The following is a 56,391-nucleotide window of genomic DNA, read 5'->3' as shown; positions in this document are numbered from 1 at the left end:
CACCAGCGCCGCCACGCACGCCAGCGCGAGTCCCATGGCGACCGTGACGTTGTAGTGCGGCACGAACGGCGCGTCCTCACCTCCCTGCACGCTGCGAAGACTGAACAGCGTGAACGCGAACGTCGCGATGAACGTGCCCAGCACCGCCTGGTTCCCGCGGTCGCGTGTGAAGTTGTCCAGCAGCCGGGGGCCCATACTGCCCGCCGCGTACGACAGGGCCGCGATGGTGATGGAGAAGACCGTTCCGGCCACGCCGATGGCGCTGCTTGCCACGGCGGACAGCAGGCTGCGCGCCCCGCTCTCCCCGCCCGAGTACACCCAGGTCAGCCCGTCGGGAATGCCGTACCGTTCCTCCAGTTCGATTCCCGCCCAGGCGAGCAGCAGCGCCAGGGCGGTCATCACGGCCGGCAGGAACCAGAACTGCCCGGTCCATTCCCGCAGGCGTAACCAGGTGCCCTTCATGGCGTCTCCGGGTGCCGGGTCAGTGCGGCGCGTGGCCTGGGATTGTCGGCCCGGGCGGGCCAGCCTTCCCGCTGCCGGGTCCGGTCGCCGTCGGTCTCCTCCGTCTGGTCGTGGAACAGGACCTGCTGCGTCGGCAGCGGCAGATCGATCCCGGCGGTGATCAGGGCGGGTTTCAGCGCCTCGAGCACGCGGTCCTGTGATTCCACCACTTCACGCCGGATGGGCGGGTCGATCCAGTAGCGCACTTCCAGGTTCACGCTGAAGTCGGCGAGTTCCCGTACGAGCACGGTGGGCGCCGGGTCGCGGCGGATCTCCTCGACCCCGGCGAGGGTGTCCAGAATGACCCGTTTGGCCTGCGCGATGTCGTCTCCGTAGCCGATACCGACCGTGACTGCGAGGCGCCGCCGGTCGTAGGCGGTGTTCACGATCACCCGGTTCGTGTACAGCTCACTGTTCGGGATGACCACCTGGCGGTTGTCGTATGTGCGCAGCAACGTCGCGCGCACCTGGATGTCCTCCACGGTGCCCTCGTGCTCACCGCTGACGATCTGATCCCCGATCCGGAAGGGCCGCGTGATCAGGATCAGCAGTCCCGCCAGGAGGTTCTGGAAGATGTCCTTGAACGCGAATCCGATCGCGACCCCGCTCACGCCCAGCGCGCCGAACAGCGACGCGGCCGTCAGGGTCGGGAAGATCACTGTCAGCGCCACCAGGACGCCCAGCGTCAGCAGCGCCCAGGAGACGAGTCTCCCGAACACCAGGCCGATTCCTGCGGGCTGCCCGGCGCGCTGCGCGAGGGTCTGCACGGACCGGCGCGCTACGCCCGACGCGAGCCAGAACGCGAGGAACAGCGTTAGTGCCAGCGCGACGTTCGGCAGGCTGGCCAGCAGGCTCTGCACAAGTGTCTGAAAACGAGTCAGAATCGGTTCAAGTTGCCACTCCATCGGGCGCACAGTACGGTGCCTGCCGGTCCGGGGCGTGTGACGGCGCTGATGGATTCGTCCATGGTTGTGTCGGGAGAGCCGCGGACCTCGCCGGGCGTGGTGATATCCGGCGGGCGCGCTGCCTGGGCGGACGCGGCGCAAGTCCGCCCTGTGAGGTTCAGGGTGCGGCGAGGGCCGCCTGGAGGGTGTTGCCCACGGCGCGGCGCAGGCCCTGAATGTCGAAGGGCGTGTGCCGGGTCGGGTGGACGCGGTTGGTGAGCAGCACCCAGGCGAGGCCGTGGCCGGGGTCCACCCACAGGCCGGTGCCGGTGAAGCCGGTGTGCCCGGCCGCCTGCGGGCTGCACAGACTGCCGCCGCTCCAGCCGGGGCAGACGTGCACGAACGCCAGGGTGCGTTCCGGGGCGTGCGGGCGCAGCGCCAGCGCCTGCGCGGCCGCCGGGAGCCACCCGCCGCGCAGCAGCCGCTCGGCCTGATCCAGCACGCCGTCCAGCGTGCCGAACAGCCCGGCGTGCCCGGCGCTCCCGCCGAGCGCGGCGGCGTTCTCGTCGTGCGTCTCGCCGGTCAGGAGCCGGCCGCGCCACGCGCAGACCTCGGTCGAGACGGTGCGGGCCGGGTCGGGCGTGAAGGTCAGGCCCGCGTCGAGCGGGAAGTCGCTCAGGCGCTGGTCACGCACGCGTTCCAGCACGCGGCCCAGCAGCACGTACCCCAGGTCCGAGTAGCGGACCGGGCCGGCCTCCGTGACCTCCCAGGGTTCCTGCAGGAACCGGGCGCGGATGGTTTCGGGGTCGCCCCAGGTGTACAGGGGCGTCCAGGCGCCCAGTCCGGCCGTGTGCGTCAGGAGCTGGCGGGGCGTGCGCGTGTGCAGCGGCGTGTCCTGCATCCACGCGAGGTCCGGCAGCAGCCGGGACAGCGGGTCGTCGAGGTCCAGCAGGCCGTCCCCGGCGGCGCGCAGGGTTTCGCGGGCGGTCAGCAGCGGCTTGGTGAGGCTGGCGAGGTCCCACCAGTGGTCGCCGCTCAGCGTGGCGGCGTCGGGCGCGTGGCGGGGGCGGCCCAGGTGCAGCGTGACGCGTTCCCCGGCGGCGTTCACCACGCCGAGCGCGGCGGCGGACGGACCCTGCGGGGCGTGCACGGCCGCGTCCAGCAGCGCGCGGGTGCGGGGCGGGACGATCACGTCAGGCCTCGCCCAGCGCGGCGCGGGCGTGACCGTGCGCGGCGTCCAGCCGGCGGGTCGCTTCGGCGGCGCTGACACCCAGGCGCAGGGCGACGACCGCGACTTTGACCTGGCCGCTGGCGCCCAGCAGGGCGGCGCGGGCGTCGGCTTCGCCGGCGCCCGTGGCGTGCATGACCAGCCGCAGCGCGCGGCCCTCGAGTTTCTCGTTGCTGGCGCGCAGGTCCACCATCAGGTTCCCGTACACCTTGCCGAGTTGCACCATCAGGGCGCTCGAGAAGCTATTCAGCGCGATCTTCTGCGCGGTGCCGGCTTTCAGGCGGGTGCTGCCGCTGATGATTTCCGGGCCGGTGTCGAGCAGCACGCCGCACTCGGCTTCCCGCAGCAGTGGCGTGTCCGGGTTGTTCGACAGGCCGACCGTGAGCGCCCCGGCCTGCCGCGCGGCGCGCAGCGCGCCCAGCACGTACGGCGTGGTGCCGCTGGCGGCCACGCCGATCAGCACGTCGTCCGGGCCGATGCGGGTGGTTTGCACGTCGCGTTCGCCGGCGGCGCGGTCGTCCTCGGCGCCTTCGACGGCGCTGCGGATGGCGCGCTCCCCCCCGGCGATCAGCGGCACGGCCCGTTCGGGCGGCCATGAGAAGGTGGGCGTGAGTTCCGTGGCGTCGAGTACGCACAGGCGGCCGCTGGTGCCGGCGCCGACGTACAGCAGCCGTCCGCCGCGTTGCAGGCGGGGCAGGGCGGCGGCGGCGGCGCGGGCCAGGGCGGGCGCGGCGGCCTGCGCGGCCTGCACGGCGCCCAGCTGATCCCCGGTCAGGACGTCCAGCAGTTCGCCGAGTGGCAGCCGGTCGAGGTCCGCATGGTCCGGGTGGACGCCCTCGGTGCGGCGCGGGTCGGCCGCGGCGGGCCTGCCTGGGTGGGCGCTCGGGTCGGTGGAGGAAGCGTCAGCGTGCGTCATGGGCGGTCTCCTGCGGGGGCGTGAGGGGGGCGGGCGTCCACTTGCCGCACAGGGCGGCGTGGCGGGCGCCGGTGGTGTGCGGCAGGGTGTTCGGCCAGCCCTGCGCGTGGGCGTAGCCCAGGAACGCGAAGGCGGCGGCCTCGCGGGTGGCGTCGGTGAAGCCGCGTTCCTCCCAGCCCACGTCCCGGAAGGTCCGCACGGGAACGGGGAGCGCTCCGCGCAGGGCGCGCATCAGCGCCGGGTTGCGGGCGCCGCCGCCTGCCACGACGACCTCCTCGGGCGCGCGGTTCAGGAAGCGCAGCGCCCCGGCGACCGACCGGGCGCTGAGGGCGGTGGCGGTCGCGGCGAGGTCCGGGAGGCTCAGGGGCGGCGCGTCCAGGCGGTCGAGGGTCCAGACTTCGCGGCCCGTGGCTTTGGGGGGCCGCTGCGCGAGTTCCGGGTGCGCCAGCCAGCGCTCCAGGGTGGCTTCGTGGACCTGCCCGGCGGTGGCCAGCGCGCCTCCCTCGTCGTGGGTGTGGCCGGCGCGGGCGGCGATCTCGTCGAGCAGGCAGTTGGCGGGGCCGGTGTCGAAGGCCTGCACGGCCAGCGGGTCCAGGCCCGCGAGCAGCGTGACGTTGGCGATGCCGCCCAGGTTCAGCACGGCGCGGGTCACGCCGGTCTGCGCCAGCAGCGCCCAGTCCGCGAACGGCACGAGCGGCGCGCCCACGCCCCCGGCCGCCAGATCGGCAGGCCGGAAGTCCGAGACGACCGGACGGCCGCTGCGCGCGGCGATGACGGCGGCCTCGCCGAGTTGCAGCGTGGCGGGCCGCGCCCAGCCGCGCGCCGGGTCGGGCAGGGGATGGTGCTGCACGGTCTGGCCGTGACTGGCGATCAGGTCGGCCTGCGCGGCGTGCGGCGCCGCCGCCGCGGCCAGGGCCTCGCCCAGCTGCCAGTGCAGCTGGGTCAGGTCGGCGGTGGTCGCCTCGCCGCGCATGGCGGCCAGCACGGCGGCGCGCAGCCCGGGCGGGTACGGCGTGAAGGTGTGGGCGACCACCCGGCCGCGCGGGCCGTTCCCCAGCGGGGCCAGGGGCGGCAGGGAGGACCGGCCGGCGCCGCCCACCGCAGGGCCGGCCAGGGCGGGCCAGCCGGGCAGTTCGAGCAGCGCGGCGTCGATGCCGTCGGCGCTGGTGCCGCTCATCAGGCCCAGCACGCGCGGCGGGCGGGTGTTCACCGGGCGTCCCCGCGCAGTTCCATCACGAAGTCGTAGCGGTCGCCGCGGTAGTGGGCGCGGGCGTACTCGATGGGCCGGCCGCCCTCGAGCCAGGAGACGCGGTCGGTGGCGAGGAGCGCGGCGCCCACGCTGACGCCGAGCAGCGGCGCGAGGTGCATGTCGGCGTTCACGGCGCGCAGGTGGCGGATGGCGCGGACGGGGCTGAGGTCCCGCGCTTGCAGCAGGGCGTACAGGCTGGCGTCCTGCACGGCGCGCTGGTCGAGTTCCCCGACGAGTGAGGCGGGCAGGGTGGAGTCCTCGATGGCCAGCGGTTCGCCGTCGGCGGTGCGCAGGCGGCGCAGGCGGTAGACGGTCTCGTTGGGGGACAGGGCGAGACTCATGGTTTCGTGGGCGGTGGGGCGGGCGCGTTCGAAGCTCAGGACCTGCGCGCCGGGCGTCTGTCCGCGGGAGCGGACGTCCTCGGAGAACGAGGCGAGCAGCGACAGCGGGCGGCTGGGCAGGTCGCCGGGCTGGGCGGGCGGCGTGACGAAGGTGCCGCTGCCGTGCCGGCGGGCCAGCAGGCCCTGCTGGGAGAGCAGCGCGAGCGCCTGGCGGACCGTGACGCGCGAGACGCCCAGGGTGGCGGCGAGGTCGCGCTCGGCGGGCAGGGCGCTGCCGCGCCGCAGCTGGCCGCTCTCGATCCGGTGGGCGAGGCCCTGGGCGACCTGGACGTAGACGGGTGTGGCGCTCCCGGTGTCCAGCGGGATGGCCCAGGTGGAGATGGGTTCTGGCATCCCCACGAACATACCACCTTCATACCAATGTGCAACAGGCTTGCAAGTGGACAGCAAGTGGTATTAGGCTAACAGGGTAAGAAACAACCCACTTCCGCGTCCCGCTTCATACTCCCCTGACACGGCCCCACCCAGGCGGCCGGCCGAACGTCACGCCCCGGAGGATTCCATGACCCGATCCCGTCCTGCCCGCACCGCCGCCCTGTCCCTCGTCACCCTGGCCCTGCTCGGCGGCGCCCTCGCCGCGCCCAAGAAGGTCAGCGGCTACGGCAGCCTCGGCGTTACCGACGGCAAACCCGGCGGCACGTACACCCTGCCGCTCGGCGACAGCCCCCAGAGCCTGTTCTACTACGGCGTCATCGACAACAACCTCGGCCTGATCTCGCAGCAGCTGTTCGACGGCCTGCTCGAATTCAACTACGCCACCTACAAACTCGAACCCGCCCTCGCCGAAAGCTACGTCGTCAGCGACGGCGGCCGCACCTACACCTTCAAGCTGCGCCAGGGCGTCAAGTGGAGCGACGGTCAGACCTTCGACGCCGACGACGTCGTGTTCACCTTCAAGAACATGATCATGAACCCCGAGGCCCGCGCCGGGGACGCCGCCAGCTTCAAACTCGACGGCAAACCCGTCGAGATCAGCCGCGTCAACCAGTACACCGTCAAGTTCGAACTGCCGCGCCCCAGCCCCGCGTTCCTGCTGCAGATGCGCTCGTTCATCATGCCCAAGCACAAACTGCTGAAATTCTCCGTCGAGGGCGGCGCCAAACCCAGCGACATCAACGGCGCGTGGCCCACCAACGTCGCCGAGAGCGAGGTCGTCGGCACCGGCCCGTTCAAGCTCGCCACGTACACCGCCGGGCAGAAGGTCACCCTGACCCGCAACCCCAACTACTGGAAGGTGGACGGCAAGGGCACGAAACTCCCGTACCTCGACCGGCTGGAATTCCTGGTGATCCGCGACCCGCAGGCGCAGGTGGCGCAGTTCCTGGCCGGCAACCTCGACCAGCTGAACATCAGCGGCGCGCAGTTCCCGGACCTGAAACAGAAGGAAGTGGCCGGCGCGCCCTTCCGCGTCACGCGCTCCACCGCCCTGTTCGGCAGCCCGCCCTTCGTGGCGTACAACTTCGACGCCAAGGACCCCGCCCTGGCGAAACTGTTCAGCGACGTGCGCTTCCGCCGCGCCATGCAGGGCGCCCTGAACCGCGACCGCATCATCGACACGGTCTACAACGGGCTGGCCAGCCTGCCGGGCCACGGCGTCGCCCCCGTCAACAAGGACTGGTACGCGAACACCAGACCGCAGCTCGGGAGCTTCAACGTCGCCGCCGCCGGGCAGGCCCTCGACGCCCTGGGCCTGAAAAACAGGAACAGCGCCGGCATCCGCCTGCTCCCGAACGGCCGGCCCCTGGAATTTGACCTGACCTACGGCACCGACTCCAGCACGTACCCCGCCATGGCCACCATCATCCAGAGCGACTTCGCCAAGGTCGGCGTGAAAGTCAACCTGCGCGGTATCCTGAGCAGCAAACTGCTCTCCACCGGCCAGAGCGGCGACTGGGAGATGATCCTGCATGCCTTCGGGGACCAGCCGGACCCGGAACTGCGTAAACCCATCTGGCAGCCCGGCGGCGCGCTGTACTACTGGCACCGCAGCCTCCAGCCCGCCCGTGACGGCGACAAACCCAACGTCGCGAAGATGGCCGCCTGGGAAAAGGACATCTACGCCATCTTCGACAAGGCCGCCACGACCACCAACGTCGGGGAACGCAAGGCGCTGTACACCCGCTGGCAGCTGCTGTTCGCGCAGAACCTCCCGGTCACGCCCATCGCCAAACCCGAGAACATCGGCGCGGTCAGCAACCGGTACGGCAACTACATCTACAACCTCGGCGTGATCCCCGGCTACAACCCCGTTCCGCTGATCTACCAGAAATAACCTGGCTGCCGCTCCCGCTCCTCTCCCCGACCGGTCCACAGCCCGGGTCGTGGGGCGGGGCTGGCGCGGCCCGGTCCTCCCCCCGGCTTTCGCCCACGCCTTCATTCCACCACCGGGAGTTCCACCCTTGATTCACCCTGTCCCCATCCGCTCCGCCCCTGTCCACCCGGCCCCCCCGCCACGGCCGCCCGCGCGCCGCGCCCGATCATGCTGACGTACACCCTGCGCCGCATCCTGGGCATGATTCCCACCCTGCTGCTGATCAGCGTCGTGTGCTTCACGGTCATCCAGCTGCAACCGGGATCGTTTCTCGACCAGTACCTCGAGGATCCGCGCGTCACGAAAGAGACCGTGGCGAGCATCACCCGCCAGCTGGGCCTGGACCAGCCGCTGTGGGTGCAGTACCTCACCTGGATCAAGGGCATCGTCACGCAGGGCGACTTCGGGTACTCCTTCGTGAACGGCCGCCCCGTCTCCAGCCTGATCTGGGAGCGGCTCGGCTGGACGGTGTTCCTGGCCGTGCTGACTCTGATCGTCTCCTGGGTGATCGCCGTGCCGCTGGGCATCTACACCGCCCTGAACCGCTACAGCAAACGCTCGGTCGCCCTGAACTTCTTCGGGTACGTCAGCCTCGCCACGCCGGATTTCCTGGTGGCGCTGCTGCTGATCGCGCTCGTCCTGAACCTGGGCGGCACGAACGTCGGCGGCCTGTTCAGCCCGCAGTTCATCGACGCGCCCTGGAGCGGCGCGAAGGTCATGGACCTGCTCGGCCACCTGTGGATTCCCATGATCGCCATCGGCCTCGAAGGCGTGGCCGGCCTGATGCGCCAGATGCGGGCCTCCATGCTCGACGTGATCGGCCAGGACTACGTCCGCACCGCCCGCGCCAAGGGCCTGGCCGGGCGGCGCGTGCTGTGGAAACACGCGGTCCGCAACGCCGTCAACCCGCTGATCAGCCTCGCGGGCCTGAGCCTGCCCAGCCTGATCTCCGGCACGATCATCGCCAGCATCGTCCTGAACCTCCCCACCATCGGCCCGTTCCTGTACGACAGCCTGCTGAACAAGGACCAGTACGTCGCCATGACCCTGCTGCTGTTCAGCGCGCTGCTGCTGCTGATCGGGAACCTGCTCTCGGACCTGGCGCTCGCCTGGGCCGACCCGCGCGTGAGGTTCGAATGACCGCCGCGACCCGCGCGCAGCCGGTTCGGCAGACGCCGCTCGGCATGGCCCTGCGCCGCTTCCGCCGCAACCGCCTGGGCCTCCTGAGCGCCTGGGTGCTGGCCGCCCTGTACGCGGTGGCGCTGCTGGCCGGGTTCCTCGCGCCGTACTCCATCACCGCGCAGCACGAGGACTACTCCTACCAGCGCCCGCAACCCGTTCACATCGTCCACGAGGGCAGACTCATGCGTCCGTTCGTGTACGGCTTCACGAAGCAGCGCGATCCCGTCACGTTCCTGAGTACCTTCAGCGAGGACCGCAGCCGCCCGCTGCCGATCCTGCTGTTCGTGCGCGGCGACGACCCGGCCGAATCCGCGTACAACTTCCTGGGCGTGTTCCGCAGCCAGTGGCACCTGTTCGGCGTCAAGGACGGTTACTACTTCCCGCTCGGCACCGACCGGTTCGGCCGGGACCTGCTGTCCCGCACCCTGGTCGGCTCGCAGGTCAGCCTGACGGTCGGCGTGATCGGCATCCTGATCTCGTTCTCCATCGGGATCGTGCTGGGCGGCGTCAGTGGGTACTTCGGCGGCTGGGTGGACAACCTGATCCAGCGGCTGGTCGAGGTGCTGCTGTCCTTTCCGCGCCTGCCGATCCTGCTGGCGCTGTCCACCATCATTCCCGCCCGCTGGCCCAGCACCTGGGTGTACCTGGGCATCGTGGCGGTCCTCGCGCTGATCGGCTGGGCCGGACTGGCCCGCGTGGTGCGCGGACAGGTCATGAGTGCCCGCACCGTCGACTACGTGCAGGCCGCCCGCGCGCTCGGCAGCAGCGACCTGCGCGTGATCCTGCGGCACATCATGCCGAACCTCAGCTCCTTCCTGATCGTGACCGCCACGCTGGCCCTGCCCGGCTACATCCTGGGCGAGAGTGCCCTGAGCTTCCTGGGCCTGGGCATCAAGGAACCCATGACCAGCTGGGGCCTGCTGCTGAAAGACGCGCAGAACTTCGAGACCCTCAACCTGTACCCCTGGCTGCTGCTGCCCGGCGTGCTGATCGTGATCTCCGTGCTGGCCTTCAACTTCCTGGGCGACGCCCTGCGCGACGCCGCCGACACCCAGAGCCGCTGACCGGCGCCCGCCGGGCGCCCCCGGCACGACGTCCCTCCTCCCGACTTCTCCCGTCTTCCCCTCTCCGTCCCTTTCCGTTCCCTGGAGGTTCAGATCATGCCCACCCGCTCCCTGCCCGCCCACCTGAGCGCCCTCACGGCGCTGCTCGCCCTGGCCGCCGTGCCCACTGCCGCCGCGCAGGGCAAGGCCAACGTGCCCGCCTCGCTGTTCCAGACGAACGGCAAACGCGGCGGCACGCTGACCCTGCCGCTCGTCAGCAGCCCCCAGAGCTTCAACTACTTCGCGGTGCTCGACAACAACTCCTACACGGTCATGAACAACGTCCTGGACCGCCTGATCACCCTCGACCCCCAGACGAACAAGCTGTACCCCGCCCTGGCTGAATCGTGGACTTTCGCGCCGGACGGCCGCAGCGCCACCCTGAAACTCCGGCGCGGCGTGAAATGGAGCGACGGCCAGGACTTCAACGCCGACGACGTGCTGTTCACCCTGAACGACGTCGCCGCGAACACCGGCCTGAAAGCCAACCAGTCCGCCGTGTTCCGCGTCGGCAAGGACCCGCTGACCTTCGCGAAGGTGGACGCCTACACCGTGAAGGTCAGCGCGCCCCGCCCGTACGGCGCGATGCTGCAGGCCCTGACTTTCGTGCCGATCCTCCCGCAGCACAAACTCGCGCGCTTCAACCCGCAGCGCGACCCGGACGGCTTCATGAAAGCCTGGGCGACGAACACGCCCCTGAAAGACATCGTGGGTACCGGGCCGTTCATGCTCAGCAGCTACACCGTCGACCAGAAGGTCACCCTGACCCGCAACCCGCACTCGTGGCGGCGCGACCCGGCCGGCACGCAACTGCCGTACATGGACCGCCTGGAGTACCTGATCATCAAGAGCCCGGACGCGCAGATCGCGTCGTTCCGGGCCGGGCAGCTGGACTCCGCGCCCATCACCGGCGCGCAGTTCCCGGACCTGAAACGCCAGGAGGTGGCCGGCGCGAACTTCCGCGTGGTGCGCGGCGTCGGCCTGAACAACCCCCCGGTCCACTGGGCGCTGAACCAGGACAGCCGCGACCCCTGGCTGAAAAAGGCCTTCAGCGACCTGCGCTTCCGCGAGGCCATGCAGTTCGCCGTGAACCGCGAACGGATCATCGACACGGTCTTCAACGGACTGGCCAGCCTGCCAGGTCACGGCGTCGCCCCCATCAGCGAGTGGTACACGAACACCAGAGGCTACCTGGGCGGCTACAACCTCCAGAAGGCCGCCGTGCGCCTCGACAGCCTCGGGTACCGCGACACCAACCGCGACGGTATCCGCAACTTCCCCGGCGGCGGCCCGAACCTGGAATTCAACATCCTGCACGCCGCCGACAGCGCCACCATGCCCGGCATCGGCACGATCCTCCAGAGCGACCTCGCGCGGATCGGCGTGAAGGTCAACCTGCAGGGCGTCACGGGCAGCACCGTTCTGTCCACCGCCCTGAGCGGCAACTTCGAATCGGTGCTGTCTACCTTCGGGGACCAGCCGGACCCGCAGCTGCGCAAGGACATCTGGCAGCCCGGCGGCGCGCTGCACTACTGGCGCCGCAGCCTGCAACCCGCCCAGGAGGGCGGCGTGCCCGACCTCGCCGCCATGACCGCCAGCGAGCGGCGCACCTACGACCTCTTCGCGCAGGCCGAGGCGCTCGGGAACCAGGCGCAGCGCCGCAAGCTCTACAACGAATGGCAACTGCTGTTCGCGAAGAACCTGCCGGTCATCCTGATCGCCAAACCCGACTCGGTCGCGGCGTTCCACGCCCGCATCGGGAACTACTACGTCAGGGGCGGCGCGGTCATCAGCAGCAACTACTCCGTCTTCGAACGGTGAGCGCCGCACACACGACCCGCCCTGCGGACGGCCCGCGCGTCGGGCTGGAGCACCTGCTCGCCCGGCCCGGGCAGGCCGCCGGGTGGGGCCGCACCGGACTGCTCACCAACCCCAGCGGCGTCACCGGTGACCTCACGCCGGCCGCCGTGGCCCTCGCCCGCGCCGGACTGACCCCGGAACGCCTGTTCGGACCCGAACACGGCGTGGACGGCAGCGGCGCTCCCGGCGAGGCCCCGGAACTCGAACGGGACGCCGCGAGCGGCCTGCCCACCACCGTCCTGTACCACCTGAGCGCCGAGGAGACCGCCCGCCGCCTCGCGGGCCTCGACACCCTGATCGTGGACCTGCAGGACGTCGGCGTGCGCTTCTACACCTACGTCAGCACCGTCCGTGACGTCCTGCGCGCCGCGCGCCTGCACCCGCTGCGGATCGTGATTCTCGACCGGCCCAACCCGCTGGGCTTCACGGTCGAGGGGCCGCTCCTCGACCCGGCCTTCGAATCGTACGTGGGCATCAGCGCGCAGCTGCCGCTGCGCCACGGCCTGACCATCGGCGAGGTCACCCGCGTCCTCGCCGCCGCCGAGGGCGTCCCCGTGCACGTCATCCCCACCGACGCGCCAGCCGGATGGCACCCGCACCGGCCCTGGGTGCCGCCCAGCCCGAACCTGCCGGACCTCGACGCGACCGCCCTGTACCCCGCCGGGGCGCTCGTGGAAGCCCTCGACGCCAGCGAGGGACGCGGCACCGCCCTCCCGTTCCGGCTGTTCGGCGCGCCCGGCCTGAACGCCCAGGCGCTCGCCGCGCGCCTGAACGCCCTGCCGCTGGGCGTCACCGCCCGCCCCGCCCACTTCACGCCCACCACCAGTAAACACGCCGGGCAGCGCTGCGCCGGCGTGCACCTGCACCGCACCGGACCCCCGACCGACCTGCTGCCCCTGGGACTGGCCCTGCTGACCGCCCTGGAAGAACAGGGCGCCGCCCGCAACGCCGACTGGCTGCAGAAACTCCTGGGCGTTCCGTCCGGCGACCTGCCCGCCACACCCGAAGCCGCCCTGCACGCCGCCGCCGCCTGGCAGGACGCTGCCCGCGCGCACGCCCGCACCCTGCACGCCCACCGCCTCTACGACCGGAATTGACGGCACAGCCGCGCCTGACCAGCGCGGCTGTGCCCCGTGCATGAGAGAGACCATGGAAGAAACTTCACCTGCCCTTCCATCAGACTTGTGGAACGAGAACGTGCCTCTCACCGCCACCTAGTATCACTCTCATGACATTGAACGCAGATCGTCTGTCCCACCGCCTCTCCTGGAGAGGCGTCTTCGCCGGCATGGTCATGGGCCTCGTCACGACCTTCACCATCATCGCGCTGGGCACCGTCATCACCGCCCTGACCGGCCTCACCCTCTCCGGAGTGGGTATCGCCGCCGCCATCTGGTCCGGCATCGCTGCCCTGATCGGCGCTTACGTCGCTGGCCTGACCGCCGTGCGCGCCGCCGCGCCCGCCACCCGCAACGACGACGGCATCGCCGCCATGACGCACGACGACGCCACCCTGACCGGTCTGGTCACGGCCGGCATGATCATCCTGCTCAGCACCCTCTTCGCCTTCAACAGCGCCAGCCGCCTGCTCGGCACGGCCACCACCGCCGCCGGGAACGTCCTCGGTGCCGGCACGGCCGCCACGGCCGCCGCCGGAACGGCCACCGCCCAGAACGGTGGTGTGCAGGACTTCGTCAGTGGCATCAACGAGGACGACATCGTCGACCTGATCGCCGGAAACAGCGAGGAGCTGAACGAGCAGCAGGTGCAGGCGACGAGCAACGTCGTGACCGGCATCTTCCGCCGCGCGCAGTACGACCTGGGCCAGCAGGACCTGAGCAGCGTCACCGACTTCGCCGGGGCGCGCGTCACGGCCATCCGCAACGCGCTGACCGGTGAGCAGTTCGTGACCCGCCTGGAACGTCAGGGCCTGAGCACCGCGCAGGCCGAGGAAGTCCGCACGGTCGTGACGACCGAAGTGGACCGCCTGGAGAAGCAGGCGCAGCAGGTGGCTGAAGCGACCGAACGCACCGCCCGCACCGCTGCCAGCACGACCGGCTGGGCCTGGCTGCTCGCCGCCGGCCTGACCATAGCCGCCAGCGTGTTCGGTGCCCGCAGCGCCGCCACCACCCGCACCGTGACGACCGCCGCGCGCCGCTGATTCCAAACCCGACTCCGGTGCAATGGTGCGTAAGCGCCATTGCACCGGAGTCAACACATTCCACGCCGCCTCGCAGAAAAGGTGAATCCGGCAGCCATTCCCGGACACAACAGCTGGAAAGCGGATCACGGGAACCCCCGTCCATTCCACTGCCGACCCCGACCATCGCCAGCCCCACGCCTGAAGAGGCCTTTCACTCCCACTCCGCGGAACAGCGCCCTACGCCGCTTCGCCTGGACCCAGCCCATTCAACCGCAGTCCGTAACACGCTCACGTCGGCACGCAGCAGAACCGCCGGAACGCCCCGCTCACTGAGCGGGGCGTTCCCACAGCATTAAATTCCTGCGCTTCTCCCCGCTACTTCGCCAGTTCGATCCTCAGGTCCAGGCCCTCACCTTCACCTTGCACGGACGCCGGGTGTCCATCGACCTCCAGCGTCGTCCGACCGCCATGCGTTTTCACCAGCAGCCGCACGGTCTGTCCTACCTGAAAGCGCCCGTCCTGGCTGGCCATCACCTGCGCGGTGGACGCGTCCCCCGCTTCTCGCCGAAGTTGTACGGTCATCGACTCTCCTCCTGCGCAGAAGTATCCACGCTGGAAGCTGACCAGACATCCAGGTTCCTTGAATAATTCCTGATGGACGCGACCGACCCTGCCCAGGCTTCCAGCGGGGAGTGCGGCACTGCGGTCCCCGCTCCGGGTGAAGCGAGAAACCGACCGAAGTCCGCTCAGCGTGGCGTCCATCCGGACGCACTTCACGGTGCCAGCCGCGCCTGATTACGCCCCCCAGCCTTCGCCTGGTACAGCGCCGCGTCCGCCTGGCGCAGTAATGCCAGCAGGCTGGACGCTGGATCATCCATCGGTTGGCGGGTCACGGCGATACCGGCACTGACAGTCACGCCCAGGGCCTCTGCCCGCTGAGCGAACGACACTCGCAACGCATCGACCCGTGCCAGCAGCGCTTCCTCATCACTGACGGCCGTCACCCACACGAACTCCTCCCCGCCGTGCCGGGTCAGCAGGTCCTGGGGCGCCGCGTGCTCCCGCATGACATCCGCCAGTACCCGGATGACGCGGTCCCCCTCAGCGTGACCATACCGGTCATTCACGCCCTTGAAGTGGTCGATGTCCAGCATGACCAGTCCGGTCCGCCCTGATGGACTGAACGGACTGGTCCCGAAGCTCTCGAACAGTGCGCGGCGGTTGCCCAGCCCGGTGAGTGGATCGGTCCGCACAGCCGCTTCCAGTGCCAGCGCTTCCCGCTCGGCTTCTCCCCGGAAGTACGCCACCGCCACTCCGGTCAGCACGACGGGCAGCGCTGTGACCAGTGCGTCCACCACCCACAGTCGCGGGGGCGTCGCGCCGTACTGGGCCCGCATCCAGACCATCAGCGTGATACTGATCAGCCCCAGTCCCTGTTGCGCCCAGACCAGCCGGCGGGGCAGGAATCCGGCTGCGAAGACTGTCACCCACAGCTGGGTCATGAAGGAGTACTGAGTGCCGAACAGGAACGTTTCTCCCAGCACGCCGCCCAGGGTGGCGGTCTGCGCGAGCAGCAGCAGCGGCAGGTCGAAGCGGTTCAGCGGCTTCTGGCGTCGCGCCCGGATCAGCAGCGCCAGTGCGCTCAGACTGCACAGCCCGTTGCCGACCATCAGCGCTTTGCCGAGTGCTGGCGCGGCTCCCGGTCCGCCAGGCAGCAGCAGTGCCAGGACTGCCAGACCCAGCCCAGCACCGAAGAACATGACCAGCACCCGGACCTTCACCAGGTGCCGGTCCATGCCGGACGGCGAGGGGGAACGCGGCGCCATACCTCTAGCAGACACAACCGACTCTCACAACCGCCTGACGGAGCCGGTCACCTGCATGCGCCAACAGAGTCGAACTACAGCCAACGACTCGGCACTCTCCCTAAGGGCAGGGGCTTTCCCGGAGCTTTCGTGGTGATGGCGCAGCGCTGGAGTGGCGGGTGCTGCTCACTTCGCGGCGAGCGCTTTGTTCACGGAGATGATGCTGACGCTGCCGGCCGGGTCGGTGCTGTAGTCGGCGCTGGGTTCGCCTTCGTTGGCGACCACGACGAACTGCCCGTCGGGTGTGAAGGTCAGCATGTCCGGGAGCGCTCCGACGGTCACGGGCGGGGCGCGCAGGGTGCCGTCGGCGTTCAGGAATACGACCCGGCCGGGGTCGGTTTTGACGGTCGCTTCGACGGCCACGGCGATCACGCCGCCGCGCGCGGTGACGGAGTTTGCGGCGCGTCCGTACGCGCTCAGGTCCACGCGGCCGCTCAGGGTGGGCTGGGTGGGCTGGGAGAGGTCGAGGATGTCGAGGCCGCCGGTCTGGCCGTTCACGACGAACAGGCGCCGGCTGGCGGGGTCGTAGGCGCTGATCTCGGCGACGCCCTTGTCGTACGCGAAGGGGGTCGCCTGGTAGCGGCCGGTGAGGGTGAGGCGGCCGCTGTCCTCGGCGGCGTACAGGGTGACGCTGCCGCTGACCTCGTGGCTGACGACGACGAGGGGTTTGCCGGCGGGGCTGTCGGCGGCGGGGATGAACAGCACGCCTTCGGGGGCGAGGTCGCCGGCGTTGCCACTGTCGGGACGGGCGGCGGGCGTGTTCAGGTGGGCGTAGTCGACGAAGGTGGGGGTTGCTGGTGTGGTCACGTCGAGGACCATGACGCCGCCCATGCGTTCGAGGCCGACGAAAGCGAGGGTGCGGCCGGCGACGACGCCGGTGGTGACGCCCTCGGGTTCCGGGCCTTTGTTGTCGCTGCGGGTGTCGAAGGTGCTGGTGGTGCCCTCGCTGTTGAAGGTGGTGGGGCGCAGGGTGGCCATCTGGCGTTCGATGAGGTCGCCGGTGTCGGCGACGAGGTTCAGGTCGGCGTCCCAGATGCTGACGCTGCGCGCGCCGAACGCGACGAGCCGGTCGGTGTCCCCGTCTCCGTCGGTGTCGGCGTCGGCGGTGCTGACGGTCAGGCGGCCGAGGGCGCTGTCCGCCTGGAGGGCGGCGGCGTCCGGGAAGGCGGTGGGGTCGAGTTTGAGGGCTTTCACGCGCGCCTCGTCCTGGTAGGCGGCGCCGTAGTCGCGGCTGTCACCCTCGTTGGCGGTGATGAGGTACGTGCGGCCCTGCGCGGTGAAGGTGGCGGCGGCGTCGGGCATGAACGCCCCGAGGACCGGCCAGGACTGCAGGTTGATGCGGCCGTCGCGGTCGCTGGCGTCCAGGGTGTTTCCGGCGGCGCGGTGGTCTTTCAGGCCGAGGCTGCGGACGGCAGTGACGGTGGCGGTGCTCAGGTCGATGGTGGCGACGGCGTTGCTTTCCTGCAGGGTGACGTACGCGCGGCGGCTGTCGGCGCTGACGGCGACGTATTCGGGTTCGGCGTCCAGGGACAGGACGCCGCTGCGGCCGGGCCGGAGTTTGAGGGTGCCCTGCTGCGCGTCGAAGGCCTTGAAGTCGAGGGTGGTGACGAGCGGCAGGTTCGCGCCGGGTGGCGTGGCTTGCGGGCAGGCGGTCAGGAGGGCGCTGAGGATCAGGGCGGCCGGCAGGAGGGGGCGCATGCGTGGCAGTGTGCGGGCGGTTGTTCAGGTGTGCGTCACGTGAGGGGAGCTGGGTGTGGGGGCCGGGTGGGGGTCCATCAGGATCCGGTTCTTGCCGGCGGCCTTGGCGGCGTACAGGGCGCGGTCGGCGCGGGCGAGGGCGTCCTGCCAGGGCTGTCCGGGGGTAACGTGGACGGCGCCGACGCTGAGGGTGACGGGTCGGGTGAGGGCCGGGTGTCCGTGGGTGTGGAGGCGGTCGTGGGTGTGGCGGATCAGGTCGCGCAGTTCGGTCTCGGCGGGCGGGCCGGTCTGTTCGGTGATGATCAGGAATTCTTCGCCGCCCCAGCGGACGGCGGTGTCGGCCCGCTGGAGGCCGCCGGCGAGGAGGCGCAGCACCTGGTCGCCGGCGGCGTGTCCGTGCCCGTCGTTCAGGCGTTTGAAGTCGTCCACGTCGGCGACGGCCAGCAGGTAGGGGCGCTGTTCGGCGGTCAGGGCGTTCAGGGCGCGTTCGCCGCCGCGGCGGTTGAGCAGTCCGGTCAGTGGGTCGGTGACGGCGAGGGTGTGCAGGGCGTCGCGGTCCTGGCTGGCCTGCATGTACCCGAGGCGGAAGTGGAACAGCGCGGCGAGCAGGGTCAGCAGGGTGCCGAGCGCGAGTTGTGTGCCGAGGGCGCTCAGCCAGGGGCCGCCGCTGCGCAGTTCGTGCTGGATGATCAGGGTGGCGTGCAGGGCGTACAGGACGGCGACGAAGGTGGTGGCGCTGCGCAGCCCGAGGGTCAGGAAGCCCAGCACGGCGGACATCAGCAGGCCGATGATCATCTGCGCTTCCGCGCCGGGGGCTGGCTGTCCGAGGAGGATCAGGTCGAAGGGCAGGCGGCTGGTGGTGGCGAAGGTGACGACGAGCAGGGCGAGCCGTTCGAGCCGGATGACGTGCCCGGCGTTGCGCAGGACCGCCAGCAGGGACCAGGCGCAGAACAGCGCGATGAGGGGCTGGGTGATCAGGAAGTACAGGTGTTCCGGGTCGCGGCTGGTGGCGGCCTGCAGGGTCAGCGCGGCGGTGGTGAGCAGGCCGGCGGCGCAGGCCCACAGGTAGTAGATGCGCCGGGTGTCGTCTGCCGTTCCCTCCATGGGGTTCATGATGCCGCCTGCGGCCATACACGGCTGTCACGGTCTGTTCGGGTGCCGGGGAGCCTGCGGGCGGGCCGTGGTGGGGGCCTCGTGGGTGGGTGGTGGGTGGGGGAGAGGTGGCCGGGGGCGCGTGATGGCCGCGTGTGGGTGGGCCCTGCTGGTGGCGGTCGGTGTGGGGAGGGCACCGAATCGGTCTTCATATTACGCTATTTACATAGCGTGACGTTTCGGTTAGGCTGAAACGTGAACAGCGCCCCATTCCACCCCCGAGGTTCCCCATGATCGTCGAAACGAAACTGATCGGCCGCCGCACTCCCTTCGAACGCCGCCCCATCGACCTCCCCGACGGGCCGCACACCCTGCGCGGCCTGCTCACCCACCTCGTCGCGCACGAGGTCACCGCGTACCGGGAACGCCAGGACCGCGTCGGCGTGCTGCGGGTCCTCACCGAACGCGAGTTGCAGGACGCCGCCCAGACCGGCCGTGTCAGCGTCGCCCCGCAGGAACGCGGCGGGGACGTGGACCTGCACGCGGCCACCCGCACCGCCCTGACCGCCTTCGGGGACGGCCTGTACTACGTGTTCCTCGACGAGCGGCAGGTCACGGACCTCGACGCGCCCGTTCCCGTCCGCCCCGACAGCACCCTGCTGATCGTGCGCCTGACCGCGCTGGCGGGCGGATGAGCGGGGCCGTGCAGGACCTGCTGCGCGCCGCTCAGCAGCCCTGGAAGGTGGCGTTCGAGGCGCGGCTGGCCTCGCTGCCCACCCACCTGGCCGGGCCGCTCGGCGCCCTCCACCGGGGCAGCAGCGACCCGCAGGCCCGCGAGCGACACGAACAGGCCGTCACGGACCTGCTGCACACCAGCACGCCAGAGGTCCGGCAGCTCATCGCGGCCACGTTCTTCCCGCAGTTCCCGGACGTGGCGGCCCGCACGCTGGACGCCCTGCTCACCCGCCACCCGTACCCGCAGGGGTACGCCCGGCGCGCCTTCCGCGCTCCCGGTCACCGGCTGGCCGCCGCGCACGCGCGGGCGTGGCTGTGGCAGACGTGGCACACCACCCGCGAGTACCCGCAGTCCACCGAATGGTTCGCGGTCCACGCGGGCCTGCTGAACTCCTGGGAGTCGCGCGGCCTGGGCCTGCTGCTCGGACAGGCGATCAGCGACGGGAACGAGGAGGTCTACCAGATCCTGCGCGACACGGCCGGCACGCAGCACCCGGTGGCCCGCATGGGCCGCCACGTGCCCGGCGCGCTGCTGAGCAGCACCAGAGGGGACGCCTGGACGCTCGCCGAGGGCCTGCTGCTCGCCGCGCAACGCCAGGAGGGCCTGCGTCAGGTCATCCTCGAGACGGTGGACGAGGCCAGCCCGGACGCCTTCACCCGCCTGCTGCGCCTGATCCTGAAAGAGGACCTGCTGCGCTTCGCCGCGACCCTGCGCGCCGCGTGCGTGTGGTTCGGCCTGAACTACGACGTGACCGACCTCAGGGCGGTGCGCGCCCACCTCACGCAGGCGCTCGCCTATCTGGACGACCCGGCCGCCGCCCGCGCCGCCGTGACGACCGGCGCGGGCGTGGACGTCTATCTGGCGCTGTTCACGCTCGCCATGCGCGACGCCGTCCCCGCCGCCGACCTCGCCCGCCCGCTGCTGACGGACGCCGACCCCGCCCGGCGCATGGCCGCCGCGCAGTTCCTGCTGGCCGCCGACCTCCTGACCGACGACGACCGCCGGACCCTGCTGCGCGACCCGGACCTGCGCCTCGCCGCGCTGGCAGGCAGCGCCGTGACCCGCTGGGCGGGCGACGACCTCTTCACCTTCGAGGAGTTCGAGACCTACGCTCTGCGCCTGCCGGAAGCGGCGCGGCACGACCCGGTCCTGTTCCCCTGGCTGGGTCACGTCCCGCCGCGCGAGACTGCCCTGGACATCCTGCCCGCCCTGCGCGGCGACCGGCCCTTCACGGTCCTCGCCGCGCACCTGGGCGGCATGAGCGTGTACGGCAAGGCGGCCGTGCTGCGCGCCCTGGCCGAGCACGCGAAGGTCGCGCCGCTGGACGCCCCCACCCGCGCCCTGCTGCTCACGCTGCTCCAGGACCGCCACAGCAGCGTCTCGCAGGAGGCCGTGACCGTCATGGCGCACTTCACGCCCGACGCGGCCGAGATCGGCGCCATTCACGCCCTGCTCAGACGCAGGAGTGCCGACCTGAGGCGCGGCCTGATCCGCCTGCTCGCCCGCGACCCCGCCCAGGCGCAGGCCAGCGCCGCCGCCCTGCTGCGCGGCACGGCCGACCAGCGGCAGGCGGGCCTGCAACTCCTGATCGAGACGGACGGCACCCTCCCGGCCGACTTCCGCCCGAAGACCGTCACCGAGCAGACCCTGCTCGCCCGCCTGACCGACCCCGGCTCGCAGCTGAGCCTGCGCGACGGGCTGGGCCTGTTCGACCCGTCCCGCCTGACCCGCCCCGCCCCCCTGCACGCCCGCCCGCGGGACTACCCGGCGGACCTGCAACGCGGCGCGGCCCTGCTGCGCAGCCTGGACGCCCTGATCACCGGGCACCGCGACACGCCCCTGACCGGCGTCGGCTGGGACGGCCGCGAGACCGTGCTGCTCGGCAACGTCCGCCCCTGGCAACTGCGGCCCGGCCGGGACGGTCAGCCCATGCCGCTGCGTGACCTGTGGCAGGCGTGGTGGCACGCCCGCCCGGACGCGCAGGACGGCGACCTGACCCGCCTGCGCTGGACGCTGACGCACTTCGTCGCCCGCACCGACACCACCGACAGCGAACTGCAGACCGAACTGGACGGCGCGGACGCTGCCAGCTCCGGAACCAGCCCGATCGAAATCAGCCCGGTCGAAACCAGCGGGGCGGCCGGACTGGAGGGCGAGGTGCTGGACCTGCTGGGCCTCGACCTGGAAGGCCTTCAGGACCTGCTGGAGGACGCCGGCGAGCACGAACTGGCCGGGCCGGCCGTGAGTGCCGCCGGAGTCCGTCAGGAGCTGCGCCGCCGCACCCTGCACCGCACGCTCGGGCCGCTGGTCGCCCTGCGGCTGGAGCACCCGGACCTCGCGCGGGTGATTGTGGACGCCCTGCACGACGAGCACGCCACGCCCACCGACACGGAGATGGCGCTGGACGCCTGGGAGACGGCGCTGTCGTACCTGCCGGCGGACGTGGAGGTGCAGGTGGACCCGCAGTACACCTGGCGGCGCGAGGATCCCCGCGACCTGCTGCAACCCCTGGCGCCGCGCGGCGACTGGGCGACCTGGACGGACGGGCACGTGCGGCGCCTGTGGAACGTCACCCTGCACCTGGGGCAGGCGTTCCCGAAGCTCCCGCGCCGCCGGCCGGACACGGCGCTGCTGCTGCGGGCGTACGCGTGCGGCTGGGCGAACCGGGACGACCTGCTCGACCAGCTGATCGGGGAACGCCCGCAAGCGGGGGGCTACTCCTCCGGCGGCAACTTCCGTGACCTGGGCGCCTCCACGCGCCGGACCGTCCGCCCTGACCTGCCGACCCACCCGGACTGGCTGGCAGCCGTGAACGACGTGCGGGAGCGGGTACTGGAGGTGGAAGGCGCGCGCGGCGATCTGGAGACGCCCGCCACGCGGGCCGCGCTCGCGCTTCAGGGCGTGCACGGCGCGGCGGTGCCGCTGCGCCTGCTGGCCGCGCTGGGGAAGAATCCCCTGAAACGCGGTTACCAGGGCCGCAACGAGAGCCGGGACGTGACGTTCAGTCACCTGATCCGGGTGTCGTTCCCGCTGCCGGGCGACACGCCCGCCGGGTTCCGCGCGCAGGCGCGGGCGCTGAACCTGCCGGACGCGCGCCTGCTGGACCTCGCGATGTTCGCGCCGCAGTGGGCGCCGCTGGTGTCCGGCGCGCTCGGCTGGCGGGGCCTGCAGGACGGCGTGTACTGGCTGCACGCGCACACTCGCGACAGCAACTGGAGTGTCCCGCAGGACGTCCGTGACGCCTGGGAGGCCGAGATCACCGAACGCACGCCCCTGAGCCCGGCCGACCTGACCGAGGGCGCCGTGGACGTCGCGTGGTTCCGCCGGACCTACGGGACGCTGGGCGCGCAGCGGTTCGCGGCGCTGCTGGACGCCGCGAAGTACGCCAGCAGCAGCGGCGGCCACAAACGCGCCGAGACGTTCGCCCGCGCGGTCCTCGGGGAGATCGACGCGGCGGACCTCCTCGCGCGCATTCAGGACAGGCGCGCGCAGGACGCCGTGCGCGCCCTGGGTCTGCTGCCTTTGCCGCGCGCGAAGGGGGCGGCGGCGCGGACCCTGACGGACCGTTACCGCGTGATCAGCGACTTCCGGCGCGGCGCCCGGCAGTTCGGCGCGCAGCGGCAGGCCAGCGAACGCCGCGCGGCCGACATCGGCCTGCACAACCTCGCCCGGACCGCCGGGTACGCCGACCCGCAGCGGCTGGTGTGGGCGATGGAGGCCCGCAGCGCCCCCGACTGGACGCGGACCGTCACCGCGGAGGGCGTGACGCTCGGCATCGCCCTCACCGACGCCGGGGAGGCCAGCCTGACCGTCCGGCGCGGCGAGAAGGTCCTGAAGACCCTGCCGCCCGCCCTGAGGAAGGTGCCGGACGTGATCGCCCTGCGTGAGAGCGTGACGGAACTGAACGCCACGCGCCTGCGGATGCGGGCCGCGCTCGAGGACGCCATGGTTCGCGGCGATCACCTGCGCCCGCAGGAACTCACGGAGCTGGCCGCGCATCCGGTGATCGCGCCCATGCTGCGCAGCCTCGTGTGGATCCTGAACGAGGACCGCGCCGGGTGGTGGCAGGGCGACACGCTGGACACGCCCGGCGGCGCCCAGCAGATCGGGGAGCGCGCCCTGCGGCTCGCGCATCCGCACGACCTGTTCACGCTCGGGCAGTGGCCGGCGTTCCAGGCGCAGGTCATGGACCGCCGGATCACGCAGCCGTTCCGGCAGGTGTTCCGCGAGTACTACCCGCCCACCCCGGCCGAGGCGGACGCGCGGCGCAGCACCCGCTTCGACGGGCATCACGTGCAGCCCGGCAAGGCCGCCGCGCTCCTCAAGGCCCGCGGCTGGGTGCCGGTACCCGAGGAGGGCGTGCGCCGCACCTGGCACGCCGAGAACCTGAACGTCTGGGTGGACACCAGCCTCGGGTACGGCACGCCGAACGAGGTGGAGGGTACGCCCCTGAACGCCGCGATCTTCCTGCCGCACGGCGCGGCCGAACCCCTCACGCTCTCGCAGGTGCCGCCGCGCGTGTTCAGCGAGACGATGCGGGACCTCGATCTGGTCGTGTCGGTCGCGCATGTGGGCGGCGTGGACCCCGAGGCGACGCAGAGCACCACCGCCATGCGCTCGGCGCTGCTGCGCGAGACGCTGCGCCTCCTGAACCTCGGCAACGTCCGACTGGAGAACGATCACGCCCTGATCGACGGTCACCACGCGCGCTACACCGTCCACCTGGGCAGCGGCGCCGTGCACCGCCAGCCCGGCGGGTTCCTGTGCATCGTGCCGGTCCACAACGCGCACCAGGGCCGGGTGTTCCTGCCGTTCGCGGACCCCGACCCGCGCACCGCCGAGGTCGTCAGCAAGGTGCTGCTGCTCGCCGAGGACCGCAGGATCCAGGACCCCACCATCCTCGAACAGCTGCGCTGACGGCAGCCGGGCCAGGTGGCGGCGTAGACTGGCCCGCGTATGGCCATCACCCTGACCCAGCTGCGCCAGGCCCTCACGGGCCTGAGCGAGTCTGAACTGCACGACCTCGTGGAGGAACTGTACGGCCTGAACGCCGACAACCGACGGTACCTGACCGCCCGGCTGCACGGGGATACGGGGGCGCTGCTCGAAGCCTACAGCCGTTCGCTTCAGCAGGCGTTCAATCCGAAGAAACGGACCTTCCGGGTGGGGGAGGTGAGCAAGGCGCTGCGCGAATACCTGCGGTTCGCGTCGCCGCTCGAAGCGCTCGACGCCCGCATGCAGTTCGTTCAGGCCTCCCTGGAGTACTGGAAGGTGCTGCCCGACTGGCCGGAAGAGCAGTACGGGTACCTGGAGGACATGTTCCGGGAGGTGACGGTCGCCGCGCTGGCCTTCCCGGACCGACCGGACCTGCTGGCCAGGGTCGAGGCGCTCGGTGAGGAGTTCGTGCGGCAGGAGGAACAGTTCGGGTACTTCGACGGTCACGTGCGGGTGTTCAGCGAGTTCCGGCGCCAGTCGAACCGCTGAGCAGCTCAGCGCAGGCGGTCGAGGATCAGGCTGGTGAGTTTGTTGCTGTGGTACACGCTCATCAGCGGGCCGGTGTAGGGGTTGAAGTCGTCCGGGACGTACAGCACCGACTGGTCTTTCAGGCGCTGCCCGACCGCGGTTTTCAGGAAGGCGTCCGCGCCGTTGTAGCGGCCGCCGGGCGGGAACAGGATGACCAGGGTGTCCTTGCCCAGCCCGAGCAGCGCCTCGTCGCTGATGGCGGTGCCCACGCCGGCGGTCTTGGGAACGCTCAGGCCGTTCTTGAACCCCAGCGCCTGCACTTCCGGGACGAGGCGCACGTCGGTGTACAGCCAGTTGCTGCCGCCGGTGAACGGCGCGAGCACGATGGCTTTCGGGTAGCGTTTCAGGATGCCGGCGGCGTTCAGTTTCTGCGCGTTGTTGCGGCCGGTCTGGGCGGCGGTGCGGATGGCAGTCTCGGCCTGCGCTTCCCGTCCGAACAGGCGGCCGAGGTCACGGACGCCTTTCTGCCAGAAGCCGTCGCCGCCTTCCTTGTACGCGATGACCGGCGCGACGCGGCTGAGGCGGTCGTAGTTCTGGTTGCCGTCCCAGGTGAGGCGGACGATCAGGTCCGGTTTCAGCGCGGTGATGGTTTCCAGGTTGGGTGTCTGCCAGTCGCCGACGAAGGTGGGATTCTTCAGGTTCACGCGGCCGTAGAAGCCGCGTTCGAGCACCTCGGGTTTGAGGCGGGTGCCGTTGAGGTCGGCGGGCGTGAAGTACGTGCTGCCGATCCCGACGACCCGGCTCTGCAGCCCAAGGGCGGCCAGCCAGCCGAGGGATTCCTCGTCCATGGCGACGATGCGCTGCGGGTTCTTGCGGAGGGTGGCGGTGCCCTCGTCGTGCTTGATGGTGACGGTGGCGGCGGTCTGCGCGAGGACGTGGCCCTGCGCGGCGAGGTACGCGCCGACGGTGAGCAGGAGGGGCAGGGAGAGCTTCTTCACGCCCCTAATCCTGACTAAATAACTCAGATTATTGAACCTCCCACGACTGAAGTCGCGGGATTCCCGCTTCAGCGAACGTTGCCAGCCGAAGCTGGGCTTACACACTCTCGACGGGCGTTTAAGGTGTCCGCAATCCCTGCGGCCACCAGTGCTTCACGCCGGATGTTCAGTGCGGCGTTCTCGTCTCGGTCATGGATTTCCCCGCAGTTCGGGCAAGTCCACTCACGGACGGCAAGATTCTTCACTTCCGCGTTTTTGAATCCGCAGTCGTGACACATCTGACTCGACGGAAAATAAGGGCTGATCTTGGACACCAGCCGCCCATACCACGTCGCCTTGTACTCCAGTTGCCGCATGAACTCGCCCCAGCCCGCGTCGCTGATGCTCAGCGACAGCCTGCGATTCTTCCGCATATCGTCGGGCTTGAGGTGTTCGGTACCGATGATTTCGTACTCACGCACCAGGGAGGTGGTCAGCTTGTGGAGGAAGTCCTGCCGCTTATTGGCGACGCGCTTGTGTATCCGAGCCAGCTTGGTTTTCGCTTTCCCGTAACGGGCGCTGCCCTTCTTGCGGCGGGACAGGGTTTTCTGAGCTTTGCGGAGCCGGCTCAGGGTGGGACGGTAGTATCTCGGGTTCGCATGATGAGTGAACTCCTTTCCATCGGTGACGATGGCGAAATCCTTGATGCCGACATCCACGCCTGCCGCGAACTTCGGGGCCGCAGGCAAGTAGGGGATTTCGACCTCACACAGCACGGACGCTTCGTAGTGGCCCTCATGGACGCGGCGCACGGTGACATTTAGGATTTTCCCCTGCATGTCCCGCTGGCCTTTGGTCTTCACCCAGCCTAGTTTGGGGAGTTTGATGTGCCCCTCGCCAAGCTCAATGTTGTTGTTCGTGAACTGGGTTCGGTACGCCTCGCCCGTGCGCTTCTTCTTGAACTTCGGAAAGCCAACCTTCTTGCCGGACTTCTTGGTGGTACGGAAGAAGTTCTGGTACGCCCGCTCGAGGTCGCGCAGTGACTGCTGCAATGCGAACTTGTCCACCTCAGCCAGCCACGCCGTGCCTTCTTCCCGCTTGAGTAGGGTCAGGGCCTTGTCGGTCGCGGCGTACGTCATGCCCTTGCCGTCCTGGCGGTAGGTTTCGATGCGGCGGGCAAGGAAGTGGTTATAGACGAACCGGGCGCAGCCCAACGTGCGGTTGATCCGCTCGGCCTGAGCCGCGTTCGGATACAGCCGGACGACGAACGCCTTATTCCGCCTGGGGGGAGTGATAGATTCCATCTTGCAGCACCCTCCTACAGGTGCTTGCCGCGCTCCCAGCCGTTGGTGCGGCGTGGGGGCATTGCTCGTTTAGCTTAACACATAACGAGGAGCTTTGGCTTCGCCGCCCTGTGGGCGGGAGGGGCTAACCCATGACTGAAGTCACGGGCTTGCGCCCCTCTTGCGCTCAACTCCTCCTGTCCGTCGGCTATACCCGGCCGCCAGACCGGTCAAGTAATAGGACAGGAGCTTACCGTTTCATCACGTCCAGCACACCCGCCGCCGCCACCACCCATACTCGGAGCATGGCCGACCCCCTCACCGACCTCCACCTGCTCCTGCGGGTCCTGGGCGCCTGCCTGCTGTGCGGCTTGATCGGCTGGGAACGCGAACTCTCTCAGAAGAGCGCTGGCATCCGCACCCAGATGCTCGTCGGCGGCAGCGCCGCCCTCTTCGTCGTCCTCGCCGAGGGCCTGATCCTGCAGTTCGGCGGCGACAGCGACGCCGTCCGCTTCGACCTCGTCGGCGTCCTCGGCGCTGTCGTCAGCGGCGTCGCCTTCCTCGGGGCCGGCACGATCTTCTCCTCCGGCAAGGAGCAGCGGCGCGGCCTGACCACCGCCGCCAGCCTGCTCGCCTCCGCCGGCATCGGCGTCGCCTGCGGCCTCACCCACTACGTCCTGGCAGTCGGGTCCACCCTGATCTTCCTGTTCGTCCTGAACACCGTCGGCCGCCTCAAGACCGACATGCTGGGTCAGGAAAAACCTGGCCCCTGATCCGGACTGCCGTCCGCTCCGTGAGCAGCCCGCCCAGGCGCCGGGTTGCCAGGCCCACGCCCGAAGGAGGGCCCTCCTGCTCTGCGGAGCGGCCCTCCGGACCGCTTCGATCAGATCGAACAGTGTGCCAGCACCACTCGACCGCAGGCCCATGACCCCCACCCGCGCGTTGCATTCCCCCGCCGGACAGGCAACCATAGGGAACACACACCCAGGAGGTGAACGCCCGTCCGGCCTGCCGACCCCCACGCCACGCCCGCCCCGACCGCCACCCGCCTCAGCGAACGCCGCCAGCGGCAGGCCCTGCAACTCCTGGCCGCCCTCGCCACCGCCGTCAACGGCGCGGTCCTGCTGTACCTCTGGCTGCAGGCCGACCCCCAACGGCAGGCAGACCGGGCCCTGCCAGCCCTCCTCGTCTCCCTCACCCTCCTCGCCCTCACCCTCTGGCCCCGCGCGACCCTGCATTCCCTGCACCGCCTGAGCGTCCTGATCCTCCTCACCTGGTTCGCCAGCAACGTCTACAACGTCACGCTCACCGCGCGGCCCATCACCTCCGGCCTCCTGATCCACCTGATCCTCATCGCGCTCTTCTCATTCACGTGGCTCACCGTCCGCCCCGCCGCCCTGCTCGTCGCCGCCGGGTACGCCCTGCTCATCGCCGCCGCCCTCACCAGCCGCCAACCCGACGTTCCCGGCGTCATCCTGACAGCCTTCACCCTCCCCGTCATCTGGTACCTCACCCAGCACGGCCTGACCGTCAACCGCGAACGCATCCGCAACGAAACCCTCCAGACCCTCGCCACCACCGACCCCCTGACCGGCATCCTCAACCGCCGCGCCGGACAGGCCGCCCTCGACACCGCCGCGGCCGTCCACGCCCACCACCCGCAGCACCTGTGGGCCGCCCTGATCGACATCGACCACTTCAAACGCGTGAACGACGACCTCGGCCACCAGACCGGCGACACGGTCCTCGTCGCCGTCGCCGGCGCCCTCCAGGCGGCCCTCCCGCCCGGCGGCGCCGCCATCCGCTGGGGCGGCGAGGAATTCCTGCTTCTCCTGCCCGACCAGACCCCCGAACAGGCCCACACCCGCCTGCACGACATGCTGGGTCGCGTCCGCACCCTGCGCCTGCCCGGCGTGCCACCCGTCACGATCAGCGCCGGTCTCGCCACGCTCCGCGAAGCGCCCTCCACCCTCGCACTGATCGACCTCGCCGACCGCCGCCTGTACGAAGCAAAAGCTGCCGGTCGCGACCGCCTGACCGGCCCGTCAATAGCTAGAAACAAGGACGGACTCCCCGACACACCCGCAACAACCCCAGACGACGCCCGGCCATGAGAAGCCAGTCCCCAGGCACGCCGCGTCAGCCACGACCATCTGGAACGCCTCCGACCGCCCAACCGCATCGGCCCCGAAGCCTTCGCCGGGACAGAACCCGTTCCGAGCCACCGAGAACGCCCCAAGCAACAATCCGGTCGGCCCACGGCCCTCAACGCGGATGGAGGGGACTCCTCACCGGGAGCGTTCCGACTTCCTGACCGCAAAGGCCTCAAAGGAGAAGCGAACGTCTCCCAGATCATCGCCGTGGATGCGGCCGGCCCCCCCCCGTGAGCGGCCGACCCGCCCGCAACGCCGCAGGTACGGCGGCAAGAAGAAACGACACACCCTGAACACGCAGGTCCTCGTCGACGTGTCCACCTGCATGATTCTGTGCGTCGCCACCGCCTCCGGGTCCATGCGTGACCTCACCGTGAGTCGGCAGTCGGGCGTCCTGATGTATTCAGAGAAGGCGCGGATCGGCGACACCGGCCCCAGGGGCATCCGACCGCATCACATCCAGCCACGCCGCACAAAGGGACAAAGAGCGCGCTGCTGACGCTGTTCAGGCGTCAGCAGCACCTGACTTTCGCAGCGGGGCGACTGAACGGTCTGCAGACAGCTCATGCGGACTGCCGTTTGTTTCGCTGGCAATCCGGAACTTCACCGCCCCTGCCGGATCCACGTCCGGAGGGGCGTCTCTCTCCTGCTCTGCGGAGCAGCTCTCCGAGTCGCATCCGTTCGGACCCGGCGGGCTTTACAGCCCATTCAATCGGAGTCCGTGTCAGTCCGGGTTCATATCATACGGATTCCGTTTATTTCGCCGACAATCCGGAACTTCACCGGATTGCCAGCTCCACGTCCGGAACCCGTTTCTCTCCTTCTCGCATCCGCTCGGATTGAACGGGCTTTGCAGCCCATTCAATCGGAGTCCGTATCAGGGGTTCGTGACCGTGTACGCATACCAGGGGCCGTCGTACGTGTTCGTGACCTTGGACTGCCCGATCCGGTCGTCGGTGATCGTGCCGTCCGGGCGGGTGGTGAGGGTATGCACGGTCGTATTCCAGCCGGGCTGCAGGTTGATGTCGTACGTGACGTCCGGACGCCCAGGGCACCGGACCGGCCCTTTCATGCTGCCGGTTTTCTGGGCGTACCAGAAGCCGGTTCGTTCGACGGTAGTCGTCCCGTCGGCGTTCTTCCTGACCGCCTGCGGGTACATGACGCTGGGTGTACCACCGGCTGCGTTGAACATCGCGCGGTCCGTGAATCTCAGCGTCGTGTCCTGAATCGCAATGCCGCTGATGTCGCACCCGCCGTTCTTCCAGGCGGCCGCGTAGTCACTCAGCTGACGCATGGTGACCGACGTTGCCTGCGCGGCAGTCATGGTGATGTCGACCGTTCCACCCGCTTTCAGGGTGCCGATGACGAGTTTCGTGTTCTGCGTGGTGTACGACAGCTCGGCGTCCTGCACGGGCTTGTAGTTCTGGGTCGTGCCGGTGGCAGTGAAGGACTGATCGAGGGGATCGGCGGTGACGGACGTGTTGTTGCACGAAGCGATCAGGGCCGGGACGAGCAGGGCGGGCAGCATTCGGGTACGCATACGGGAACCTCAACAGAAGGGGAGAAGGGAAACATGTCCGCAGGTCTGGATGGAGCCCGATTGTTATAGCAAGTCTTTCCATAGCAAGTCGCACTATTTCTCACATCACGCGAGGCTAACTGGATGGAAGAGCAGTCGGACACACTGGTCGGGATTGGTCTGCGAATACGCGCCGTCCGCGAGCAGCGCGGCTGGAACCAGGACGAGTTCGCCCACCGGGCGGGCGTGCACCGCTCATACGTCACGCAACTCGAGAACGGACGCAAGGACTTGCGCATCAGCACGCTCTACCGCCTGGCGGAAGCGCTGGCCATCCCCGTCACGGACCTCCTAACAGGCAGTCCGGACGCCGCCCGCTGAACAGAACGCACCGGTCACGACCCTACGCTCAAGGGCGGGGGCTTGTGTCTGGACTCCACCGCAGCTCGGCGCACGGTTGGTCCGCTCCCCAGAATCTGGACAGTGTTGAAGTGAACTGGATAGCGTTTTGTGGAGGGTAAGTTCAGTGTGATCCACACTGGAGGACAGAATGTCCGTACCCAAGCAGAAATTCACCGCTGACTTCAAACAAGAAGCCGTCCGGCTGGTCCGCACGACCGGAAAGAATTGCGCCCAGATTGCCCGTGACCTTGGCGTTCCCCCTCACTACGTCGTCCGGTGGAAGCAGCAGCAGGACACCCAGACGGCCGCCGGCCGCCCAGCCTTCACCGGGCGGGGTATCCCCGCCCTTCCACCACAGGAGGCTCGACTCAAAGAGCTGGAACGGGAACTGTAAATTGCGCGACAGGAGCGCGATATCCTGAAAAAGCGCTGGCCTGTCTTGGCCAGAACAGCACCCGTATGGGGCTTGGCCGCTTTTTCGCGAAGCAGCCTTAATCTTCAGCTCCACCCTGCGGCACCAGAACGAGTTCCCAGTGGAACTGATGTGCCGGGTTCTCGAGGTGAGCATCAGCGGGTACTACGCTTCGTGGGGAAGGCCGGAGAGCGAGAGGATCACGAAAGATCGCGTGTTGACGGAGAAAATCAGGACCAGCTTCGAGGAGAGCCGGGGAACGTATGGGGCCTTGCGCATCAAAGCCGACCTGCATGAACAGGGCGAGCGGGTCAGCCGTCAGCGGATCGGGCGATTCATGCGACAAGCGCAGCTTGTCGCACGTGGGAAGCGGAAGTTCCGGATGACGACCAAAGTGAAATCCTCCCGCCCAGTCGCGGAAAACATCCTGGCCAGGGAGTTCACCGCGGACGGCCCGAACCAGAAGTGGGTGACGGACATCACGTATTTACCGACCCGTGAGGGCTGGCTGTACCTGGCGACGGTGATGGACCTGTATTCACGGAAAATTGTCGGCTGGGCGCTGAATGAGCGACTTCAGACGCCGCTGGTCACAGCGGCGTTGGAGATGGCTGTAGGGCGTCGGAAACCACCAGGAGGACTGCTGCATCACTCGGATCGAGGGAGCCAGTACACGAGCGACGTGTACAAGCAGGCGCTGGACAGATTGCATGCCGTTCAGAGCATGAGCGAGAAAGAAGAATGTTGGGATAATGCTGTCCAGGAGAGCTTTTTTGCGACGTTGAAGACGGAGATGGGACTCGGTGAGGCACACTGGGGTCGTGCCCAGACACGAACAGAGGTGTTTGAGTGGATCGAGGTGTTCTATAACCGTCGTCGTCACTCGTCGTTGGGCTATGGTCACCGACGGCCTTCGAGGAGCAGGCCCCTATCCCGAACTGAGGCTCCACCAAACCCTTGACAGATCATCGTGGACGTGTCCGGCTCTGGTGGCCGCCTGGGTCAGGGTGCCCAGGGGCAGCGTCCCCGGGGTCAGGCCCAGTCCGCCTGCCTCGGGGCTACGGGTCAGGTGCATGACGGCTGCGATGAGGGTCAGCACGGCCAGCAGCCAGCGCGTCACGGCAGGGGCCGGAGCGAGCTGGCTGCTGGCCGCACGTGACATCACAGGAACGATAGCGTGCGAGTCAGGTGAGAATGTCCTGAACGAGTCGTGTCCCGGGGAGCAGGCTCAGCGCAGGAGGCGAACGGCCCTGATGATGTCGGGAACGGAGCGGGGCTCGTCGCCCGCAGCGCACCCGGTCAGGTAGTCCTGCAGGATGACGTCGCCAGCTGCGTCGAGGGCGTGACGGACCCCGCTGAGGACGGTCAGGATCTCCTGGCACTCCCGGCCTTCTTCCACCATGCGGTGCAGGCCACGCACCTGCCCTTCGAGACGGCGCAGGCGGTTGAGGATGCGCCGCTTGTCGTCTGGGGTCTGGGGAAGTTCACCTGAGGTCATCGCACCCACCTCACCGGCTCACGGGGTACCCGGCTGACGTCCAGGCATTCATGCCGCCGTCCACGTTGAAGACCCGGGTGTACCCGGCTCTCACGAGCTGCGCGCTGGCCTGGGCGCTGCGGTTGCCGCTGCGGCAGATGACGTACACCGGGCGGTCCTTCGGGACCTCGTTCATGCGGGCGCCCAGGTCCGCCAGCGGGAGCAGCGCCGCGCCGGGGACGTGCCCCTCCCTGTACTCGGCGTCGGTACGGACGTCCAGGACGTACTCGCCCTTCTCCTGCGCGGCGCGCAGGTCCTGGACGGGGATGGTGGTGTACGTGGCGGCGCGGGGCGCGCACGCCATGAGCAGGGCCGGAACGAAGAGGGCGGGGAGCAGGTTCATGATGCCTCCTGAAAAACGAGAAAGATACCCCCATAGGGTATGCGACGTTGGTGTGCCGCACTGGATGAACCACACAGTTCACTCCGTGCACGTCACCCTTCTTCAAGCGGGAAGTGCCACGCCGCCCAGAGACCCAGCCCCACGAGGGCCGCATAGAACGATCCCACGACCGTCATCACCGCGGCGCCGGACAGCCGGCCGATCGCGGCCGCGTCCACCAGAGCCCACACTGACGGCGCGCCCGCAGGAAGACCCAGATCCAGTTTCGCCAGCCACGCCAGCAGGACGGCCGCGTACAACCACAGGTAATTGCGGTTCAGACGCCAGCCCAGCGCGTGATACCGGCCCATCCCACTGCGCGGCCGGGCGAGTTCCGCCAGCAACGCCTGGTGCCAGGCACCGTCGCCTCCAAGTTCGAGCATATCCGGGTAGAAATGCTGCTCCATCATCCGTACCCGCTGCCTCGCCACGTCGTACGTCCGGAACCGGCGCGCTTCCAGACGCAGGAAATAGTAGTTGAGGAACATGGCAAACAGGAACGTCACGTGGCTGTTCGCCGGGTTGCCCAGAGCGAACGAGGCCAGGCCGGTCGTGGTCACCACAGACCAGTTGGTCGTGATGTCCAGCCGTTGCCGGTACGCCGTCATCTTCCCGACTTCCGCCCGGTACAGGTGGATGAGCGCGTTCGTGACGTTCCCATGCGCACGCACCTGCGCCGGATCCATCAGGCCGTACCCTGATGCACCAGCAGGACTGGCATGTGAGCGTGATGAACAACGTCCTCTGCCACGCTGCCCTGCATCAGCCGCTGCCAGCCGCTGCGGCCGTGGGTGGCCATGACCAGCAGGTCGCCGCCGAGTGCCGCGCACTCCTCGATAATCGCCCGGGCCACACTGCGGTGACCGGCGGCGCGCTGAACGGCACTCAGCCGACTGCAGGCGGCGTCCACGGTCCCTTCTGCCAGTGCCCGCTCCCCCTCCTGAAACCAGGCGCGTTCCAACTCCTGTGGGCTGACACTCAGGTCCGTGTCGGCGCTGAGCACCTCACGGGCGTCCGGCACGATGTGCAGCAGGGTGAGTCTGGCCCCCAGAGCCCGGGTGAGTCCCGCCGCGTGCCGCACCGCAGCGTGATCGATGTGGGATCCTTCCGTCGTCACCACGATATGTGTGTACATGTTGTCTCCTCAGTGCAGGGGGTCTACTGGTCATCAGTGAGGCAGGTGTTTGCGGAGCGCGCCGTACAACCACGTGCCCAGCAGGGCGAAGGCCAGTACGACCGCCATGGGCCACACGCCCGCGCCGAGCAGCGTGAAGATCGGCCCGGGGCACACCCCAGCCAGACCCCAGCCGATCCCGAACGTCGCGCCGCCCAGCACGTAGCGCGCCCAGCTGCGTTCCTTGGGCGTCACCGTGATGGTCTGACCGTCCAGGCTGCGGGCGCCACTGCGCCGCAACAGCCACGTCGTGAGCATCCCGGTTAGCACTGCCGAGCCGATCAGGCCATACATGTGGAAGGCCTCGAAGCGGAACATCTCCTGAATGCGGTACCAGCTGGCCGCCTCGGACTTGATCAGCACTACCCCGAAGTACACGCCCATCAGCAGGTACACGAGCAGTCCACCTGCCGCCCGGGTGGCCGGAGCGTCCGTCACGCCGGGAATGCGGGTTCCGGCGCTCACCGGACCACCGCCATGAACGCGGGCAGCAGCAGGTTCGCGCTGAGGATCCCCCCGGCGAAGAAGGAGGCGGTGGCGATCAGGCTGGGCGCCTGCAGGGTACTCAGCCCGGTGATGGCGTGCCCGCTGGTGCAGCCGCCCCCGTAGCGCGTGCCGAAGCCCACCAGCAGGCCGGACACGCCCAGCAGCAGCCACACGCCGGGGTTCGAGAGGTCGGTGAGTTCAGCCGGGACCAGGCCGGGGCGAACCTGTACGCCGAGTGCGTTCACGGACGCGGCGCCCGCTGGACTCAGACGGGTGGGTTCGGGATTTGCAAAGATCAGGCCGGCCAGCGTGCCGCCCAGGATCAGTCCAGCGGCGAAGGTCAGGTTCCAGCGCTCGGCGCGCCAGTTGTAGCGGAAGAAGCTGGGTTTGGCGGCGTCGGGCAGCAGGACGGCGCAGGCGTGGCGCAGATTGGCGGAGATGCCGAAACCCTTGTTGCCGATCCACAGCAGCAGCGGGACGGTCAGGCCGATCAGGGGGCCGCCGACCCACCAGGGCCAGGGCGAGCGGAGCAGGTCGAGCAGGTCAGTCATGGTCACCTCGAATGAAGCGTTCAGCGGAAGAGAGTGGCGTGCAGTTGGGGGGCCGCGTGACCCGTTGGAAACCGGGGTCTGGAATCCTGGAATCAAGCAGCGGCGAGGCCGGACCGGCCTCGCCGCTGAAGAGACGGGGTCTGATCAGTGGGCGCGGCTTTCCACGGCGGGTGGTGGATTCAGGACCCTCGGGACGTTCGTGGCGAGGACGTACAGGCCCATCACGACCAGGAAGGACGCGAAGCCGCGTTTCAGGGCGTCGTTCGAGACGCTCTTGCCCAGGCGGGCGCCCAGGAAACTCCCGGCGACGCCGATGAGGGTGAAGATCAGGATCAGGTTCCAGTGGACGCCGAGGTTCTGTTCCTGCAGCACGTGCACGTACTTGTAGAACCCGGCGAAACTCTTGGCGGCGATGATCAGCAGGCTGGTGCCCACCGCGAGGCTCATGGGCAGGCCGCCCAGCAGCACCAGCGCCGGGATGATCAGGAACCCGCCGCCCACGCCGACCAGTCCGGTCAGGACGCCCACGCCCAGGCCCTCGGCGGCGATCTTCAGCGGCGAGCGGACGTGGGTCGGCCCTTCACTGGCCCGGGCGGGCCGGAACATCATCACGGATGCCAGCAGCATCACGGCGGCGAACAGCAGGAGTTGCGCGACGCCGCTCAGGTACACGCTCAGCGCGGCGCCCAGGTACGTGCCGGTCACGCCGGGCACCCCGAAGTACGCCACGCTGCGCCAGTCGATCTGGCGTTTCAGGGCGTAGGGAATCGCGCCGAACAGGCTGATGCCGCCCACGATGGCGAGGCTCTCGGCAATGGCGAGCTTCTCGGGTTCGCCCACGAGGTACACCAGGACCGGCACGGTCAGGATGCTGCCGCCGGAGCCGAGCAGCCCGAGGCTCAGGCCGATCAGGGCCGCGCCGATCCACGCGAGAATCACGGGCGGTCGCCGGTCGTCAGGGGCCGGCCCTCACGCTGCCAGCCGGCGGTGCCGCCCATCAGGTTCATCAGGCCGGGGCGGCCCTGCGCGGCGAGGTACGCGGCGGCCTGTGAGGAGCGGTTGCCGCTGGCGCAGATCAGGACCGCGCCGCCGGGCACCTCGGCCTCACGGCCCGGCAGCTCGGAGAGAGGAAGATTCACGGCGCCCGGAATGTGCCCGGCGCTGTACTCGTCGGCTTCGCGCACGTCGATCAGGGCGGCGCCTGCGCGGCGCTGCGCGTCCAGTTCATTCGGGAAGAGGTCGGTGTAGGTCATGTGAGGCTCCTGGGAGGCTGGGGAGGCACGCGGCGTGACGCCGCGCGCCTTTTGGACTTATGCGGGTGAGACGAGCTGCGCGTCGCGTTCGCGGGCGTAGGATTCGTAGCCGCCGGCCAGTTCACTCACCTGGAAGCCCTGGGCGCGCAGGAAGCTCGCAGCCGCCGCACTCCGTGCGCCGCCCTGGCAGTGCACCACGATCTCCTGATCGCGTGGTAGCTCATCCAGGTGCCACGCGAGGCGACCAGCGTGCAGTTGCTGAGCGCCGGGAATGGCCCCGGCCTGGTGTTCGGTCTTGTTCCGCACATCGAGGATCAGTGCACCGGCATGCTGAGCGAGTTCCGCCGCCGGGAACGGCTGGGCGGGCGCGGTCTCCAGCCCTTCCGTGGAGGTCACGAATCCGGTCACCTGATCCAGGCCCACCATCCACAGGCGGCGGCGCAGCGTCTCGGCGTGCGCGGCGTCACGGGCCAGCAGGACGTACGCGGCGTCCTCGGGGCGCAGCAGCCACCCGGACCACGTCTCGAAGGTGTTCCCGTCAGGAATGTTCACGCTGCCGGGCACCGCGTCGGCCTGATGGGCGGTCCGGGGGCGGGTGTCGATCAGGACCGCACCGGCGGCCATCCTGGCCTTCAGGTCGGCCGCGCTGAGCGGCGCGAGGGGCGTGACGTCCCCGAGCAGGGCCGGACCGGCTTTGTTCTGCATCTTCATGCGCCCGTAGTACAGCGGTGCGTCCGGCTGGCCGCTGAGCAGCTCGGCCGTGAAGCCCGCCTCGTCCCCGGCGGCCACGTACGGCGCCCACCACGCCAGGGAGCGTTCGTAGCCGACGGTGGTAGTGGGCACGGCGCCCAGGGCCTTGCCGCAGGCGCTGCCCGCGCCGTGGGCGGGCCAGACCTGCACGCCGTCGGGCAGGGTCAGGAACTGGTCGCGCAGGCTGGCGAACATCTGCCGGGCCCCCGCGAAGCGGGTGTCCACGCCGCCGGCAGCCTCGTCGAGCAGGTCGGGACGGCCGATGTCACCGACGAACACGAAGTCACCGGTGAAGTACAGGCTGGGGGTCTCGCCACGGGGGGTATCGGTGACGAGGAACGAGATGCTCTCGGGAGTGTGACCGGGCGTGTGGCGCACCTCGATGCGGAGGTTGCCGACCATGAACGTGTCGCCGTTGTGGAGCGGCGTAGCGGCAAAGGCGTATTTCCAGTCGGCGTTCCCTTCGTCGGAGAGGAGGAGCTGGGCGCCGGTGCGGGCGGCGAGTTCGCGGCTGCCGGAGAGGTAGTCGGCGTGGATGTGGGTTTCGGTGACGTGCGTGACACGCAGGCCTTCGCGGGCGGCGCGGCCTAAGTAGATCTGGACGTCGCGGACGGGGTCGATGACGAGGCTCTCGCCGGTCTTCTGGCAGCCGATGAGGTAGGACGCCTGGGCGAGGTCGGTGTCGTAGAAGCGTTCGAAGAACATAGGGGCCCTCCTTGGGGGATACAACTGTCCGGATGGTATACCCCCATGAGGTATGCCGCAAGGAGGATCGCGGAACTCATTGGAATGATCGATGCTTGGTATTGAAACGCGTGATAACAGCGCACGACGGTTGATCTTCTGCCAACGACTCTGCCGCGCTCCACTCTGCGTTTTGCGCGTTCCGAACGGATCTTCTCGCAGCTTCCCGATGAGCATCTGCGCTCCGAATTGATGGTCCGCACCAAGCAGCGGCGTTACCGCCAGCAGGCTCTCTCATCGACTTTCCACCACGTCGCCATCAGGTTCACCGATAAGGCTATACCCCGTATGGGTATTAGGCTACGTTCAGGAGGACGCTCCGGACCACCCGGCACTCCACTGCCGGTCCGCCGGACCGTCACGGCACACCTCCACGTTCACCCACCTGACCCACCAGGAGAACCTATGCATGCCTCACCTCTTCGCGTGATCGTGATCGGCGGCGTCGCCGGTGGCATGAGCGCCGCCACCCGCCTGCGCCGACTGAACGAAACGGCCCTCATCACCGTGCTGGAACGCGGACCCTACGTCAGTTTCGCCAACTGCGGCCTGCCCTATCACCTGAGCGGCACCGTCGGCCGTGACGACCTGCTGCTCCACACGCCGGACTCCTTGCAGGCCCGGTTCAATCTCGACGCCCGTGTGCATCACGAGGCCCTGCAGATCGACCGTGCCGCCCGCACCGTGACGGGGCGCCAGACCCTGACCGGCGAGCCCTTCACCCTCCCGTACGACCGGCTGATTCTCAGCCCCGGCGCTCACGCTGTCCGTCCCCCCATCCCAGGAATCGAGCGTGCCTTTCCCCTGCGTACCGTCCCGGATCTCGACCGCCTCAAGGCGGCCGTCGACACCGCTGGTCCCCACGTGGTCGTCATCGGCGCCGGCTTTATCGGCGTCGAAGCCGCTGAAAACCTGCGGGCAGCCGGGCGGCACGTGACGCTCCTGGAAGCGGGTCCGCAGGTGCTTCCCCCGCTTGATCCGGAACTGGCGGCCCTGGTTCATCAGGAACTCGACCGTCAGGGTGTCCACGTCGCTACTGGCGCCGCCGTCACCCGCGTCACCGACACGCACGTGCACCTGCACAGCGGCGCGTGCCTGCCGGCCGACGTGGTGGTGCTCGCGGCCGGCGTCCGCCCCTCCGACCAGCTCGCCCGTGACGCCGGCCTCGACGTGGCCACCGGCGGCGGCATCCTCGTGAACGACCACCTGCAGACCTCGGATCCCCTGATCTACGCGGTCGGGGACGCCATCCTCACCCGCGACGCCCTGGATCAGCCCGCGTTCGTCCCACTCGCCTGGGGCGCCAACCGGCAGGGCCGCGTCGCGGCCGACCACCTGATGGGCCGTCCCGCGTCGTACGGCCCTCATCCGGCCACCGCGATCGCCCGGATCTTCACGCTGACCGCTGGCAGCACAGGACTCAACGAGCGGCAGGTACGGGCCGCCGGGCTCACGCCGACCGTCATTCACACCCACCCGGCCTCGCACGCGGGGTACTACCCAGGGGCTCAGGGCCTGCACCTGAAACTGGTGTTCGACGCTGCGACCGGCCGCATCTACGGCGCGCAGGCGGTCGGCGGCGACGGGACGGACAAACGTCTGGACGTGCTCGCCACCGCGCTGCACGCGGGCGTGCGCGCCGACGACCTGGCCGACCTGCCCCTGGCCTACGCGCCGCCGTACGGCAGCGCCAAGGACCCCGTGAACATGCTCGGGTACGTCGCGCAGAACGTCATGGACGGCCTGACCCGCCCGCTGCAGTGGCATGAGGCCCTGAGCAGTGGTCGGCAGCTCATCGACGTGCGCAGTGCGGACGAGTACCGCCGCGGGCACCTGCCCGGGGCGGTGAACATTCCGCTGGACACCCTGCGCGAGCAGGCGCCGCACCTGGCACCCCGCGTGCTGGTGTACTGCCAGGTCGGGCAGCGGGGACACACGGCCGCGCTGCTCCTGAATCAGTTGGGCGTCGACGCCTGCACCCTCAGCGGCGGGTACCTCACCTGGCAGGCCGGTCAGGCCAGCCTGACCCCTGCGGCGCATCCCTGACGTCCAGCGCGGCAGATCTGCCCCGGTGCAGGCGTCCGATCGGTCATACTGCGCACAGATGACCGCTGTGCCTGCAGAGCTGACCCGCCGGATGCGCGACCTCGGTCTGGAGGTGCCGGGCACGCTGGACGGCCAGGCGCTCCAGACCGCCCTGGAGCAGCTCGTTGCCCAGCTCGAAGCTGCCCGTGAGGCCCTGCGGGGCCTGCAGCACGTGTACCACCACGCCGCCGGCATGCTGGCCCTCCTGGAGACCGACGGGCGGCTGCTGGACGTCAACCGCACAGCCCTGGACCTGATCCAGGCTGAGCGGGACGCCCTGATCGGCCAGCCGTTCTGGCTGACACCCTGGTGGAACGCGTCGCCCGACGCGCAGCGGGAGCTCCGCGAGGGCATCGTGCGGGCAGCCGGCGGTGAGGTCGTCCGCACCCAGGCACACCTGCACCTGCCCGGGCGGCACCTGACGGTGGAGTACACCCTGGTGCCACTGCGCCGGGGCGACGTGGTCACCGGCCTGCTTGCCGAGGGGCGGGACGTGACGGAACAGGCCCGCCTCACCCAGACGCTCGCGCAGGAGCGGGCCTTCCTGAACGCCGTGCTGGAGCACATGCATGACGGGGTGGTCGCCTGCGACGAGCAGGGCACCCTGACGGTCTTCAACCGGGCAACGCGGGAACTGCACGGCCTGCCGCAGCGGCCGCTCCGCCCGGACGACTGGAGCGGCGCGTACGACCTGTTCCAGGAAGACGGGCGCGTCCCGCTCGCCCCGGATCAGATTCCCCTGTACCGGGCGCTGCGTGGCGAGCGCGTCCAGGACAGCCTGATGGTGATCCGGCCCGCGGCGCGCCCCCCGGTGCTGGTCAGTACGTCCGGGCAGGCGCTGCGCGCACAGGACGGCACGCTGCTCGGCGCCGCGGTCGTCATGCGGGACGTGACGGCCGAACACGCCAGCCGCGCGCACCTGGAGCACGCCGCCACCCATGACGCCCTGACCGGCCTGCTCAACCGCGCGGCCCTCACGGAGATCCTGAGCCGGCCGGGCCGTCACCGCAGTCCCGCGGCGCTGCTGTTTCTGGACCTCGACGGATTCAAGGCCATCAATGACACCTTCGGGCATCCCGTGGGTGACGAGGTGCTGCAGGTCGTATCGGACCGGCTGACCCGGAACATGCGGGACCGGGACGTGATCGCCCGGCTGGGCGGTGATGAATTCGTGGTGGTCCTGACCGCGCCGTGTACGCCTGAGCAGGCGCAGGGGGCCGCTGAACGACTGCTCACGGGCCTGCAGGCTCCCATGCCCAGCAGCGTTGGTCCGCTGCACGTCTCCGCGTCCATCGGTCTGGTCACGCAGCTGGGAGACGCGTCACCGGAGGCCCTGCTGGAGCGGGCCGATCAGGTCATGTATCAGGCCAAGAGAGCCGGGAAGAACCGTGTGGTCCTGGAATCCTGACGGTGCGAGCCCTGGTGCCCTGACCATGCGGGCAGGGGTGTCGGCTGCCCCCATGGTCAGGGCTGGAGTTCGGCCAGCGCCTGCGCGCGCTGCACGTGACGCCAGGCATGCCGGGTGGCGTCCTCAGTGGTCTCGAACAGGTGATGCCCGGCCGTCGTGACGGCCTCCAGCAGCCCCATGCGCTCCAGAAGCGCGCGCGGCTGGTCCTGCAGTCCGCTGAGGAGCAGCGTCACGCCCTGAGCGTGCAGGTCCCGCTGCAGTTGCGCGAGGGCGTGGGCGCCACTGGCGTCGAGTGTCGCGACGCGGCGCAGCCGCAGGATCACGACGTCCACGTCCGGCAGGGCCCTGAGTTGCTCGGTGAAGCGGCCTGCCACGCCGAAAAACAGGGGCCCTTCGACCCGGTAGGCCAGCACCCGGGACTGCAGCAGGGCGGCGTCCGCGTCGGCCGGGGCGTCCTGATGGATACTCATCGGCTCGACGTTCAGGGTGCCGATCATGCGCTGGACGAACAGCACGCCGGCCACGGCGAGCCCGACCTCGATGGCGAGGATGAGATCGAAGGCGACCGTGACGGTCATGGTGGCCAGCAGCGTGACGTAGTCGCTGCGCGTGCTGCGCCGCAGGGTCCGTGAGGCGTCCCGTTCGAACATGCGGGCAGCCGTCACGAGCAGGATCCCGGCGAGCACGCTGAGCGGAACGAGCGCAGCGAAGCGTCCCAGGACGAGCGTGACGAGCAGTAGGAACGCCGCGTGGACGAGTCCCGTGACGCGCGTCTGCGCGCCGCTGCGCACCCCGACGGCCGTGCGGGCGATCGCGCCCGTACTGGGGATGCCGCCGAACAGTGGCGTGACGAGGTTCGCCAGTCCCTGGCCGAGCAGTTCCCGGTCCGGATCGTGCCGGGTGCGGGTCACGCCGTCGGCGACCACGGCGGACAGCAGGCTTTCCAGTCCGGCGAGTACGGCGACAGCCAGGGCCGGACTGAGCAGGTGGGGCAGCAGTTGTCCGTCCAGGGCCGGTAGCGACGGCCACGGCAGACCGGTGGGGACCGGACCGATGCGGGGCACGTCCAGGTGCAGCGCGAGGCTGAGCGCCGTGACGAGCAGCAGCGCGACGATCCCGCCGGGCAGCCGGACGTTCAGGCGGGGCCAGAGCAGCAGGACGCCGGCCGTCAGGAGGGTTAGTAGGACGGGCGCCGGGGCTGGGGCGCGCAGGAACTCGCGGAGCACGTCCAGGCTGGCGGGCAGGATCCGCTCGCCCGGGACGGGCGGGAGGCCCAGCGCGGCTGGCAGTTGCTGCAGCGCGATGATCACGGCGATGCCGTTGGTGAATCCCGTGATGACCGGCCAGGGCATCAGGTGAATGGCGCGGCCCAGGCGCAGCGCGCTCGCGGTGATCAGCATGAGTCCGGCGAGCAGGCCGATCACCGCCACCTGGGACAGGCCGTACTGGGCGATGACGGGCAGGAGCACCACGGTCATGGCCCCGGTTGGGCCCGTGATCTGGAAGCGGCTGCCGCCGAAGGCGCTGGCGACGGCCCCGGCGATGATGGCCGTGATCAGCCCGGCCGTGGCACCCGCGCCGCTGGTCACGCCGAAGGCCAGCGCCAGCGGGAGGGCCACGACGCCGACGGTCACGCCGGCCAGGAGATCCTGCGTGAACTGCGCCCGGGTGTAGCGGCGGAATTCGGCCTGCCAGGCGGGGAGGGGAGAGAGCGCCGTCAGGAGACCGGGGCGGGTCATGCCGGGCCGGCCTGCAGGGTGAGCTGCTCGCGTTGCCGCTGAAGCTGCCGCTCGTAGACCTGACGGCCCAGGTCGAGAAACGCGTAGATCTCGGGGTCCGAGGCGCGGTAGTAGGCCAGCGTGCCGTCGCGCCGGACGGAGACGAAGTGGTGGGCGCGCAGCACGCCGAGGTGCTGGCTGACGCTGGCCTGCTCTGCCCCGGTGCGGTCCTGGAGTTGCGTGACGGTCTGCTCACCGCCGCGCAGGACGTCGAGGATGGCCAGGCGGAGGGGATGGCCGAGCGCCTTGAACAGGCTGGCCTTGTACGTGTGCAGCTCCTGCTTCATGCAAGGATTCTAATATTGTAATTCTTGCATGTATAGGATCTGGGCTGTGCCAGGCGTCGGTGATGACCCCACGGCGTTCTGCCTGCCAGCGCTGGTCACGGGAGTCGCGCCATGAACTCGCAGGTGACGCCCCCGTCCCGCTGACAGCGTAGCCGCTCGACCGGCGTGCCACTCGCTCCGCTCAGAACGCGGGGCAGCAGGTCACAGATCACCTCGTGATGCAGGCCCGCGCCGACATACACGCAGTTGAACGCCTCGAGACACAGGCCGCCCGGCACGGCCCGCACGTCCGGCAGCAGATCGCCGTAATCGAGCAGTTCCAGCAGGCGCAGCAGGCGCGCCTCACCGCTCAGGTCACCCAGATGCACCTGCAGCGGCGCCACCATGTCCTGCGTGACGCGGGCCATCAGGCGCTCCTGAAGCCCTTCCGCCTGCGCGGCCGCGAGCAGCGCGTCCAGCAACTCCAGGTACCGCTTGGGAAACAGCCCCGTGGCCCGCGCCGTCACGGTGTACTCGGCCGCCGGGCGCCCCGCCTGACTCCCCGGAGCCCGGAGGTGCTTCTGAATCAGACCGCGCGCCAGCAGTCGCCGGAGGTGATACCGCACCGTGTGTTCACTCAGGTGCAGGGCCGCGGTGAGCGACGTGACCGTCTGAGGACCGCGGGACAGCGCGGCCATCACGGCCTGTGCGCCTGGGGGGATTTCGACCATTTCCGTCATAGTCACCTGCAAGTGAATCATGGAACATGAGGTCAGGAGGGATGAGACATGAGCAACGAAAGCACACTCGACCGGGGGATCCGCGCACTGCTGGCCCTGCTGCTCCTCGCCGCCGGCACCGTCGCCGGGGGAGCGCTCAGACCCACGCTGTGGGCGCTGGCCGGGATTCTGGGCGTGACGGCGGCCGTGGGGTTCTGCCCGCTCTACCGCCTGCTGGGCATCAACACGCGCCGCTGAGGCCAGCGGTTCACACAGGTCTGGCCGGCTGATCCGGTCAGCGTGACGAGAGGACGCACAGGCGTCCTCTCGCCGCTGCACCTCCTGAACGCCACAGCACGCACTGAGCACACCGCTCAGGACGTCCGGCTCAGGGGCTTCAACGGCAACCGCGCAGGTGGACGGCGTGAGGACCTGCACCCGCGCCGGGTGACCTTCACCGTTTCGGGCCGCCACTCGGTGAGCGCAGCGCACCCATCTGTGCGGCGGTCAACGTTCCGCCAGCCGCGGCAGCCTGCTGGAACAGGGGCAGGTGGACCTGGAGGGACGCCGCACGCAGATTGCCGAACACCTTCTGGAGTGGCGTGTCACCCGTTGCCAGAAGTGCCAGATCGTCGTACATCTTCACGTTCAGGACTTCCCCGTCGGCCCAGGCCTGCGCGGCGACACGCAGGTTGGTGGGGGCGGGAATCCTGCCCAGGTATGGGTTGGAAGGCACCGCCACTCCGTATCGCTGGAGCTGGCGGGTCAGGGCGCGGACGTGATTCTCCTCGGCGCGCAGCACACTGACATACGGTTCGACCGGCCCGTACCGGGCAATGACGGCCGAGTAAGCGGCGACAGCGGCGTACTCGCCATCTGAGGACATCAGCGCGGTCCAGGCGGCCCGTTCCGCGTCGGTATCGACGGTGGAAGGGGCCGCTGGGAGCGTCAGGGCGGCAGCGCACGTGTGGGCGAGCAGTGCGGCAGTCAGGGTCAGCGCGGCGATGCGGCTCATGGCAGTCCTCCTGTGCGGATTCAGGATGATGGGTTCAGGACCGACCCGCGTGCGCGGGTCAGTCCCGGCGGTTCAGGCCCGACCCCGGAGCATGCCGTTCCAGTACAGCCGGGGCAGGCCGTGCCGTTTGAGCAGGTACGCGTCGTACCGCTCTTTGGCGGAGTCCATGAACGGCGGGTAGCTGCTCTTGATCTTGTTGTCGTACACGAATTCCGCCAGGATCAGCTTGCCGCGGCCCGTGACCAGCGGGCATGACGAGTACCCGTCGTACCGCGCACTGAGCGGTTCACCGAGCAGGGCGGAGAGCAGGTTCGCGACCACGACGGGCGCCTGCTTGCGGATCGCGGCGCCGGTTTTCGGGTGTCCGGGCAGGCCGGCGGCGTCGCCGAGCGCGAATACCTGCGGGTAGCGGGGGTGCTGCAGGGTGTATGGATCGGTTTCGATCCAGCCGGCCAGCGGGCCGCTCGTGGCGGCGACCGGACTGTGCCGGATGAAGTCCGGGGCGCTCATGTGCGGAATGACGTGGAGGAGGTCGTAGCGTTCGGTGAACGTTTCCGTCCCGCCGGTGCCGTCCGGTCGCGTGAAGGTCGCTTCCTGCCGGGTGGGTTCGATGCCGGTGAGGGTGTGCGAGTACTGCACGTCGATGTCGCGGGATTCGACGACCTTGAGGAGCGCCTGGGCGTATTCCTTGACGCCGAAGATCACGCTGCCGGGCGTGTAGAACTTCACGGCGCTGCGGTTGCGCACGCCCCGGTCGCGGAAGGTTTCTTCGGCGAGGTACATGATCTTCTGGGGCGCGCCGCCGCATTTGACGGGCGTGGCGGCGCCGTTGAAAATCGCGTTTCCTCCGGTGAAGGTGCGGATGGTGTCCCAGGTGCGTTCTGCCTGACGGTAGTCGTAGATGGAGCAGACGCCGCCCTGGCCCAGACTCTCGGTCAGCCCGGGGATGGCGTCCCAGTTGATCTGGATGCCGGGGGCCAGGACGAGCGCGTCGTAGGAGAGGGTCTGTCCGCTCTGGAGGGTGATCTGCTGCGCGTCGGGATCGATGTGCTGGGCGCGGTCCCTGAGCCAGTGCACGCCGCGGGGCATCACGTCGGCCATGGGGCGGACGCTGGCTTCCTTGGGGACGATGCCGCCGCCGACGAGTGTCCAGTACGGCTGGTAGTAATGCTGTTCGGCGGGCTCGATCACGGTGATGTGGAGTTGGCGGGTGCGGCGGAGCAGGCGTGCGGCGACGGTCAGTCCGGCGGTTCCGCCGCCGACGATCACGATGCTGGATGTCATGGGCGTATATCATCACACGAACCAGTAACTTTGTTATATTTACAGTGTACTATTTATATTTCTGATAGTGAATATCAGTCAACAGGACGGAGGCAGTGGCAGTGCGCATTAATCCAGAACACATGATCACGTTCAGCGTGGTGGCCGAACTCGCCAGTGTTAGCCGCGCCGCGCAGGCCCTCCATCTCAGCCAGCCGGCGGTGAGCGGTCAGTTGCGCGTTCTGCAGGAGCGCGTCGGCGCGCCGCTGTACGAACGGCAGGGCCGTGGCGTGCGTCTGACCCCGGACGGCGAGCGGCTCCTGCCCTACGCGCAGGCGGTCGCCCGGAACATCCAGGACGCCGCGGATCTGGTGGGGGGCCTGCGGGCGCGCACTGCGGCCACGCTGCGCGTCGGGTTCTCGGTCGCGCTGACCCCGGCGGTGAGCAGCGTCGTTCGCCTTGGGGCCGAGCACGGCCTTCAGATCCAGGCGGACACCCGACCGGCGGCGGACCTCACCGACGAGGTCCGCGCCGGGACACTGGCCGCCGCGCTGATCGTGACGCCCCCTCAGCGCACCTCTGTCGACCTCGACTACCACCAGCTTGGCGAAGACACCCTGCGCGTCGCCGTCCCGCCAGGGCACCCGCTCGCAGATCAGGGGTATGTGCCGCCGCACGCCCTGCATGGCGAAACGCTGCTGTGGGCCGCGCATGGCAGCGGCATCCGCCTGCAGGCCGAGCGGCTCCTCAAGGGCACGGGATTGGGTGTCCATCAGGGCGCTGAACTCGGCAGTCTCTGGGCGGTGCTCGAAGGCGTGCGTCGCGGTCATGGGATCGGCATCCTGCCCGCCTCGTTCCTCAGCGGGGACCTGCGGGACGGCCGCGTGGTTTCGCTGGGAATCGAAGCGCCGAACGTCACGGTGGCGCACACCCTGATCACGCTTCCAGCCGCCGCGGTGCCCGCAGCCACCCGGACGCTGATCGAAGTGCTGGCGCGGCACCCGCTGCGGACCCTGTTTCATGTGGCGCCCGCGCCCCACACGCCAGCTCAGTGATAGTTTATATCTGTAATTCTGATAATGGGCCGTTTAGCCCGTGATTTTATCCATTTCATGGATATGCTCGCGGCATGACCTTCGCCCTGCTCAGACGCTGGCGGGCCGCGCCCCCGCCTCCCCAACACCCGCTGGCCCCACCTGACGCCACGCACCTCCTGCGCGAACTCGGCCACCATCCGGACGTCCGGCAGGCGCTCACTCTCAGCGCCCTGCTCAGCCTCATCAGCACCCTGCTGACCGCCACGTTCGCCGTCACTGCGGCGCAGGCCATCGCGACTGCCCTTCTCGACCACCGCCTACCAGACACAGCGGTGACGCTCACCATCGCCGTCAGCCTGATCGGTCGCGCCGTCACCGCCGCCCTCCGGGAGCGCATCCTCACGAGCATGGCCGCCCGGCGACTTCACGACCTGCGCGCAGACCTGACCCACGCCGCGCTCACCCTCGGGCCCGTACAACTCAGTGCCCAGCGCAGCAGTCACCTGAACCTCCTCGACACCGACCTCGACACCCGACTCGCCCCTTACTTCGCCCGGTTCCTGCCTGCCCGCTGGCACGCCGCCATCACCACGCCGACCCTGCTGATCGTGACGGCCCTGCTGGATCCGGCCACGGCGCTGCTGCTGGCCATTACCGGACCGCTCACCATCCTGTTCCTCTGGCTGGTCGGCCTCGCCGCACACGCGGCCACCGACCGCCAGTGGCAGGCGCACACGCGGCTCAACGCCCGCCTGCTCACGGTCACCGCGCACCTCCCGCTCCTGCACCTTCACGGACAGGTCAGCACGTACCGCCGCGTCCTGAAAGCAAGCGCCGAACAGCACCGGACCCTCACCCTCAACGTTCTGAAGATCGCCTTCCTCAGCGGTCTCGTCCTGGAATTCGCGGTCACGCTCGCCACGGCCCTCGTGGCCGTGTGGATCGGCGTGCGTCTGTTCGGCGGCGCCGCGTCTCTGGCCCCGACCCTCGCGGCCCTGATGCTCGTCGCCGAGTACTTCGCTCCGCTCCGGCAACTCGGCGCGGACCGCCACGCAGCCATGGACGCCGAACCTCTGGCCGCGCACCTCGCGGCCCTGCGCCGCATGACCCCGGTCCTGACCGGACAGCGCCCCACCGAACCCGGGCCGCCCACCCTGACCTTCCGTGACGCCCGCGCGCACTTCCCCGGCACCGGGGGCGCAGGGTGCAGTCCACTCACCGCCACCGTCCCCGCCGGAACGCACGTCACCCTGCGCGGCCCCAGTGGCAGCGGCAAGACCAGCCTCCTGCACGCCCTGCGCCGCCACGTTCCCTTTCAGGGAGAGATTCTGGTCAACGGCACGCCCCTGCAGTATCTCGACGCGGACGCCTGGCGCGCGCATGTGGCGTTCGTCCCCCAGCACCCGCACCTGCTGGCGGCGTCCCTGCGGGTCAACCTCAGCGTCACCCGGCCCGACGCCAGCGATACCGACCTGATCGACGTCGCCACGCAGGTCGGCCTGCTCGACCTCATCCGTCACCTCCCACAGGGTCTGGACACCCCGCTGGGTGAAGGGGGCCTGCATCTCTCCGGCGGCGAACTCGCGCGGCTCTCCCTGGCGCGCGCCCTGCTCACCACGCCCGCCCTGGTGCTCCTGGACGAACCGACCGCCCACCTCGACCCGGAGACCGAAGCGGCCATCGTGCAGGTCATCCGGGCCGCCTTCCACTCGAGGACCGTGGTGCTCGTCACGCATCACGCCGTCAACTTCTCCGCGCAGCACCTCACGCTCGCCGGGCGGGCCGCATGAACGGGGCGGTGCTGCTCGCGGCGCTCGCATCTCTCGCCGCCGTCGGCCTGGCCGCCGCGTCGGGCGTCCTGATCTCCAGGGCGGCGCTGCAACCCGACGACTTCCTGAGTCTCACCCTGCTTGTCACCACGGTGCGCGCGCTCGGCGTGGGCCGCGCCGCCCTGCGGTATGCCGAGCGGCTGACCGGCCACGCCCACGCCCTGGCGCTCGGCGCGCACCTGCGCCTTCAGTGGTTCGATACGATCAGCCGGTTTGGACGCGACCTGCTCAGTCTAGAGCGGCGCGGCGACCTGCTCAGTCGGGCGCAAGCGGACGTTGACGCCCGCCAGATGTGGACCCTCAGGGTGCCTCTGCCGCTCCTGAGTTTCATCGCTGTGGCCACCGCCATCACGCTCACCACCCTGCTGATCGATCCACTCCTGGCCGCACTGACCGGCGTGCCCCTGCTGGTCACCGCCGGTCACGCCGCCACGCAGCGGCACCCCGCCGCGGCCCTCGCCCAGGACAGACAGGAGCTGCGGCGCGAGCACAGCGCCCGCCTCCTCGACGCCGTCGCCGGAAGCGCCGACAGTGTCAGTCAGGCCGCCCTCCCACACCTCACCGCGCTCAACCGCGCCATCATGGTCACCGCAGGCAGCAGCAGCACCCTCGCGTGGCAGTTCACGCTGACCCGCGAACTGATGTTCGCCCTGGCAGTCAGCGGCGCGCTGTGGCGAGGCGCTGACCTGGTCACAGCCGGCACGCTCACCGGCGCCTGGCTGGCTGGACTCGTCCTGGCCACCGCGGCCGCCTTCGAAGCGGCCACGCTGCTCACCACCTTACCGGCCGCGCACGCTGAGCGGATCAGCGCCCGGAACAGGACACGTCAGTGGCGCGACCAGACGCCGCTGGTCGTCGGTCCTCCCTCGCCGCAGTCGCTGCCTGACGGACCACTCGAGCTCGACCTGCGCGGCGTCACGGTCCGGCTCGGTGAACGCACCATCCTCAACGGCGTCCACCTGCACGTCGCCGCCGGCCGCTGCGTGGTCCTCACCGGTCCGAGCGGAGCAGGGAAAAGTACGCTGCTGCACCTGCTCACCCGGGATCTCGATCCGGATCAGGGTGAGGTGACGCTGAGCGGCATTCCCCTGCCAACCGCGGCGCTGAGTGACGTGAGGCGCGCGCTGAGCCTGCATCCTCAACAATCTCCGCTGCTGGACGGCAGCCTACGTGAGAACCTGCGCCTGGCCGACCCGAATCTCACAGATGAGCAGCTCAAGCCCCTCCTGACGCAGTTCGCGCTCGATCACCTGTGCCCGGATCACTGGGTAGGGGAGGGGGGCACCCAGCTCAGTGGTGGTGAGCGCGCCCGAGTCTCGATCCTGCGTGCTCTGCTCGCCCCCAGCCGGATCGTAGTGCTGGACGAACCCACTGCGCACCTCGACCCGGACACCGAGTTGCTGGTCCTGAAGGGCATTCAGGCCAATCGGCAGGGCCGCACCCTCATCATTGCGTCCCACCGACCCGCCCCTCTCGCCCTGGCCGATCAGATCTACCGGCTCCAGGACGGCCAGCTGCACCCGCTGCCCGCCGCCTCCACGCAAAAGAAGGTCATATGAACGAGATCCTGGGCTTCTCCACCCTCGACCTGTCGCGCTTCCAGTTCGCCACCACCAGCATCTTCCACTACTTCTTCGTCCCGTTCACCGTCGGCTTCGCGTTGATCATCGCCGTCCTCCAGACCCTGGCCTACCGGAGCGGCGATCCAAAACTGGAGAACCTCACGCGCTTCTTCGGGCACCTGTTCTTCATCAACTTCGCCGTGGGCGTCGTCACCGGCATCGTGCAGGAATTCCAGTTCGGCATGAACTGGCAGGGCTTCTCGAACTTCGTCGGGAACATCTTCGGCGTGCCCCTGGCCCTGGAGGTCCTGATGGCGTTCTTCCTCGAGAGCACCTTCCTGGGCCTGTGGTGGTTCGGCAAGGACCGCATCCCCGCCTGGGCGAGCCTCGCGAGCATCTGGATCGTCGCCGCCGGGACGACCATCAGCGCCTTCTGGATCATCATCGCCAACGCCTGGATGCAGCATCCCGTGGGCTTCGAGATCAAGAACGGCCGGGCCGTCATGACCGACGCCTGGGCGATCGTCACCAACCCCAAGGGGCTGGAATGGTTCGCGCACATCTGGACGGGCAGCCTGACCGTCGCGGCGTTCTTCGTGCTGGCCGTCAGCGCCTACCACCTGCGCCGCCGGGCGAACGTCGAGGCGTTCCGCGTCAGCTTCCGCGTGGCGTTGATGACCGCGCTGATCGGCTCGGGCGGCGTGATCCTCGCCGGGCACGAACAGGGCCAGAGCGCCGTGCGCGACCAGCCCATGAAATACGCCGCGTTCAGCGCCCTGTGGGACGCCCCTGAAGGCAACCAGATGCCCGAGAGCCTCATCGCGCTGCCGAGCAACGACGCGCGCGAGAACCGCTTCGAACTCAGCGTGCCGTACGTCGGGTCGTTCCTGGCCTTCAACAACTTCACCGACAAGGCCAAAGGCATTAACGACCTCCAGAAGGAGTACGAGGCGAAGTACGGTCCCGGGAACTACACGCCGTGGGTGTGGCCGGTGTACTGGTCGTTCCGGGTGATGGTCGGCCTGGGGTTCCTGATGCTGCTCGTGACCCTGGTGTACGTGTGGCGCTGGCGTCAGGGCAAACTGGACGATCCGGGGCGGCTGTACCCGCTGCTGCTGGCAATGCCGCTCGTACCGCACCTGGCGAACTTCAGCGGGTGGATCGCCACCGAGATGGGTCGCCAGCCGTGGATCGTGCAGGGCCTGCTGCGCACCGGGGACGCCGTCAGTCAGCTGAACCCATTGTGGGTGCTGCTGTCGCTGGCGGCGTTCTGGGTGGTGTACCTGACGCTGATTGGGCTGGACGTGTTCCTGCTGACACGCACCGCCCGCGCCGGGATGCACGAACCGGATGTCGAGACGCCCTCGGTGCCCGCCCCCGACTACGTCCCCGAAGGAGCGCGGCTCTGAGCGGCCTCGCCGCTTCAGGGACAAGGAGACTGTATGCCTGACCTTCCCACCCTCTGGCTTTTCCTGATTGGCCTGACCTTCTCCATCTATTTCTTCCTGGACGGATTCACCTTCGGTGAAGGCATCCTGCAGCCCTTCCTGGCCCGGCGTGAACGGGAGCGGCGCGCCATGATCGGCACCGTCGGCCCGTTCTGGGCCGCGAACGAGGTCTGGATCATCCTCGGCGCCGGGGCGATCTTCGCGGCGTTCCCACTCTGGTACGGCACGCTGATGACCGCCCTGTACCCCATGTTCACACTGATCCTGCTCTCCCTGATCGGCCGGGGCGTGGCATTCGAGTACCGGGGCGAATCAAGTAACGTCCGCTGGCGGACCTTCTGGGACGTCACCAGCTTCGTCACCAACCTCCTGCCCGCCTTCCTGTGGGGCATGATTATGGCGAACATGGTGCGCGGCCTGCCCCTGGGCTCCAGCGGCCGGTACCAGGGCGGCGTGTCTGAGGCGATCAACGCGTTCAGCGTGCTGGGCGGACTGGCCACCCTGAGCATGTTCATCCTGCACGGCGCGACATTCCTGCTGCTGCGCCTCGATCAGGCCGATCCGATCCACGCCCGAGCCCGGCACGCCGCCCTGACCGCCGGTGCATTCGCCACGCTGTTCGTCCTGGCGTTCGTGTACTGGGGGTTCATTCAGGAAGCCCTCTTCCGCAGCTTCGGCCTGACAGCCTGGCTGTTCCCCGCAGCCGCCGCCATCAACCTCCTGCTGATCTGGGCTGCACTGGCCCGCAAGAAAGATACGCTGGCCTTCGCGGCTACCGGCCTCACCATCGTGTTCGCCACCGCCACCATCTTCATCAATTTGCACCCGGTGCTGATGCCCAGCACCATCGGTGACGCCTACAGCCTGACCGTGCAGAATTCAGCGTCCGAACCCTACACCCTCCGCCTGATGACCTACGCGTCCCTGTTCTTCCTGCCGCTCATCCTGGCCTACCAGGGATGGAATTTCTGGGTCTTCCGCAGACGCGTGACTGGCCACGACGCCGCTGAGGACGGCCAGGCTGTCTACGGGCAGACCTGAACGTGAAGATTGAGTCCGCCGGACAGAGGCTGATGGTACTCCGGCGGCCTCAATGTCGATGGTCAGATCACGGCCGCCCCCAGACACATGATTCCGGTAATTGTCGGCCGCTGGTTCATGTTTGAACCGAATACGTCTCATACGGACTCCGATCGAATGGGCCGCAAAGCCCGCCGGTTCCGAGCGAAGTGAATGGGAGTAACAGCGGGCTGCTGGACGTGGAGCCGGCAGGGGCGGTGAAGTTCCGGATTGCTGGCGAAACAACCGGCAGTCCGTATCAGTGCGAACTCTTGTTGAGCGGCCACACAGAGCCAGGTTCTCTTCCCCCCACTGTATCTTCGCAGGAGGTCTATCGATTTGGCTTCACCCACCGGGCAGTGCGCCCTGGCCCTTCTGAAGGCGCTCCTCGCCTTCCCGGATCAGTGCCTGCAGGAAGACTTCAGCGCTCCCGCTGTACACGGCTGTCATCAGTTCCCGTTCCACGGTGACCGTGTCCAGAAGCGCAGCCCGGATCGCCTGATGGATCAAAGCGATCCGGGCTGCGCCGAGCTTCACGACCTGCGCGCTGCATAACAACCGCATACGGGCTACGAGGGCGTCCGCCTGCTCTTCTGAAGTCAGTGACAGCAACTCCGCTTCGCGGGCGCGGCGAACACTCGCCACGTCCTCCTGAGCAGGCTCCTGTGCGGCTGGAGGCGCTGGCGTGGCCACGCCAGCAGACCGGGCCACACGGCCCTTTGGAGAGGCAGGCGGCACGAACCCCTCCGGATCGGGAAACCGGGTGCCGTCGTCCTTGAGGACGCTCACCACGTACCCGGCGCGGTTCTGAATTCGCCCGGAACCCCGGGCCAGCAGGTATTCCGCTTTCGCGAGGCGGTGGATCAGATCGTCCCGAGCGGTTTCCTGAACCACTGACTGCGCGACGTTCACACCGACGCCGTGCCGCACGAGGCGGCTGAGCAGGTCCATACCGAAATTGGTGCCATCGCCGAAGCGGTAGACGATCTCCTGCCGCGCACCGCTTCCCAGGTGCTCCACCGCTTTGAGGTACCCGTGTTCCTGCAGTTCGGTGTGGGCTTTTTCCAGGGCCCGGCGGATCCGGCTGGGCACCAGGTCCTTGAGCTTGCATTCGATACCCCAGTCCACGAGGCGCATCCGCAGGTCCATGGCGATCACCTGCGGATCGGTCGGGTCGTACCGTCGGGCGTCCAGCAGGCGGTACACGCTGCGGGTCAGGGGCCGCGTGAGTTCTCCGAGGAGCATCGGGTCCAGGGGTTTGAGGTACTTCTCCCGGACGCTCTGGACGAACGCGCGGTGCAGCCGGATCCGGATGACGCTTCCGCGCCCGAGGGTCTGCTCGGCACTGTCGTACGCGAGATCGTCCACCAGCGAGAAGGTCTGCGTGGTCCAGCGGCGCTGCGTGTGGGCCCGCCACGCGTTCTGAGCGACGAACTTCGCACTGTTCAGGCGGTGCAGGCTGGCATGCAGCACCTGGTAGTACCGGCCGCCGACATCCAGTCCCGCGCTCACGAGAATCTGATGCCCGGTCGTGACGATCTCACCGCTTTCGGGGGAACCCTGTTCCAGGAAGATGGTCAGGATACCGTTCATGATGTCGCCGTCCAGGCCGTGCGGCACACCACCGAACTCACTGGGCGCCACGCAGGAGAGTCTCGCGGGTTGCCCGTCGACGTCAAGGTGGACTTCCCAGCTGGTGTAATCACTTGGAATGCGTTCCTGTACGCAGATCAGCCCCAGTTGCCCCAGGTTCAGTTCGTCGACGCGGCGTGGGGTCTCGATCGCAGGGACCCGCGCGCCGGACCGGGGCGGGCGTGGACGTTCGACCTGGTGTTTCACGATCTGCCCAGTACAGGCGGCAGAATCTGGCATTGAGGGGCAGGTGCCTGATTGATGATTTCTCCTGACAACCTCGGGTGCTAGGGGTTGGCGACGAGACAGAAAAAGCGGAAGCTCCGGTATGCCTACCAAAGAACTTCCGCTGCACCAGTCTACCGTGACGGACCTTTTTACGATCATCTACGTCTACGTCGACGATTACCTCAAGGCCGCTGCCCGCAGCGGCCTCTTCACGTTACCCGACGAACCCAACCAGAAGGCCAGTTACGCCGAGCTCATGACCATCGCACTCGTCGGTGAACTCCTCCACCAGCCCTCGGCACAACAGTGGTTCGCTCAGGTGCGCGCCACCTACACCTTCCTCTTTCCCTCCTTACCCGATCGCTCCCGCTATCTCCGCATCCAACTGAACCTCGAACGCATCTACGCCGACCTTGCGCTCCGATTGCCTCACTTCGATGACGACACTGTCTATGTCATCGACAGCAAACCGCTCGTGTACTGCGTTGGCGCCCGACACAAACGCCCCAGGAGCATGACCACTGCGACGAGTGGTCGCGGCGGACACGGTGGATACGGCAGAACCGGGTTCTTCTACGGGTTCAAGCTGCATGCCGTGATCGACGATCACGGCATGCTCGTGCGTTTTGCCATTGTTCCTGGGCGAGAGGGAGACCCTCCCGTGGCACGGGCACTCCTGAATCCACAGGAAGCAGCGCTGGTCTTGGGCGACCGAGGGTATCAGGGCTGTGGCGTGTATGCCCAGCCGAAGAAAAACCTCAAGAAGCCACGCCACTGGTGGGGGGCGATGCGCTGGGTGAGAAAAAC

At 69.0% G+C, this 56,391-nt stretch carries 52 protein-coding genes (1 of these 52 only partly in view); 24 read left to right on the top strand and 28 right to left on the bottom strand.

Annotated elements, in window-relative coordinates:
* The 6 genes from CBQ26_RS09990 to CBQ26_RS09965 form a co-directional block, all read right to left on the bottom strand.
* Positions 1–462 carry the beginning of a DUF2254 domain-containing protein gene (locus CBQ26_RS09990; RefSeq protein ID WP_088248495.1) on the bottom strand. It extends 840 nt beyond the left edge of the window, so 462 of the gene's 1,302 nt are visible here — the first part of the coding sequence; its start codon is at positions 460–462; the stop codon falls past the left edge of the window.
* On the bottom strand, positions 459–1,361 hold the full coding sequence (locus CBQ26_RS09985; protein WP_244898016.1) for a mechanosensitive ion channel family protein: 903 nt from the start codon (positions 1,359–1,361) through the stop codon (positions 459–461). The genes CBQ26_RS09990 and CBQ26_RS09985 overlap by 4 nt, the downstream gene beginning before the upstream one ends.
* Positions 1,362–1,563: 202 nt before the next feature.
* Positions 1,564–2,577 carry a serine hydrolase domain-containing protein gene (locus tag CBQ26_RS09980; RefSeq protein ID WP_342351777.1) on the bottom strand — a complete coding sequence of 338 codons (1,014 nt, stop codon included), beginning with the start codon at positions 2,575–2,577 and terminating at the stop codon, positions 1,564–1,566.
* Between the two features lies 1 nt (position 2,578).
* Positions 2,579–3,529: an N-acetylmuramic acid 6-phosphate etherase gene (gene murQ, locus CBQ26_RS09975; RefSeq protein ID WP_088248493.1), complete on the bottom strand. Its 951-nt coding sequence runs from the start codon at positions 3,527–3,529 to the stop codon at positions 2,579–2,581.
* Positions 3,516–4,739, bottom strand: coding sequence for an anhydro-N-acetylmuramic acid kinase (locus CBQ26_RS09970; RefSeq protein WP_342351776.1), 1,224 nt, complete (start codon positions 4,737–4,739; stop codon positions 3,516–3,518). Before CBQ26_RS09970 ends, murQ begins: the two co-directional genes overlap by 14 nt.
* On the bottom strand, positions 4,736–5,512 hold the full coding sequence (locus tag CBQ26_RS09965) for a GntR family transcriptional regulator (RefSeq protein ID WP_088248561.1): 777 nt from the start codon (positions 5,510–5,512) through the stop codon (positions 4,736–4,738). The genes CBQ26_RS09970 and CBQ26_RS09965 overlap by 4 nt, the downstream gene beginning before the upstream one ends.
* A 169-nt stretch (positions 5,513–5,681) precedes the next feature.
* On the opposite strand from CBQ26_RS09965, the gene CBQ26_RS09960 reads away from it, so the two are divergent.
* The 6 genes from CBQ26_RS09960 to CBQ26_RS09935 all read left to right on the top strand — a co-directional run bounded on the left by CBQ26_RS09960 (position 5,682) and on the right by CBQ26_RS09935 (position 13,796).
* Complete coding sequence (locus CBQ26_RS09960; RefSeq protein ID WP_088248492.1) at positions 5,682–7,451, top strand: ABC transporter substrate-binding protein; 1,770 nt, start codon at positions 5,682–5,684, stop codon at positions 7,449–7,451.
* Positions 7,452–7,658: 207 nt separating this feature from the next.
* Positions 7,659–8,630, top strand: a complete 972-nt coding sequence (locus tag CBQ26_RS09955) for an ABC transporter permease (protein ID WP_088248491.1) — start codon at positions 7,659–7,661, stop codon at positions 8,628–8,630.
* Positions 8,627–9,736, top strand: a complete 1,110-nt coding sequence (locus CBQ26_RS09950) for an ABC transporter permease (protein WP_088248490.1) — start codon at positions 8,627–8,629, stop codon at positions 9,734–9,736. Before CBQ26_RS09955 ends, CBQ26_RS09950 begins: the two co-directional genes overlap by 4 nt.
* A 96-nt stretch (positions 9,737–9,832) precedes the next feature.
* A complete protein-coding gene (locus CBQ26_RS09945; protein WP_088248489.1) occupies positions 9,833–11,596 on the top strand; it encodes an ABC transporter substrate-binding protein in 1,764 nt (587 codons plus the stop codon).
* The gene (locus tag CBQ26_RS09940) at positions 11,593–12,732 is read left to right on the top strand and encodes an exo-beta-N-acetylmuramidase NamZ family protein (protein ID WP_216360350.1); all 1,140 of its coding nucleotides are present in this window, start codon (positions 11,593–11,595) and stop codon (positions 12,730–12,732) included. Before CBQ26_RS09945 ends, CBQ26_RS09940 begins: the two co-directional genes overlap by 4 nt.
* 131 nt (positions 12,733–12,863) lie before the next feature.
* A complete protein-coding gene (locus CBQ26_RS09935) occupies positions 12,864–13,796 on the top strand; it encodes a hypothetical protein (RefSeq protein WP_088248488.1) in 933 nt (310 codons plus the stop codon).
* A 357-nt stretch (positions 13,797–14,153) separates the two neighbouring features.
* Here CBQ26_RS09935 and CBQ26_RS09930 read toward each other — a convergent pair whose 3' ends face one another.
* From CBQ26_RS09930 to CBQ26_RS09915, 4 genes are all read right to left on the bottom strand, one after another.
* On the bottom strand, positions 14,154–14,360 hold the full coding sequence (locus tag CBQ26_RS09930) for a hypothetical protein (protein ID WP_088248487.1): 207 nt from the start codon (positions 14,358–14,360) through the stop codon (positions 14,154–14,156).
* Between the two features lie 191 nt (positions 14,361–14,551).
* Complete coding sequence (locus tag CBQ26_RS09925; protein WP_088248486.1) at positions 14,552–15,604, bottom strand: GGDEF domain-containing protein; 1,053 nt, start codon at positions 15,602–15,604, stop codon at positions 14,552–14,554.
* 165 nt (positions 15,605–15,769) lie between these two features.
* On the bottom strand, positions 15,770–17,341 hold the full coding sequence (locus CBQ26_RS09920; RefSeq protein WP_088248485.1) for a choice-of-anchor I family protein: 1,572 nt from the start codon (positions 17,339–17,341) through the stop codon (positions 15,770–15,772).
* Positions 17,342–17,365: 24 nt separating this feature from the next.
* The gene (locus CBQ26_RS09915; RefSeq protein WP_172418020.1) at positions 17,366–18,445 is read right to left on the bottom strand and encodes a GGDEF domain-containing protein; all 1,080 of its coding nucleotides are present in this window, start codon (positions 18,443–18,445) and stop codon (positions 17,366–17,368) included.
* Between the two features lie 278 nt (positions 18,446–18,723).
* On the opposite strand from CBQ26_RS09915, the gene CBQ26_RS22480 reads away from it, so the two are divergent.
* The 3 genes from CBQ26_RS22480 to CBQ26_RS09900 are packed head-to-tail and all read left to right on the top strand — an operon-like array spanning position 18,724 to position 24,653.
* Positions 18,724–19,128: a hypothetical protein gene (locus CBQ26_RS22480; RefSeq protein ID WP_244898015.1), complete on the top strand. Its 405-nt coding sequence runs from the start codon at positions 18,724–18,726 to the stop codon at positions 19,126–19,128.
* The gene (locus CBQ26_RS21860) at positions 19,125–24,086 is read left to right on the top strand and encodes a DUF4132 domain-containing protein (RefSeq protein WP_172418019.1); all 4,962 of its coding nucleotides are present in this window, start codon (positions 19,125–19,127) and stop codon (positions 24,084–24,086) included. The genes CBQ26_RS22480 and CBQ26_RS21860 overlap by 4 nt, the downstream gene beginning before the upstream one ends.
* Before the next feature lie 39 nt (positions 24,087–24,125).
* Positions 24,126–24,653, top strand: coding sequence for a hypothetical protein (locus CBQ26_RS09900; protein ID WP_088248483.1), 528 nt, complete (start codon positions 24,126–24,128; stop codon positions 24,651–24,653).
* 5 nt (positions 24,654–24,658) lie between these two features.
* On the opposite strand, the gene CBQ26_RS09895 is transcribed toward CBQ26_RS09900, so the two are convergent.
* On the bottom strand, positions 24,659–25,630 hold the full coding sequence (locus CBQ26_RS09895; RefSeq protein ID WP_244898014.1) for an ABC transporter substrate-binding protein: 972 nt from the start codon (positions 25,628–25,630) through the stop codon (positions 24,659–24,661).
* 68 nt (positions 25,631–25,698) lie between these two features.
* Entirely contained in the window at positions 25,699–26,913 is a 1,215-nt protein-coding gene (gene tnpB / locus CBQ26_RS09890) for an IS200/IS605 family element RNA-guided endonuclease TnpB (protein ID WP_088248482.1), read from the bottom strand.
* Positions 26,914–27,197: 284 nt separating this feature from the next.
* Between tnpB and CBQ26_RS09885 the strand changes: the two genes are divergently transcribed.
* The 3 genes from CBQ26_RS09885 (at position 27,198) to CBQ26_RS23145 (ending at position 29,544) form a co-directional block, all read left to right on the top strand.
* Positions 27,198–27,665: an MgtC/SapB family protein gene (locus CBQ26_RS09885; protein WP_088248481.1), complete on the top strand. Its 468-nt coding sequence runs from the start codon at positions 27,198–27,200 to the stop codon at positions 27,663–27,665.
* A 303-nt stretch (positions 27,666–27,968) separates the two neighbouring features.
* Complete coding sequence (locus CBQ26_RS23005) at positions 27,969–29,006, top strand: GGDEF domain-containing protein (RefSeq protein ID WP_088248480.1); 1,038 nt, start codon at positions 27,969–27,971, stop codon at positions 29,004–29,006.
* A gap of 160 nt (positions 29,007–29,166) precedes the next feature.
* A complete protein-coding gene (locus CBQ26_RS23145; protein ID WP_088248479.1) occupies positions 29,167–29,544 on the top strand; it encodes a transposase family protein in 378 nt (125 codons plus the stop codon).
* A 378-nt stretch (positions 29,545–29,922) separates the two neighbouring features.
* On the opposite strand, the gene CBQ26_RS09870 is transcribed toward CBQ26_RS23145, so the two are convergent.
* Entirely contained in the window at positions 29,923–30,585 is a 663-nt protein-coding gene (locus tag CBQ26_RS09870; protein WP_143342045.1) for a hypothetical protein, read from the bottom strand.
* Positions 30,586–30,708: 123 nt separating this feature from the next.
* Between CBQ26_RS09870 and CBQ26_RS09865 the strand changes: the two genes are divergently transcribed.
* The 3 genes from CBQ26_RS09865 to CBQ26_RS09855 all read left to right on the top strand — a co-directional run bounded on the left by CBQ26_RS09865 (position 30,709) and on the right by CBQ26_RS09855 (position 32,339).
* Complete coding sequence (locus CBQ26_RS09865; protein WP_088248477.1) at positions 30,709–30,945, top strand: helix-turn-helix domain-containing protein; 237 nt, start codon at positions 30,709–30,711, stop codon at positions 30,943–30,945.
* A 169-nt stretch (positions 30,946–31,114) separates the two neighbouring features.
* Complete coding sequence (locus CBQ26_RS09860) at positions 31,115–31,360, top strand: transposase (RefSeq protein WP_088248476.1); 246 nt, start codon at positions 31,115–31,117, stop codon at positions 31,358–31,360.
* A 40-nt stretch (positions 31,361–31,400) separates the two neighbouring features.
* Positions 31,401–32,339, top strand: a complete 939-nt coding sequence (locus CBQ26_RS09855) for an IS3 family transposase (RefSeq protein ID WP_342351778.1) — start codon at positions 31,401–31,403, stop codon at positions 32,337–32,339.
* 267 nt (positions 32,340–32,606) lie between these two features.
* On the opposite strand, the gene CBQ26_RS09845 is transcribed toward CBQ26_RS09855, so the two are convergent.
* The 9 genes from CBQ26_RS09845 to CBQ26_RS09805 form a co-directional block, all read right to left on the bottom strand.
* Positions 32,607–32,876: a metal-sensitive transcriptional regulator gene (locus tag CBQ26_RS09845; RefSeq protein ID WP_088248473.1), complete on the bottom strand. Its 270-nt coding sequence runs from the start codon at positions 32,874–32,876 to the stop codon at positions 32,607–32,609.
* A gap of 10 nt (positions 32,877–32,886) precedes the next feature.
* Entirely contained in the window at positions 32,887–33,258 is a 372-nt protein-coding gene (locus tag CBQ26_RS09840) for a rhodanese-like domain-containing protein (protein ID WP_088248472.1), read from the bottom strand.
* 92 nt (positions 33,259–33,350) lie between these two features.
* Positions 33,351–33,983: a DUF2270 domain-containing protein gene (locus tag CBQ26_RS09835; RefSeq protein ID WP_088248471.1), complete on the bottom strand. Its 633-nt coding sequence runs from the start codon at positions 33,981–33,983 to the stop codon at positions 33,351–33,353.
* Positions 33,983–34,432: a universal stress protein gene (locus tag CBQ26_RS09830; protein WP_088248470.1), complete on the bottom strand. Its 450-nt coding sequence runs from the start codon at positions 34,430–34,432 to the stop codon at positions 33,983–33,985. Before CBQ26_RS09830 ends, CBQ26_RS09835 begins: the two co-directional genes overlap by 1 nt.
* A gap of 33 nt (positions 34,433–34,465) precedes the next feature.
* Positions 34,466–34,936 (bottom strand): YeeE/YedE family protein, encoded by a 471-nt coding sequence (locus tag CBQ26_RS09825; protein WP_244898013.1) that lies wholly within the window; start codon positions 34,934–34,936, stop codon positions 34,466–34,468.
* Entirely contained in the window at positions 34,933–35,508 is a 576-nt protein-coding gene (locus CBQ26_RS09820) for a YeeE/YedE family protein (protein WP_088248555.1), read from the bottom strand. Before CBQ26_RS09820 ends, CBQ26_RS09825 begins: the two co-directional genes overlap by 4 nt.
* Before the next feature lie 144 nt (positions 35,509–35,652).
* Complete coding sequence (locus CBQ26_RS09815; protein WP_088248469.1) at positions 35,653–36,447, bottom strand: sulfite exporter TauE/SafE family protein; 795 nt, start codon at positions 36,445–36,447, stop codon at positions 35,653–35,655.
* Entirely contained in the window at positions 36,444–36,761 is a 318-nt protein-coding gene (locus CBQ26_RS09810) for a rhodanese-like domain-containing protein (RefSeq protein ID WP_088248468.1), read from the bottom strand. Before CBQ26_RS09810 ends, CBQ26_RS09815 begins: the two co-directional genes overlap by 4 nt.
* 57 nt (positions 36,762–36,818) lie before the next feature.
* Positions 36,819–38,216, bottom strand: a complete 1,398-nt coding sequence (locus tag CBQ26_RS09805; protein ID WP_088248467.1) for an MBL fold metallo-hydrolase — start codon at positions 38,214–38,216, stop codon at positions 36,819–36,821.
* Positions 38,217–38,660: 444 nt separating this feature from the next.
* Between CBQ26_RS09805 and CBQ26_RS09800 the strand changes: the two genes are divergently transcribed.
* The gene (locus tag CBQ26_RS09800) at positions 38,661–40,301 is read left to right on the top strand and encodes an FAD-dependent oxidoreductase (protein ID WP_088248466.1); all 1,641 of its coding nucleotides are present in this window, start codon (positions 38,661–38,663) and stop codon (positions 40,299–40,301) included.
* Between the two features lie 58 nt (positions 40,302–40,359).
* Positions 40,360–41,748: a sensor domain-containing diguanylate cyclase gene (locus CBQ26_RS09795; protein WP_088248465.1), complete on the top strand. Its 1,389-nt coding sequence runs from the start codon at positions 40,360–40,362 to the stop codon at positions 41,746–41,748.
* Positions 41,749–41,804: 56 nt separating this feature from the next.
* Here the strand turns inward: CBQ26_RS09795 and CBQ26_RS09790 are convergent, their stop codons facing one another.
* The 3 genes from CBQ26_RS09790 to CBQ26_RS09780 all read right to left on the bottom strand — a co-directional run bounded on the left by CBQ26_RS09790 (position 41,805) and on the right by CBQ26_RS09780 (position 44,532).
* Positions 41,805–43,487 carry a SulP family inorganic anion transporter gene (locus CBQ26_RS09790; protein WP_088248464.1) on the bottom strand — a complete coding sequence of 561 codons (1,683 nt, stop codon included), beginning with the start codon at positions 43,485–43,487 and terminating at the stop codon, positions 41,805–41,807.
* A complete protein-coding gene (locus CBQ26_RS09785; RefSeq protein ID WP_088248463.1) occupies positions 43,484–43,813 on the bottom strand; it encodes an ArsR/SmtB family transcription factor in 330 nt (109 codons plus the stop codon). Before CBQ26_RS09785 ends, CBQ26_RS09790 begins: the two co-directional genes overlap by 4 nt.
* Before the next feature lie 95 nt (positions 43,814–43,908).
* Positions 43,909–44,532: an ArsR family transcriptional regulator gene (locus tag CBQ26_RS09780; protein WP_172418017.1), complete on the bottom strand. Its 624-nt coding sequence runs from the start codon at positions 44,530–44,532 to the stop codon at positions 43,909–43,911.
* A 48-nt stretch (positions 44,533–44,580) separates the two neighbouring features.
* Here CBQ26_RS09780 and CBQ26_RS09775 point away from each other — a divergent pair, with 48 nt between their 5' ends.
* Entirely contained in the window at positions 44,581–44,769 is a 189-nt protein-coding gene (locus CBQ26_RS09775) for a YgaP family membrane protein (RefSeq protein ID WP_088248461.1), read from the top strand.
* A gap of 196 nt (positions 44,770–44,965) precedes the next feature.
* Here CBQ26_RS09775 and CBQ26_RS09770 read toward each other — a convergent pair whose 3' ends face one another.
* Together CBQ26_RS09770 and CBQ26_RS09765 are read right to left on the bottom strand one after the other, a co-directional pair.
* Positions 44,966–45,526 (bottom strand): ferritin family protein, encoded by a 561-nt coding sequence (locus CBQ26_RS09770; RefSeq protein ID WP_088248460.1) that lies wholly within the window; start codon positions 45,524–45,526, stop codon positions 44,966–44,968.
* Between the two features lie 72 nt (positions 45,527–45,598).
* Positions 45,599–46,810 carry an NAD(P)/FAD-dependent oxidoreductase gene (locus CBQ26_RS09765; protein WP_088248459.1) on the bottom strand — a complete coding sequence of 404 codons (1,212 nt, stop codon included), beginning with the start codon at positions 46,808–46,810 and terminating at the stop codon, positions 45,599–45,601.
* A 101-nt stretch (positions 46,811–46,911) separates the two neighbouring features.
* Here CBQ26_RS09765 and CBQ26_RS09760 point away from each other — a divergent pair, with 101 nt between their 5' ends.
* The 5 genes from CBQ26_RS09760 to cydB all read left to right on the top strand — a co-directional run bounded on the left by CBQ26_RS09760 (position 46,912) and on the right by cydB (position 53,706).
* Positions 46,912–47,844 carry a LysR family transcriptional regulator gene (locus CBQ26_RS09760; protein ID WP_143342044.1) on the top strand — a complete coding sequence of 311 codons (933 nt, stop codon included), beginning with the start codon at positions 46,912–46,914 and terminating at the stop codon, positions 47,842–47,844.
* A 74-nt stretch (positions 47,845–47,918) separates the two neighbouring features.
* Positions 47,919–49,616 (top strand): ABC transporter ATP-binding protein/permease, encoded by a 1,698-nt coding sequence (locus CBQ26_RS09755; protein ID WP_088248457.1) that lies wholly within the window; start codon positions 47,919–47,921, stop codon positions 49,614–49,616.
* Entirely contained in the window at positions 49,613–51,214 is a 1,602-nt protein-coding gene (locus CBQ26_RS09750) for an amino acid ABC transporter ATP-binding/permease protein (protein ID WP_088248456.1), read from the top strand. Before CBQ26_RS09755 ends, CBQ26_RS09750 begins: the two co-directional genes overlap by 4 nt.
* Complete coding sequence (locus tag CBQ26_RS09745) at positions 51,211–52,626, top strand: cytochrome ubiquinol oxidase subunit I (protein WP_088248455.1); 1,416 nt, start codon at positions 51,211–51,213, stop codon at positions 52,624–52,626. Before CBQ26_RS09750 ends, CBQ26_RS09745 begins: the two co-directional genes overlap by 4 nt.
* 33 nt (positions 52,627–52,659) lie before the next feature.
* A complete protein-coding gene (gene cydB / locus CBQ26_RS09740; RefSeq protein ID WP_088248454.1) occupies positions 52,660–53,706 on the top strand; it encodes a cytochrome d ubiquinol oxidase subunit II in 1,047 nt (348 codons plus the stop codon).
* A 363-nt stretch (positions 53,707–54,069) separates the two neighbouring features.
* Here the strand turns inward: cydB and CBQ26_RS09735 are convergent, their stop codons facing one another.
* Positions 54,070–55,596 carry a replication initiator protein A gene (locus CBQ26_RS09735; RefSeq protein WP_244898024.1) on the bottom strand — a complete coding sequence of 509 codons (1,527 nt, stop codon included), beginning with the start codon at positions 55,594–55,596 and terminating at the stop codon, positions 54,070–54,072.
* Positions 55,597–55,684: 88 nt separating this feature from the next.
* Here CBQ26_RS09735 and CBQ26_RS09730 point away from each other — a divergent pair.
* Positions 55,685–56,391: transposase (locus CBQ26_RS09730; protein ID WP_088248554.1), on the top strand; the 707-nt coding region annotated here is incomplete at its 3' end.

Origin of the sequence: Deinococcus indicus, from assembly GCF_002198095.1 — a bacterium.
GTDB classification, from domain to species: domain Bacteria; phylum Deinococcota; class Deinococci; order Deinococcales; family Deinococcaceae; genus Deinococcus; species Deinococcus caeni.
This window is presented reverse-complemented; position numbering and strand designations above follow the sequence as displayed.

Bases quoted from the DNA above. Each gene is read 5' to 3' on its own strand.
- murQ (WP_088248493.1), bottom strand. From the start codon at position 3,529: ATGACGCACGCTGACGCTTCCTCCACCGACCCGAGCGCCCACCCAGGC.
- CBQ26_RS09965 (WP_088248561.1), bottom strand. From the start codon at position 5,512: ATGCCAGAACCCATCTCCACCTGGGCCATCCCGCTGGACACCGGGAGC.
- CBQ26_RS09960 (WP_088248492.1), top strand. From the start codon at position 5,682: ATGACCCGATCCCGTCCTGCCCGCACCGCCGCCCTGTCCCTCGTCACC.
- CBQ26_RS09955 (WP_088248491.1), top strand. From the start codon at position 7,659: ATGCTGACGTACACCCTGCGCCGCATCCTGGGCATGATTCCCACCCTG.
- CBQ26_RS09950 (WP_088248490.1), top strand. From the start codon at position 8,627: ATGACCGCCGCGACCCGCGCGCAGCCGGTTCGGCAGACGCCGCTCGGC.
- CBQ26_RS09945 (WP_088248489.1), top strand. From the start codon at position 9,833: ATGCCCACCCGCTCCCTGCCCGCCCACCTGAGCGCCCTCACGGCGCTG.
- CBQ26_RS09935 (WP_088248488.1), top strand. From the start codon at position 12,864: ATGACATTGAACGCAGATCGTCTGTCCCACCGCCTCTCCTGGAGAGGC.
- CBQ26_RS09930 (WP_088248487.1), bottom strand. From the start codon at position 14,360: ATGACCGTACAACTTCGGCGAGAAGCGGGGGACGCGTCCACCGCGCAG.
- CBQ26_RS09925 (WP_088248486.1), bottom strand. From the start codon at position 15,604: ATGGCGCCGCGTTCCCCCTCGCCGTCCGGCATGGACCGGCACCTGGTG.
- CBQ26_RS09920 (WP_088248485.1), bottom strand. From the start codon at position 17,341: ATGCGCCCCCTCCTGCCGGCCGCCCTGATCCTCAGCGCCCTCCTGACC.
- CBQ26_RS09915 (WP_172418020.1), bottom strand. From the start codon at position 18,445: ATGGAGGGAACGGCAGACGACACCCGGCGCATCTACTACCTGTGGGCC.
- CBQ26_RS22480 (WP_244898015.1), top strand. From the start codon at position 18,724: ATGATCGTCGAAACGAAACTGATCGGCCGCCGCACTCCCTTCGAACGC.
- CBQ26_RS21860 (WP_172418019.1), top strand. From the start codon at position 19,125: ATGAGCGGGGCCGTGCAGGACCTGCTGCGCGCCGCTCAGCAGCCCTGG.
- CBQ26_RS09900 (WP_088248483.1), top strand. From the start codon at position 24,126: ATGGCCATCACCCTGACCCAGCTGCGCCAGGCCCTCACGGGCCTGAGC.
- tnpB (WP_088248482.1), bottom strand. From the start codon at position 26,913: ATGGAATCTATCACTCCCCCCAGGCGGAATAAGGCGTTCGTCGTCCGG.
- CBQ26_RS09885 (WP_088248481.1), top strand. From the start codon at position 27,198: ATGGCCGACCCCCTCACCGACCTCCACCTGCTCCTGCGGGTCCTGGGC.
- CBQ26_RS23145 (WP_088248479.1), top strand. From the start codon at position 29,167: ATGGAGGGGACTCCTCACCGGGAGCGTTCCGACTTCCTGACCGCAAAG.
- CBQ26_RS09870 (WP_143342045.1), bottom strand. From the start codon at position 30,585: ATGCGTACCCGAATGCTGCCCGCCCTGCTCGTCCCGGCCCTGATCGCT.
- CBQ26_RS09865 (WP_088248477.1), top strand. From the start codon at position 30,709: ATGGAAGAGCAGTCGGACACACTGGTCGGGATTGGTCTGCGAATACGC.
- CBQ26_RS09860 (WP_088248476.1), top strand. From the start codon at position 31,115: ATGTCCGTACCCAAGCAGAAATTCACCGCTGACTTCAAACAAGAAGCC.
- CBQ26_RS09845 (WP_088248473.1), bottom strand. From the start codon at position 32,876: ATGACCTCAGGTGAACTTCCCCAGACCCCAGACGACAAGCGGCGCATC.
- CBQ26_RS09840 (WP_088248472.1), bottom strand. From the start codon at position 33,258: ATGAACCTGCTCCCCGCCCTCTTCGTTCCGGCCCTGCTCATGGCGTGC.
- CBQ26_RS09835 (WP_088248471.1), bottom strand. From the start codon at position 33,983: ATGGATCCGGCGCAGGTGCGTGCGCATGGGAACGTCACGAACGCGCTC.
- CBQ26_RS09830 (WP_088248470.1), bottom strand. From the start codon at position 34,432: ATGTACACACATATCGTGGTGACGACGGAAGGATCCCACATCGATCAC.
- CBQ26_RS09820 (WP_088248555.1), bottom strand. From the start codon at position 35,508: ATGACTGACCTGCTCGACCTGCTCCGCTCGCCCTGGCCCTGGTGGGTC.
- CBQ26_RS09810 (WP_088248468.1), bottom strand. From the start codon at position 36,761: ATGACCTACACCGACCTCTTCCCGAATGAACTGGACGCGCAGCGCCGC.
- CBQ26_RS09805 (WP_088248467.1), bottom strand. From the start codon at position 38,216: ATGTTCTTCGAACGCTTCTACGACACCGACCTCGCCCAGGCGTCCTAC.
- CBQ26_RS09800 (WP_088248466.1), top strand. From the start codon at position 38,661: ATGCATGCCTCACCTCTTCGCGTGATCGTGATCGGCGGCGTCGCCGGT.
- CBQ26_RS09795 (WP_088248465.1), top strand. From the start codon at position 40,360: ATGACCGCTGTGCCTGCAGAGCTGACCCGCCGGATGCGCGACCTCGGT.
- CBQ26_RS09790 (WP_088248464.1), bottom strand. From the start codon at position 43,487: ATGACCCGCCCCGGTCTCCTGACGGCGCTCTCTCCCCTCCCCGCCTGG.
- CBQ26_RS09785 (WP_088248463.1), bottom strand. From the start codon at position 43,813: ATGAAGCAGGAGCTGCACACGTACAAGGCCAGCCTGTTCAAGGCGCTC.
- CBQ26_RS09780 (WP_172418017.1), bottom strand. From the start codon at position 44,532: ATGACGGAAATGGTCGAAATCCCCCCAGGCGCACAGGCCGTGATGGCC.
- CBQ26_RS09775 (WP_088248461.1), top strand. From the start codon at position 44,581: ATGAGCAACGAAAGCACACTCGACCGGGGGATCCGCGCACTGCTGGCC.
- CBQ26_RS09770 (WP_088248460.1), bottom strand. From the start codon at position 45,526: ATGAGCCGCATCGCCGCGCTGACCCTGACTGCCGCACTGCTCGCCCAC.
- CBQ26_RS09765 (WP_088248459.1), bottom strand. From the start codon at position 46,810: ATGACATCCAGCATCGTGATCGTCGGCGGCGGAACCGCCGGACTGACC.
- CBQ26_RS09755 (WP_088248457.1), top strand. From the start codon at position 47,919: ATGACCTTCGCCCTGCTCAGACGCTGGCGGGCCGCGCCCCCGCCTCCC.
- CBQ26_RS09750 (WP_088248456.1), top strand. From the start codon at position 49,613: ATGAACGGGGCGGTGCTGCTCGCGGCGCTCGCATCTCTCGCCGCCGTC.
- CBQ26_RS09745 (WP_088248455.1), top strand. From the start codon at position 51,211: ATGAACGAGATCCTGGGCTTCTCCACCCTCGACCTGTCGCGCTTCCAG.
- cydB (WP_088248454.1), top strand. From the start codon at position 52,660: ATGCCTGACCTTCCCACCCTCTGGCTTTTCCTGATTGGCCTGACCTTC.
- CBQ26_RS09735 (WP_244898024.1), bottom strand. From the start codon at position 55,596: ATGCCAGATTCTGCCGCCTGTACTGGGCAGATCGTGAAACACCAGGTC.